The organism is Raineya sp. (assembly GCF_053497555.1).
In genome coordinates this window covers 1-57671 of record NZ_JBRCWE010000069.1, presented here as the reverse complement: position 1 = coordinate 57671, position 57671 = coordinate 1, and the positions used below count along the sequence as shown (strand labels likewise).

50 protein-coding genes and 3 tRNA genes (1 of these 53 running past the window's edge) are annotated in these 57671 nt (G+C 39.1%); 28 read left to right on the top strand and 25 right to left on the bottom strand.

Features of this window, described 5'->3' with window-relative positions:
- The 8 genes from ACWITO_RS09420 to ACWITO_RS09385 form a co-directional block, all read right to left on the bottom strand.
- On the bottom strand, positions 1-256 hold the 5' portion of the coding sequence (locus ACWITO_RS09420) for a hypothetical protein (RefSeq protein WP_448529740.1). It extends 170 nt beyond the left edge of the window; 256 of the gene's 426 nt are visible here — the first part of the coding sequence; the start codon lies at positions 254-256; its stop codon lies beyond the left edge, outside the window.
- Between the two features lie 183 nt (positions 257-439).
- Positions 440-808: a hypothetical protein gene (locus ACWITO_RS09415; protein WP_448529739.1), complete on the bottom strand. Its 369-nt coding sequence runs from the start codon at positions 806-808 to the stop codon at positions 440-442.
- A complete protein-coding gene (locus ACWITO_RS09410) occupies positions 789-920 on the bottom strand; it encodes a hypothetical protein (protein ID WP_448529738.1) in 132 nt (43 codons plus the stop codon). The genes ACWITO_RS09415 and ACWITO_RS09410 overlap by 20 nt, the downstream gene beginning before the upstream one ends.
- 181 nt (positions 921-1101) lie before the next feature.
- A complete protein-coding gene (locus ACWITO_RS09405; protein WP_448529737.1) occupies positions 1102-1866 on the bottom strand; it encodes a hypothetical protein in 765 nt (254 codons plus the stop codon).
- Positions 1867-2190: 324 nt separating this feature from the next.
- Entirely contained in the window at positions 2191-2754 is a 564-nt protein-coding gene (gene efp, locus ACWITO_RS09400; protein WP_448529736.1) for an elongation factor P, read from the bottom strand.
- A gap of 107 nt (positions 2755-2861) precedes the next feature.
- A complete protein-coding gene (gene porV, locus ACWITO_RS09395) occupies positions 2862-4055 on the bottom strand; it encodes a type IX secretion system outer membrane channel protein PorV (RefSeq protein WP_448529735.1) in 1194 nt (397 codons plus the stop codon).
- Positions 4056-4134: 79 nt separating this feature from the next.
- A complete protein-coding gene (gene porU, locus ACWITO_RS09390; RefSeq protein ID WP_448529734.1) occupies positions 4135-7551 on the bottom strand; it encodes a type IX secretion system sortase PorU in 3417 nt (1138 codons plus the stop codon).
- 65 nt (positions 7552-7616) lie between these two features.
- Positions 7617-8492 carry a pseudouridine synthase gene (locus ACWITO_RS09385; RefSeq protein WP_448529733.1) on the bottom strand — a complete coding sequence of 292 codons (876 nt, stop codon included), beginning with the start codon at positions 8490-8492 and terminating at the stop codon, positions 7617-7619.
- Between the two features lie 223 nt (positions 8493-8715).
- Here ACWITO_RS09385 and ACWITO_RS09380 point away from each other — a divergent pair, with 223 nt between their 5' ends.
- From ACWITO_RS09380 to ACWITO_RS09355, 6 genes are all read left to right on the top strand, one after another.
- Positions 8716-9489, top strand: coding sequence for a DUF481 domain-containing protein (locus ACWITO_RS09380; RefSeq protein WP_448529732.1), 774 nt, complete (start codon positions 8716-8718; stop codon positions 9487-9489).
- 36 nt (positions 9490-9525) lie between these two features.
- On the top strand, positions 9526-10116 hold the full coding sequence (locus tag ACWITO_RS09375) for a Crp/Fnr family transcriptional regulator (protein ID WP_448529731.1): 591 nt from the start codon (positions 9526-9528) through the stop codon (positions 10114-10116).
- Between the two features lie 105 nt (positions 10117-10221).
- Positions 10222-10599, top strand: coding sequence for a hypothetical protein (locus ACWITO_RS09370; RefSeq protein ID WP_448529730.1), 378 nt, complete (start codon positions 10222-10224; stop codon positions 10597-10599).
- A 61-nt stretch (positions 10600-10660) separates the two neighbouring features.
- A complete protein-coding gene (locus tag ACWITO_RS09365) occupies positions 10661-11179 on the top strand; it encodes a hypothetical protein (RefSeq protein ID WP_448529729.1) in 519 nt (172 codons plus the stop codon).
- 14 nt (positions 11180-11193) lie between these two features.
- The gene (locus ACWITO_RS09360; protein WP_448529728.1) at positions 11194-12183 is read left to right on the top strand and encodes an alpha/beta fold hydrolase; all 990 of its coding nucleotides are present in this window, start codon (positions 11194-11196) and stop codon (positions 12181-12183) included.
- Positions 12184-12185: 2 nt separating this feature from the next.
- A complete protein-coding gene (locus ACWITO_RS09355) occupies positions 12186-12914 on the top strand; it encodes a hypothetical protein (protein ID WP_448529727.1) in 729 nt (242 codons plus the stop codon).
- Between the two features lie 66 nt (positions 12915-12980).
- Here ACWITO_RS09355 and ACWITO_RS09350 read toward each other — a convergent pair whose 3' ends face one another.
- Positions 12981-13541, bottom strand: a complete 561-nt coding sequence (locus ACWITO_RS09350; protein ID WP_448529726.1) for a hypothetical protein — start codon at positions 13539-13541, stop codon at positions 12981-12983.
- A gap of 63 nt (positions 13542-13604) precedes the next feature.
- Positions 13605-17045, bottom strand: a complete 3441-nt coding sequence (locus ACWITO_RS09345) for a pyruvate carboxylase (RefSeq protein ID WP_448529747.1) — start codon at positions 17043-17045, stop codon at positions 13605-13607.
- A 116-nt stretch (positions 17046-17161) separates the two neighbouring features.
- Here ACWITO_RS09345 and ACWITO_RS09340 point away from each other — a divergent pair, with 116 nt between their 5' ends.
- Positions 17162-18469, top strand: coding sequence for a serine/threonine protein kinase (locus ACWITO_RS09340; protein ID WP_448529725.1), 1308 nt, complete (start codon positions 17162-17164; stop codon positions 18467-18469).
- A gap of 90 nt (positions 18470-18559) precedes the next feature.
- Here ACWITO_RS09340 and ACWITO_RS09335 read toward each other — a convergent pair whose 3' ends face one another.
- The 7 genes from ACWITO_RS09335 to ACWITO_RS09305 all read right to left on the bottom strand — a co-directional run bounded on the left by ACWITO_RS09335 (position 18560) and on the right by ACWITO_RS09305 (position 24817).
- Positions 18560-19198, bottom strand: a complete 639-nt coding sequence (locus ACWITO_RS09335) for a MarC family protein (protein ID WP_448529724.1) — start codon at positions 19196-19198, stop codon at positions 18560-18562.
- A 193-nt stretch (positions 19199-19391) separates the two neighbouring features.
- Entirely contained in the window at positions 19392-22019 is a 2628-nt protein-coding gene (mutS, locus tag ACWITO_RS09330; protein WP_448529723.1) for a DNA mismatch repair protein MutS, read from the bottom strand.
- 83 nt (positions 22020-22102) lie between these two features.
- The gene (gene tuf / locus ACWITO_RS09325; RefSeq protein WP_448529722.1) at positions 22103-23290 is read right to left on the bottom strand and encodes an elongation factor Tu; all 1188 of its coding nucleotides are present in this window, start codon (positions 23288-23290) and stop codon (positions 22103-22105) included.
- Between the two features lie 68 nt (positions 23291-23358).
- Positions 23359-23430, bottom strand: a tRNA-Thr gene (locus ACWITO_RS09320).
- Positions 23431-23470: 40 nt separating this feature from the next.
- Positions 23471-23543 (bottom strand) — tRNA-Gly (locus ACWITO_RS09315).
- A 43-nt stretch (positions 23544-23586) separates the two neighbouring features.
- Positions 23587-23669 (bottom strand) — tRNA-Tyr (locus tag ACWITO_RS09310).
- 101 nt (positions 23670-23770) lie between these two features.
- A complete protein-coding gene (locus tag ACWITO_RS09305) occupies positions 23771-24817 on the bottom strand; it encodes a homoserine O-acetyltransferase family protein (protein WP_448529721.1) in 1047 nt (348 codons plus the stop codon).
- Between the two features lie 44 nt (positions 24818-24861).
- On the opposite strand from ACWITO_RS09305, the gene ACWITO_RS09300 reads away from it, so the two are divergent.
- The 4 genes from ACWITO_RS09300 to ybeY all read left to right on the top strand — a co-directional run bounded on the left by ACWITO_RS09300 (position 24862) and on the right by ybeY (position 30930).
- On the top strand, positions 24862-25683 hold the full coding sequence (locus tag ACWITO_RS09300; RefSeq protein WP_448529720.1) for a hypothetical protein: 822 nt from the start codon (positions 24862-24864) through the stop codon (positions 25681-25683).
- A 54-nt stretch (positions 25684-25737) separates the two neighbouring features.
- On the top strand, positions 25738-26763 hold the full coding sequence (locus ACWITO_RS09295; RefSeq protein ID WP_448529719.1) for an aminopeptidase: 1026 nt from the start codon (positions 25738-25740) through the stop codon (positions 26761-26763).
- A gap of 154 nt (positions 26764-26917) precedes the next feature.
- Positions 26918-30409 carry a choice-of-anchor D domain-containing protein gene (locus ACWITO_RS09290; RefSeq protein WP_448529718.1) on the top strand — a complete coding sequence of 1164 codons (3492 nt, stop codon included), beginning with the start codon at positions 26918-26920 and terminating at the stop codon, positions 30407-30409.
- 95 nt (positions 30410-30504) lie between these two features.
- Entirely contained in the window at positions 30505-30930 is a 426-nt protein-coding gene (ybeY, locus tag ACWITO_RS09285) for an rRNA maturation RNase YbeY (protein ID WP_448529717.1), read from the top strand.
- On the opposite strand, the gene ACWITO_RS09280 is transcribed toward ybeY, so the two are convergent.
- Complete coding sequence (locus tag ACWITO_RS09280) at positions 30913-32127, bottom strand: pyridoxal phosphate-dependent aminotransferase (protein ID WP_448529716.1); 1215 nt, start codon at positions 32125-32127, stop codon at positions 30913-30915. The two genes, ybeY and ACWITO_RS09280, sit on opposite strands and share 18 nt — an antisense overlap.
- 61 nt (positions 32128-32188) lie before the next feature.
- Here ACWITO_RS09280 and ACWITO_RS09275 point away from each other — a divergent pair, with 61 nt between their 5' ends.
- From ACWITO_RS09275 to ACWITO_RS09225, 11 genes are read left to right on the top strand one after another with little or no spacing between them, the layout of a single operon-like run.
- Positions 32189-32551 (top strand): Gfo/Idh/MocA family protein, encoded by a 363-nt coding sequence (locus tag ACWITO_RS09275; protein WP_448529715.1) that lies wholly within the window; start codon positions 32189-32191, stop codon positions 32549-32551.
- Between the two features lie 41 nt (positions 32552-32592).
- A complete protein-coding gene (locus ACWITO_RS09270; protein WP_448529714.1) occupies positions 32593-33204 on the top strand; it encodes a Gfo/Idh/MocA family protein in 612 nt (203 codons plus the stop codon).
- Between the two features lie 6 nt (positions 33205-33210).
- On the top strand, positions 33211-33705 hold the full coding sequence (locus ACWITO_RS09265; RefSeq protein ID WP_448529713.1) for an acyltransferase: 495 nt from the start codon (positions 33211-33213) through the stop codon (positions 33703-33705).
- 22 nt (positions 33706-33727) lie between these two features.
- Positions 33728-34837: a DegT/DnrJ/EryC1/StrS family aminotransferase gene (locus ACWITO_RS09260; RefSeq protein ID WP_448529712.1), complete on the top strand. Its 1110-nt coding sequence runs from the start codon at positions 33728-33730 to the stop codon at positions 34835-34837.
- A 19-nt stretch (positions 34838-34856) separates the two neighbouring features.
- Entirely contained in the window at positions 34857-35414 is a 558-nt protein-coding gene (locus ACWITO_RS09255; RefSeq protein WP_448529711.1) for a Uma2 family endonuclease, read from the top strand.
- 3 nt (positions 35415-35417) lie between these two features.
- Entirely contained in the window at positions 35418-35975 is a 558-nt protein-coding gene (locus ACWITO_RS09250) for a Uma2 family endonuclease (RefSeq protein ID WP_448529710.1), read from the top strand.
- Positions 35976-35981: 6 nt separating this feature from the next.
- Complete coding sequence (locus ACWITO_RS09245; protein WP_448529709.1) at positions 35982-36650, top strand: Uma2 family endonuclease; 669 nt, start codon at positions 35982-35984, stop codon at positions 36648-36650.
- On the top strand, positions 36647-37270 hold the full coding sequence (locus ACWITO_RS09240) for a NeuD/PglB/VioB family sugar acetyltransferase (RefSeq protein ID WP_448529708.1): 624 nt from the start codon (positions 36647-36649) through the stop codon (positions 37268-37270). Before ACWITO_RS09245 ends, ACWITO_RS09240 begins: the two co-directional genes overlap by 4 nt.
- The gene (locus tag ACWITO_RS09235; RefSeq protein ID WP_448529707.1) at positions 37270-38184 is read left to right on the top strand and encodes a glycosyltransferase; all 915 of its coding nucleotides are present in this window, start codon (positions 37270-37272) and stop codon (positions 38182-38184) included. The genes ACWITO_RS09240 and ACWITO_RS09235 overlap by 1 nt, the downstream gene beginning before the upstream one ends.
- A 24-nt stretch (positions 38185-38208) precedes the next feature.
- Positions 38209-39165: an NAD-dependent epimerase/dehydratase family protein gene (locus ACWITO_RS09230; RefSeq protein ID WP_448529706.1), complete on the top strand. Its 957-nt coding sequence runs from the start codon at positions 38209-38211 to the stop codon at positions 39163-39165.
- Entirely contained in the window at positions 39162-40289 is a 1128-nt protein-coding gene (locus tag ACWITO_RS09225) for a DegT/DnrJ/EryC1/StrS family aminotransferase (RefSeq protein ID WP_448529705.1), read from the top strand. The genes ACWITO_RS09230 and ACWITO_RS09225 overlap by 4 nt, the downstream gene beginning before the upstream one ends.
- 12 nt (positions 40290-40301) lie before the next feature.
- Here the strand turns inward: ACWITO_RS09225 and bioA are convergent, their stop codons facing one another.
- Both bioA and folK read right to left on the bottom strand, forming a co-directional pair.
- On the bottom strand, positions 40302-41633 hold the full coding sequence (bioA, locus tag ACWITO_RS09220; protein WP_448529704.1) for an adenosylmethionine--8-amino-7-oxononanoate transaminase: 1332 nt from the start codon (positions 41631-41633) through the stop codon (positions 40302-40304).
- Entirely contained in the window at positions 41630-42124 is a 495-nt protein-coding gene (gene folK / locus ACWITO_RS09215; RefSeq protein WP_448529703.1) for a 2-amino-4-hydroxy-6-hydroxymethyldihydropteridine diphosphokinase, read from the bottom strand. The genes bioA and folK overlap by 4 nt, the downstream gene beginning before the upstream one ends.
- Positions 42125-42233: 109 nt before the next feature.
- Between folK and ACWITO_RS09210 the strand changes: the two genes are divergently transcribed.
- The 4 genes from ACWITO_RS09210 to ACWITO_RS09195 all read left to right on the top strand — a co-directional run bounded on the left by ACWITO_RS09210 (position 42234) and on the right by ACWITO_RS09195 (position 45037).
- On the top strand, positions 42234-43148 hold the full coding sequence (locus tag ACWITO_RS09210) for a hypothetical protein (RefSeq protein WP_448529702.1): 915 nt from the start codon (positions 42234-42236) through the stop codon (positions 43146-43148).
- Complete coding sequence (locus ACWITO_RS09205) at positions 43087-43584, top strand: Rab family GTPase (RefSeq protein ID WP_448529701.1); 498 nt, start codon at positions 43087-43089, stop codon at positions 43582-43584. Before ACWITO_RS09210 ends, ACWITO_RS09205 begins: the two co-directional genes overlap by 62 nt.
- Before the next feature lie 234 nt (positions 43585-43818).
- Positions 43819-44226: a hypothetical protein gene (locus ACWITO_RS09200; RefSeq protein WP_448529700.1), complete on the top strand. Its 408-nt coding sequence runs from the start codon at positions 43819-43821 to the stop codon at positions 44224-44226.
- Positions 44227-44266: 40 nt separating this feature from the next.
- On the top strand, positions 44267-45037 hold the full coding sequence (locus ACWITO_RS09195; protein WP_448529699.1) for a methyltransferase domain-containing protein: 771 nt from the start codon (positions 44267-44269) through the stop codon (positions 45035-45037).
- Between the two features lie 45 nt (positions 45038-45082).
- Here the strand turns inward: ACWITO_RS09195 and ACWITO_RS09190 are convergent, their stop codons facing one another.
- Positions 45083-47269: a T9SS type B sorting domain-containing protein gene (locus ACWITO_RS09190; RefSeq protein ID WP_448529698.1), complete on the bottom strand. Its 2187-nt coding sequence runs from the start codon at positions 47267-47269 to the stop codon at positions 45083-45085.
- Between the two features lie 5 nt (positions 47270-47274).
- Positions 47275-52971 (bottom strand): T9SS type A sorting domain-containing protein, encoded by a 5697-nt coding sequence (locus ACWITO_RS09185; protein ID WP_448529697.1) that lies wholly within the window; start codon positions 52969-52971, stop codon positions 47275-47277.
- 249 nt (positions 52972-53220) lie between these two features.
- On the opposite strand from ACWITO_RS09185, the gene tsaB reads away from it, so the two are divergent.
- Positions 53221-53898, top strand: coding sequence for a tRNA (adenosine(37)-N6)-threonylcarbamoyltransferase complex dimerization subunit type 1 TsaB (gene tsaB, locus ACWITO_RS09180; protein WP_448529696.1), 678 nt, complete (start codon positions 53221-53223; stop codon positions 53896-53898).
- A gap of 167 nt (positions 53899-54065) precedes the next feature.
- Here the strand turns inward: tsaB and ACWITO_RS09175 are convergent, their stop codons facing one another.
- From ACWITO_RS09175 to ACWITO_RS09165, 3 genes are all read right to left on the bottom strand, one after another.
- On the bottom strand, positions 54066-55619 hold the full coding sequence (locus ACWITO_RS09175; protein WP_448529695.1) for an Rne/Rng family ribonuclease: 1554 nt from the start codon (positions 55617-55619) through the stop codon (positions 54066-54068).
- Positions 55620-55970: 351 nt separating this feature from the next.
- A complete protein-coding gene (locus ACWITO_RS09170) occupies positions 55971-56795 on the bottom strand; it encodes a tetratricopeptide repeat protein (RefSeq protein WP_448529694.1) in 825 nt (274 codons plus the stop codon).
- 6 nt (positions 56796-56801) lie between these two features.
- Positions 56802-57125 carry an HU family DNA-binding protein gene (locus tag ACWITO_RS09165; RefSeq protein ID WP_448529693.1) on the bottom strand — a complete coding sequence of 108 codons (324 nt, stop codon included), beginning with the start codon at positions 57123-57125 and terminating at the stop codon, positions 56802-56804.
- A gap of 198 nt (positions 57126-57323) precedes the next feature.
- Between ACWITO_RS09165 and ACWITO_RS09160 the strand changes: the two genes are divergently transcribed.
- The coding region (locus ACWITO_RS09160) for a Uma2 family endonuclease (RefSeq protein ID WP_448529692.1) at positions 57324-57671 on the top strand (348 nt) is incomplete at its 3' end.

Sequence of the window (57671 nt, the reverse complement as noted above, 5' to 3'; positions counted from 1 at the left end):
TAATTTTCCAAATGGTTTCACTGCTCCAAATCTTTTCTATTTCCACCGAAACCAAAACTTTTTCAGTTTCAATATCTACAAAAGTAACATCAGGGACTTTTTCGCAAGTAGGCTTATTGTTTGCCGTGCCTTCCTGGAAAGCCTCAATCCTTTCAAACTTTGTAAGCAAGTAAAAATTTATGACAATGTTTCTTGCAAACTGCTGATGAGAAACGGCAGGACGTGCCATTCCTATACCTTGCAAATCGTAACCCATAAGATTTATTTTTTTTGTACAAAAGTAAGAAAGTTTTGAGATTCTTCATTTTTTTGAAAAAATCAATAAAAAAGTGTTCTTGAAAATTGCACTTTTTTTATTTTTGTCTATTTGTTGAAAATTATGTAGTAGCCGTATTTCGTAAATTTACACCTTTCAATGCGTTTGGAACTTCTTACATATTTAAGGCTTTGAAGGGCTTTGCCTAAAAGAATTGTAAAACTCTTTTGGTTCAGTTTCTACCTCTAAAAAACCACATAAGTCTTTTATGTAGTCTTTTTCAGGAAAATGCAAACTTTCAAAGTAGCTCAAAAAAGGGTTAAAATCAGGAACAAAACTGCTTTTCAAAATGATTTTCAAGAAGTTTTCACGGATATTTATCCCCGCAACTCTTAATTCTTTGAAAATATCCTCAAAACTTATCACTTCAAATTTATTTTCGCCTTTAAGACTTATTTCAACCTCAAAAGTAATGGTATTTCGCCGTAAGTCGTATTTTTCGGTAAGATACCTTTCGGTAAGGCTAAAAATATCATTCTTTTCTTTTGCCATAGTTCCAAGTATATTTTCCGTGTTCGTGTAAGTTTTTGGTATAAGCACTTTTTACACTTGCCCGAATTTCGGCAATAGTGTAAGTAGTTTCTTGAAAACGGATTGAAGCCAAGCGTAAGCAAACGTCTTGGGGTACAATAGCTTATATTTGTTTGAAACCCTTCGCTACTATCCAAGCAAAGCAGAGAAGTGAAAATATCTTGCAAGTAAGCGGAAATGCCTATGGCTTCTAACTTTTGCTAAACATATTTTTGAAAGGTTTTTAGCAAAGTTGTTGCAAAAGTCGGAAATAATTAGTTTTGATTATTGGGATTGGGAGATTCAAATTCTATGATGAAACAATCTTTTAGCATTTGTCCTTTATTGTTTTTTGCCAGTAATACCTCATCTGGGTTGATGAAATCTCCTGAAAAGTTAAAATTAGGATCCATAATTAGAATTTTTCCTGTCCTGTCCAGTTTCCCAATCATAGTACCAATTTTTCTTGACCCCTCCTCTTTATCAAAACTTACCAAACCTTGTGGAATAATCTGTACAACACCTAAAAAATCAGGCTTTTTCAGCAGGAATGTATCAGGTTTTAGCTGATCAAAGTCAAAATAAGCAACTGTACGGATGTAAATATTTTCGCCAGAATCTACGAGCTTTTGAAGTATGTCATCGCTGTTGGTGCTAATAAGGTGAGCAATTTTCTCATATTCAAATTCTTTGAAGTCATCTGGGGTTACCCAAATAAACCAAGGTATAAGCCCTTTGGTATCAGCCGAATGCTTTATTTTTATGTACTTTTTAATTAAAAGACGGTGTTTTTCCTGAACAGGAAATGTTTTGGCATATCCCCCCTCTATACCTTTCAAAAATCCCAAGTAATCTACCCGCCTTTTATTGAAAAAACACATTATCGCCTCATACTTAACTCCCCAAGAGGTTTCAGAATACAATTTAAATTCAAGTATGTCCTTGCCATCTTTATAGGAAGCAATCACCTTATAGCGATTGTCCTTACAACCAAAAAGAAGCGATACAATACCTAAAATGTTAATCCAAAACTTTGACATTTTACAGAAATCATTTATTAGTCCCTTAAAAAGTAGTTTTGAATTTAGATTGAAAAAAATTTTGGGAAAAAGTGAAAATTTTTGAACGAAAAGAGACTTAATCTTGTAAGTTTTTGTAAACCTTACAGGGTTTCCAACGTTTGCCTAACATATTTTGGCTAGGTTTTTTGCAAATATACTAAATTTCTTGCTAATTTCTACCATATTTTTTACCATTTTGAGCATATCTATCCATTAACATTTGATAGTTTTTAAGGGACTACTAAAACACACAAGTCCTTGAATGATGTTTTCAAGGACTTTTATTGGTATAAAGCTAAATGACTACTTTACCCTCTCCATATACTCACCTGTGAGTGTATTCACACGGATAAGTTCGCCTTCATTCACAAACAAAGGAACGCTAATGGTTGCCCCTGTTTCCAAAGTGGCAGGTTTGAGTGTTTTGGTAGCAGTATCGCCCTTTACACCCGGTTCGGTATAAGTTACTAAAAGCTCTACCGAAGCGGGTAATTCTACCAAAATAGGGGTATTGGTGTCATCAAAACTCACCTTCACCGTAGCACCCTCTTTCAAAAATTGTATGCCTTCGCCAAATGCAACCTCAGGAATATAGACTTGGTCATAGGTTTCATTATCCATACATACCAAATTTTCTCCATCACGGTACGAATACATCATTTCCTTCACCTCTACCCTTACAATATCTACGGTTTCATCAGGACGAAAACGATTTTCAGCAAGTTTACCATTCTTAACATTTCGCATTTTCATCTGATAAAAAGCTCGCAAGTTACCCGGAGTGCGATGTTCTAACTCTATTACTTGCATAATTTCGCCATTGAAGCGAATAAAATTTCCACGAGATACATCTGATGCTTTTGCCATAAGGTTTTTAATTTTTGGGTGCAAATTTAGTTTTTTTTCAAAACAATCCAAAAACAAAAAACCTTGAAGTAAGGGCTTCAAGGCTTTTTGTTTGAATGACAAAATGTTTATTCATTTTCAGCAGGAGGTGGAGCAGAAGTTTTATCCTTTCCGCCAAAATTTACCATCAGAGTTACACGGAAAGTATCAGTAAGCGGATTAGTACGTTTGAAAGGTATCATATAGGCTACATCTAAACCGAAAACATTGTATCTTGCTCCCAAGCCAATAGTAGCATACTTTCTATCACCTTTATTTTTGTGTTCCATTGCAAGTCCCAAGCGTCCCATAAACATATCGTTATACACGTATTCTGCCCCAAAGTTCATCATAAACTCTTGTAGCTCTTCTCTGATACCATCGGGAGCATCGCCAAAAGAGGAAAACAGACCACTTAGAAGTCCTATATCACGAGGCAAGCGATTGGGCGAAGGAGTAGGCACCATAAGTTTATTCAAATCCAAAGCGGCAGTAATTTTGTTGAGTTCATCTAATTTGAGCGTACCCGAACCTCCCAAACGTAAGTTGGTAGGTAGAAAATCTCTTTGGTTATCCCCTGTATAAGAGATTTTTGCTCCCAAGTTTGTGATAGCGGCTCCCACAGCAAAATCAAATTCTGTACCTGATAAATTTAAACCTTGTTTTTGGTAAAAAGCTCCAATATCCACGCCTCCCGAATTACCCGGCTTGGCTTGTCCTGTGGCACCATTGCCCGTGAAAAAGAGGTTAGCAATATTACTATGCACCCAAAACGCTCCAATAGATAAGCTCAAATTTTCGGTAAGTTTGCGAGAGTAATGAGAACGAATGGAAAACTCACGAGGGCGATAATCTCCCATTGGGTTACCAAAGTTATCTGTAAAATTTATATCGCCCATATCAAAGTAGGTCATTCCCAAAGATACAGCTTCTTTGTCCGAAAATTTGTAATAGCCCGCTAGATGTGAAATTGCCATATCATTGACAAGCCGACGCAACCAGGGCGTATAAGACAAGGCAACTCCATACTCCTTATCAACAAAAGCAAGTTTAGCAGGATTCCAGTGCGTAGCAAAAGCATCAGGCGAAGTGGCTACCCCTACATCACCCATACCTGCGGCACGAGCATCAGAAGGAATAAGCAGAAAAGGCACTGCCGTAGTAATAGGACGGCGAAGCGAATCAAATATCTGACCCGTAGTTGGCGAACCTTGTGCAAAAGATTTTGTTAAGCATACGATGCTGGCAAGCAAAGCCAAGCAGAAAATACCTATTCTTTTCATTTGAACTTGAAGTTTAGTAAAAAATTTTACAAAAATACAAAAATTGCGTAAAATTTTTACATAGGCAGGCTTTTTTTGTTTAGAAATTTCTCATCACTACGATTTTGCCCGTAGCCGTTGCTCTTTGGGCATCTTGAAGGCTACGCACCGAAAGGCGATAAATATACATTCCATTAGCAAATTTCGTGCCGTAGCCATTCAAATCTAATATAAATTTACTCACATTGGCATCGGCAGTAAAGATTTTATCCCTAAAAACTAACATTTTTTCGCCTTGCAAATTAAAAATTTCAAGCTCTACTTCCAAATCTTCGTTAAAACGATTGTGTTCAAAGCTAAATGTAGTCCTTTCGCTGAACGGATTGGGATAATTCATTACATTTTGCAAACGCAAACTCTTTGAGGAAGCTACAACAAACTCAATTTTAGTTTCCGAAGAGTTGTTGTAAGTATCCCAAGCCTTGAAAGTGAGTGTATAACGCCCTTCGGGCAAATTTCGGAACGGATACAACACCCTGCCACTTTGATAGCTATCCAAATCGGTAGTATAAAAATCATTCAAAATATAAGGTTTTTGAATGCTATCGTTCAGGTACGCTGTAATATCTTGCCCAATACCCGCCGAAGAAATGTTGATACCATTTTCATCATACAAATAAGCCAAAAGTAAGGGATTTTCATTCACTAAACCTCCATTCTTAAACGTAGTATCGTTCATAAAAAGCCTTATCCGAGGCGGCGTATTATCGGCAATAGGGTTAGGATTAGAACCTCCTATTACAATATCAGATTTGCCTGTTCCTGCATCTATCAAATTTTGCATATCGGAAGCATACAAACTAATTTTTCCATTGCCAAAGGCATAGTTAATATTTCGGGGCATTACAAATTGCAAACGGAAACGACCATTTTTCACGCTCACTCTGCCATTAAAAAGCCTTACATCTTGCATCAGAAAATTCATAGGCGAGGAACTTTGCGTGCCAAATGTAGTCTTGATACGAGGTTTATCCCACAAAGTAGCATTCAGGACACCATTAAAATTCGGCATAAGTACGTTATTTTCGTCTCTAATTTCGCCTTCCAAAATCACTCTATCCAAGGCTTTGAGGGTATCTTGCTCTATGGTAATATCTTTGCCGTTGAGGTGTGTAATCACGATATTTTTTTCGGGGTAAGCAAGTCGCATAGAAGGGTCGCCGAGCAGAGAAAAATTCCGATTGACCGAACCCGCAAGGCTATTGTTTTTAGTCAGTCGCATAATATCACCCAAACGAGGCATTTTGCCCGCAATCGGAGTAAAAATAAAATTGTAGAGCTGGTCGTTAAGAATAAAATTGGTACTTGAAAACACGGGACGTGTGGTTGTAATAAGAGCAATTGCCCCACGGTGGGGTTCTAAAATTGCTACCTCTGCCCCTGAAAGCGTTGTAGGCTCATCATATCTGCCAAACTCACAAGTTGCAGTAATCATCAAGGGCAGATAATTTCCATTGTTCCAAGTTTTGATGTCGGGTGTACGGAGAATTTCCTCTTGTGTCCAGCCTACTTCGCCGCCGTGTCCTGTGAAATTTACGACCAAAGCTCCTTTTTCAATAGCTTCTGTAAAGGCTCTTTTACATTCAGGGGAGCGTTCATTTCCGCCACTGCTCACTTGGGGATAGGCGTCTAAGTAAATCTTCTTTACATTGAAATTGGGATAATCATTTTCTACTTTTTGGGCAATTTTATCGGCATCTACTTGGTGCTGATTGGCGTCGCCATCATCTGCCACGAATACCACTTTTTTACGCCATTCTCCTAAATTTTCTTTTCGGTTTGCATAAGCAATGATTTTATCTACTACATTACGGGCTTGTTCAGTAGTTTGCACAGGCAGACGTCCTACACCTACATCAAGGGTGTGGTCAAAAGTTGGTACATTGCTGAACGTTTCTATCCATTCGCCTTCGCTATTTTCCATAAAACCGAAATAATCGTCAGAAGAGTAGCTAAAAATTGGGTGCAAAGACTCTCGTGATTCATAAATAGGAACAAAATTGGTGTTGTTGCTTACTCGGTCTTTGTAGTCGAAGGAAGCGGCACCAAAAAACAATACATACTGCAAGGTGTTTGGTGTTTTGAGATAAAGATAACGGATAAAATCTCGCAAAGCGGTAACATCTTGCCTACCCGATGAAAATTCATTGTAAATCTGAAAAATATCAGCCACAGCTACCGAAAAGCCATCGTTTGTGCGTCTGAATTGAGCCAGCCTTTCTGCCTCTTCTCTGAAATTAGGGTGCGTAATGATAAGCAAATTAGGGGTAGCCAAAGCTCGTAAATTTTGGTTAGGAATTTCGCCTACAAGCGTAGGAATAGGAAAATCAGCCCCCTGCCAAACGACAAACTCTTTCAAAACTCCACTCGTAGCCGCTCCAAAAGAGGCTTGTGAGCCTGAAAGCGTAAAAACTTGGTTTTTGGGTTCTAATGGATTGGTTATATCCCAAATTTGTGTGCCACTGCTCACATTGCCTACAATAAAATTGGAAGTAGGAAAAGCCATACTCTCTATGGAACGAAAAGCAGTTTGGTTGCCATACAACCTTAACTCTCTTTTACTTTGTGCTCCAAAGTAATTTAGATAACCACGTACATTTGAGCCTTGCAAAGCATAAGTAACTTTGAATTGAGGCAACGCAGGAATTTGATTGCTATTGAGCGAAAAAGTTGCCACATCAGGTATGCCTTTGGTGGAATAAGTTGCATCAAAAATAGGCGAAACATTTTGCGAGCCAATAGTTTGCCCGTTGATAGCCACCTGAAAACTTGCTACGTTGAAAGATTGATTTAGCACAGAAGAAGTAAATAGTATTGTAGAATTTGGCACAAGCCCTTCCAAAGTCGTTGAAATTTCTACACTTTGCCCTGCGTTCAGAAATTCACCATACCATTCGCGTCCCGAGCCACCTCTGCCGAGTTGGTTAAGAATATTGAAAAGGTCTTTTTCGTGATAGAAATAATTATCAAAAGTCGTAATATTTTGCGTAGCACTTACCGAAAGCTGATTTTGCACACGCAAACCCGCTGAATTTTTAATGGTCAGAAAGTAATAATTTTTATCATCATAAAGGTTTTTTTCGTGGCTAAAACGTTGTGTAATAGGATTGAAAAGGATTTTATCGGCACTTTGAGCATAAAAAAGAAGGTAGTCGTTGTTGTCCATTCGGTTATCTTCCTCCCCTATCACCATTATTGCATTTTCTTGCAAATCGCTAAGGCGGGGGCTGTTGTTGGGTTGGGGAAGCATACCACCACCATTGCCATAAATGGCTATATTCTTGGGATTGATTTGGGAAATATCTATGCCCCATTCGCGTAAATTTTGAGCCGTAATTTTATGGATACCTGTCTGCGATACGGCAATTTTATACCATTTGCCCGTACTCAAAACCGAATTTTGAGCCTGCAAGCTCAAACTAACGAAGCAACTCAAAAGTATTACTACGTATTTCATAGTTAATTTTTTCTTTTATTCTTTCAAAGTAAAAAAGGTAAATACCAACAAGCAAAAATAATTTTTTACTCTCCCCCTTTCATCAAAAATTTCAAGCGGATAACTTCTTGTTGGGTAAGATACCGCCACTTGCCACGAGGCAGGTCTTTTTTGGTAAGTCCCGCGTACATAGTGCGGTCAAGTTTGGTAACTTCATAACCCAGATGCTCAAACATACGCCTTACAATGCGATTTCTACCACTATGCAATTCCATACCCAGTACGATAGGCTCTAGCAAGGCAACCGCATCAGGTTTGATGAATCCATCTTCCAGCTCAAGCCCCTGCTCCAATTGCCTAAAATCTTCTTCGGTTATGGGTTTATCCAAAGTTATCTGATACACTTTTTTGATGTTAGACGAAGGGTGAGAGAGTTTTTTAGCAAGTTCGCCATCATTGGTAAGCAAAAGCAAACCCGTAGTATTTCTATCCAAACGCCCAACAGGGTAAATTCTCTCTGTGCAAGCATCTTTCACAAAATCCATTACGGTACGTCTTTCGTTTTCATCTTCGGTAGTAGTAATGCAATTTTTGGGCTTATTGAGCAAAACATATACGAATTTTTCTCTTTTCAGTAATTTACCCTGATAAGTTACTCTATCGTTGGGTTTTACCTGATAGCCCATTTCCGTAACTACCTTTCCATTTACCTTGATAGCCCCCTGCTTGATAAGTTCATCAGCCTCTCTGCGTGAGCAAACTCCTGCATTAGCAATAAACCGATTGAGCCGAATAGTAGATTTTGGCTCCTGAACCTCGCCCTTCTTGACATTTTTTTTCTTTTCCTTAAAATTTTTGAAATGATACGTAGGCGTTTGAATAGATTTGCTTTCCTCGTTTTTAGGCTTTTGCAAATACTTTTTACGAGGTGTTTCTTTGGGTGCTTCTCTTTTTTTTCTCATTTTTGCATTACATTGGAAATGCAAAGATAAGTTTTTATTTTGAGCTTGTCTAAAATATTTTGAACATAAGTCTTGGGGAGTAAAGAGTTCAAGAGTTCAGAGGTTCAAAGGTTCAAAGGTTCAAAGTTCAAGAGTTCAGAGGTTCAAAGGTTTAAGGTTCAAAACTTCAAACTTCAAACCCCAAACCTGCTATAAATTCTTTGTAAAACAAAACTCATCGGCTATGCAAATAGGATTTTTGGTTTTATTCTGGCTTGCAGTATCTGCTACTGGCTTTGCCCAACTCAACGAAAGCGATACAATGCGATTGCAGATGCGTTATAGGATAGGTGGCAACTGGCAAGAAGGAAATTTTGAAATTTTCACCCTTCGGGCTACGGCTGATTTATCTACGGTTATCAATAATTATGATTGGGTTTTCAAAACGCAAAATAACTATCTTTATCAAGAAGTTTTCAAAAAACGCGTAGATGAAGACTTTTTCAGCCGAAACTATCTCTATTACAAACCAATGAATAAGATTTACGGCTTTGTGATAGGTTTTGTTTCTACGAATTTTCGCCGAAAAATAGATGTACGCTATTCGGGTGGGGCAGGCTTTACTTGGCAGATTGTACGCAACCCCAAGCATACGCTCAAATTTGCCAATGGCTTGCTATACGAAGAAAGTTATTTTGCAGGTAACGAGTACAATATTTCTTTCTACAACGGTAGCAACTTTATTCCCGTTTGGCGTAGCTCGCATTGGCTTATTGGCAGACACGAAATTTTTGATAAAAAACTCATTTTCAATTACTATTGCTTTGTACAACCCGCTTTTGATAGAGCCGATAATTACCGCTATCAAATAGAAGCCAGTTTGGATATGCCTCTGCTCAAAGGTTTGAATATCAATATCAGTTACATTTACACCCACGAAAACGTCATTATCAGTGGCTTACGCAACTTTGACCAATTTTTTACCTATGGCATCTCGTATCAGTTTCGTAAAAGATAAAAAGCATAACCAAACATCAAAAAAAATTGAAAAATAATGGAAAAAGTACTCACTGACCAACTTATTCAAGAAACACTCTCATCTATCCACTCTATTTCAACAGAAACAGCAAGGAATTTACTGAAATGTACCAAAATTCTAAAACTCAAAAAAGGCGATTTTTTAGAAAAAGAAAAACAGCCCATTAGGAATGAATACATTGTTGTTGAAGGTATTGTTAGACTATTTTTATTGGACAAGAAAGGGAATGAATTTACCATAAACTTTTACCAATCAGGGCAACCTATTGCCCCAACCCTGCTGAGAAGTCTGAACTTTATCTCTTTTGTAAATATTCAAGTAATTAGCTCCAAGGCTTCTGTGATGATTTTTTCTAATGAATTGATGCAAAAACTAATGAATAAAAATCAAGATTTAGAAATATTCGGCTACAAAGTAATGATGATAGAGGCATTCAAGAAAGCTGAAAGAGAAAAAATACTGCTTACTGCCGATGGAATAGAAAAATTAGAGTGGCTTAGAGCCAATTACCCCAATCTTGAAAACGAAGTTCCTCATTATTATATTGCTTCATTTCTTGGTTTAACTCCCACTTCACTCAGCCGCCTGCGTTCTCAAAAATGCTAATGAAAATCATTTTATTTCTTGTCAAATGTAAATGAATTTTAAGTATGTGCTAATGATATTTGAGAAATTTTAGGTTTTTGAATTAGCACAAACTACCCAAAATCAATGATAATTGCCACTTACACTTATTCATTACTCACGTTTTTAGTCATTCTTTTTCAGGTGGCTCTCCTTTTGGGTATGCCTTGGGGCGAATATACGCTTGGTGGCAAATATCCCGGTAAATTACCCATTCAGGGGCGTTTTTTGGTAGTGTTTCAAATAGCTGTATTACTGATTTTCTGGTTTTTGGTCTTAGCCAAATCAGGAATTGCTTTTGAAACATACCAAGTCATTGGGAAATCGGGTATTTGGGTAGTAGTTGTATTTTTTGTATTGGGTTCAGTCGCAAATTTCATTACCAAAAGTAAAAAGGAACGAATGGTAATGTTTCCTACAAATGTGGTAATGTTGATTTGCAGTTTGATAGTAGCCGTTTCTTAATGTTCAAAGCAATGAAAAAATTCTCATACTTTACTATTCCAAAACAGGTAACAGCCAATTTATGGCAGAAAAATTAGCCAGAGAGTTAGATTGTCAAACAGCCCAAATCGCTCCACTATTCAAGAATATTTTGATTTTGTTTTTGATTTCAATGCTCAAATGGCGAGTTCCAATTCGGATAGTAGGCAATGTACGACTGGAGGATTATGAAGAAGTTATCCTTTTCGGTCCTGTATGGGGCGGGCTACTTATTTCACCTTTGCGAACAGCTATCTACAAGTGCATAAAAGCAAAAAAGAAGTTTCACTTTGCTCTCACTTGCGAAAGTAAAGAAGAAGACAAAGACGGAAAGTATGGCTATAATCACGTATTTGGCATGGTTGATATTTTTGCAGGGGAATGGGTATTGCAAAAAGCCGCTTTCTCAACCTCTTTGGTTAAAAACTATGTAGAACCAACAAGCGTAACGAGTGGAAAAGTGAAAATTACTGATGAAAATTATAGCGATGAATTGAGGAAAAAACTCCTTGATTTCACTAAAAGAATATTAGCAGGAAACGAAGCAAACCTAATCTCTTAAAACAAATGAATTTTATGGGCAAACTTAAACTGATCGCAGGGGCATTTGCCTTTATTTTACTTTTAGGTTGCCAAAAAATAGACCAAGTTGGCGTACTGGTGCCGCCTACGGTTGACCAAGACCGCAACTTACCCAGCGTAAGCGTAAAAGTAGCAGGCAAACAACGCCTTATTCACGTAAGAACGTTTGGTAATAGTAACAATCCTCCTTTGTTTATTCTGCACGGCAGTTTCACAGATACTCGACCCTATCGCAATATTTGCGAAGGTTTGGCAGATAAATACTATGTGGTAATTTGGGACCAGCGTGGCTGCGGGCTTTCTGAACGCATTACCGAAGAGGAATTTACTTTGGAAACAGCCGTAGAGGAAATCAATGCAATGAAAACTATCTACGCCCCAAACCAAAAAATAACTATTATTGGGCAATCTTGGGGCGGTGGATTAGCTACGCTTTATACTTCAAAAAATCCTGAAAAGGTAGAACAACTTTTGCTTATTGAGCCAATGCCCCTTACAGGCGAGGATATGCAAAAACTTTTCAAAACCATTGTGCAATTTGCCTATGATAATGGAACTTGGAATAATTTAGCAAGACACGGACAAGCCATAAGCCCCAAAGACCACGAGCAAATAGACTACCGAGCAATGATGATACTCCGTAGTACAATGACTTCGGGCTATCATTGCGATGGTAACAATCCCCCCCCTTGGCAGGTGCATCGTGTGGGCGGTTTTTTGGAATATGTACGCAACAAACGCTTGGGTAATCCGATGTCGGGCTTTACCTACAATTTTACCGAAGGTATCCGAAATTTTCAGGATAAAGTATTGATTTTAGGCGGCTCTTGCAGTTCGCTGGGGTATGCAATGCAAGTGCAATATTCTTTGCCACATTTTGCCAATGCCGAAGTGGTAGAAATCAAAGATGCAGGACACCGAATGAACATAGAAAAGCCTGCAGAGGTAATGACGGCTATTAAAAACTTTTTGAAAGAATATTGATGATGAGAACTTTTATTTTTCAGGTTGCTTGTATTATATTGCTTACAAAGCCCGTACTTGCCCAAAACTACTTCGGCTTGCTGAATACAGGTAAAAATACGGTCTCAATTGGAGTAAATGCCAATCCGAACCTAAATGCAAATACCGATTACTTGTTCAATTTTGAAAGCCCCAATCAATGGATAGAACGGTGGGGTTTGGTGGCACAAGCCAATTTCCCTTTATTTTCGCAAAAAGGCTTTGATTTTGATTTACGTTTGGGAGCAGGAACTTTGCTTAATCTTGCAGGAAATTTCAAAGCTATTTCGGGCATTAGTTGGAATTTTTCAAGAACAGCCGACATCAATGGCAGATACTTTCACTCGGGCTTCAAATTGGATATATTACCCGGCTTTTACAGCAATAAGTGGGTTTTTGCTACTCATTTGGCAATGCAATATCAACCTTGGCTACATATCAAGCATAGCGATTATGCCAAACAAACTTTTGAGGATTTGTATCCAAGTGGTAGCGGTCAGTATTCCAAGCCCAAAAATGGTTGGTTTTACCAAAATCATATCACTTTCCAAACAGGCATTGGTATTGCTTACTCTCAACCTAAATGGCACTTGAACCTAACCGCAGGTTTTCAGCACCAGCCTAATCAGCTTAGGATAGTTTCTCTTCCCGATATTGGCATAATGCCGTTTTATGGAGGAATAAATTTTGGATATTCAATCCAAAAAAATTGATTTTGAGCGACAACATCAGTTATAGTGATGTTGCCGCTTTTTACTAAATAAACACTCTATTAGAATTTAGTCATAATGGAATTTTCTTTGTTCAATTCCCAATTCTCGCCAAATTTCCTCCTCTCTTACTTCATTAAAAGGGTAAAATGTAACTATTTCACGGGTTTCTCTTCTCACAACTAACAAAGATTTTACCCGTTTCTTTTTCATTTTCATAAAACCAATAAACACCATATTTCTTTCGTTTCTGCGATTATACAAACCTATATCTACACAATTATCATAAAAATCTTTCAGACCTAAAACAATATCCTTGGCTGTAAATTCATCAGGAAACAGGGTATTCTTGTTTTTGTCTTTGTAATTGACAAAATACTTATTTGAATGTCGTGCCAGAATATGTCTCAAACCATATTCAGGCTCTGTACCTGCATATAAAATAGCCCTTCCAAATACTTCGTGTTCATAAATGAAAATGGTAGTTTTTTCCTCCAAATTAGCATTCAAGACTTTTTCAGCAGGATTACTGAAAAGAAATTTTGCTTCGTCAGCAAGCATTTGCCTGTTATCATAACCAACATACCCTACAAGCAAAGCTAAGGACAAAATAGAAACTGCATTTCTCATAATTTTGTGGGTTTTAGGTTTTTATTTTTTTAATCAATGTTATCGCTTATCAGTTGAACAGTTTCACTCCAATTCCACCACCAAATCGCCTTGTTCTACGATAGCTCCTGCGTTCAGGTGGATTTTTTTGATAACTGCCTCACGAGGAGCCGTAACGATACTTTCCATTTTCATTGCTTCCAGCACAAAAAGCGGGGTATTGGTTTTTACTTTTTCACCTTCTTTCACCTTGATTTGTGAAATTTTGCCCTGCAAAGGCGAACCTATCTGATTTTCTCCTGTAGCCTTCGGATTGGTTTTGAGCAAACTGCTCATTTTTCTATCTAAAATACGCACACGGCGGGTCTGTCCGTTGTGTTCAAAATAAACCGCTACAATACCATTTTCATCGGGTTGCGAGCAACTTACCAGTTTTACAAGCAAGGTTTTTCCTTCATCAATTTTAATCAGAATCTCCTCGCCCGGCTTCAAGCCATAGAAAAAGGCAGGGGTAGGCAAATAGTATGCAAAACCATATTCCTGAATGTGGTTGTAATACTCCTCAAATACTTTTGGGTAAAGTAAATAGGAAAGAAAGTCTAAAAAGTTATCATCAAATTTTTGCTTAAACGCTTCAAATTCTTTGTTAAAATCAATAGGCTCTAAATGAGCATTGGGGCGGTCGGTAAAAGGTTTTTCGCCTTTCAGCACCATTTTTTGCAGTTTTTTTGGAAAGCCGCCATAAGGTTGCCCCAGTTCGCCTCTAAAAAACTCCTTCACCGACTCGGGGAAAGAAAGCGTATCACCTTTTTCCAAAATATCTTCGGCAGAAAGGTTATTAGCCGTCATAAACAAGGCAAAATCGCCCACCACCTTGGAACTGGGCGTAACTTTAATGATATTACCAAAAAGTTTGTTCGCCTCTTGATAGTTTTTCACAACCAAATCAAACCTATCGCCTACCCCTACGGAATCGGCTTGGGCTTTGAGATTGGTGTACTGCCCGCCAGGCATTTCGTGTTCGTACACTTCTGCCGAGCCTGTCTGCAAGCCTGCCTCAAAAGGATAGTAATATTTACGCACTGCCTCACTGTATTTAGAAACCCTATTGAGTTTTTGCAAGTCGTAAGCATTTTCGCGAGGGTGTCCTTGTAGCATTGCCACTATGGAATTGAAATTGGGCTGTGCCGTTGTACCCGACATTGCCGCAATAGAAACATCAATCACATCAACCCCCGCCTCAATAGCTTTCAGATACGTAGAGGCTTGAATAGATGCTGTGTCGTGGGTATGCAAATGAATAGGTATGCGTACGGTTTCTTTGAGTTTAGAGATTAGCACTTCGGCGGCGTGAGGCTTGAGCAGTCCCGCCATATCTTTGATTGCCAAAATATGAGCCCCTGCATCTTCCAAAGTTCTTGCCAAATCCAAATAATATTGCAGGGTGTATTTCTTTTCATTTTTGGAAAGCAAATCGCCTGTGTAGCAAATGGCGGCTTCAGCAATGCTTTCGGTATATTTATTTACAGCGGAAATGCTTGTTTTGAGGTTTTCAATCCAATTGAGCGAATCAAATATGCGGAAAATATCAATACCATTTTCGGCAGATTTTTCAATGAATTTTTCTATCAAATTATCGGGATAGGCTTTGTAACCTACGCCATTGGCACCACGCAAAAGCATTTGCATCAGGATATTAGGAGCGGCTTTGCGAATGAGTTGCAACCTTCGCCAAGGGCATTCTTTCAGGAAGCGTAGGGCTACATCAAAAGTTGCTCCTCCCCACATTTCCATAGAAAAAGTCTGCGGAAAGTGATGAGCTATCATTTCGGCGTAAGGTATCATATCAATTGTTCGCATACGCGTAGCCAGCAAAGACTGATGCCCATCGCGAAGTGTAGTATCGGTATAATAGATTTTCTTTTCGTTTTTGAGCCATTCGCAGAATTTTTCTCTGCCCAATTTCTGCAAACGCTGTTTTATACCCGCAGGTGGCTCTTGCAAATTATCGTAATCTACGATAGGCGGTTTTTCAAACTTTACGCTATCATCTTTCTTTTTGACATCAGGATTGCCATTGACAATCACGTTGGCAAGGAAACGCAAGGCACGCGTACCTCTATCGTAACGTTTGGGGATATTGAAAAGCTCGGGGTGGTCTTGAATAAAACTTACCGTTGCCTTTCCGCTTTGAAAAATGGGGTGAGAAATCACATTTTCCAAAAAGCCAATATTTGTTTTTACACCTCTAATTCTAAACTCTCGCAAGGCTCTTTGCAAGCGTTGGGCAGTGCCTTTGAGCGTTCTGCCTGCCGCCGAAACTTTTACGAGCATAGAGTCAAAAAATGGCGAAATCTGTACGCCCGGATAAACGCTCCCCTCGTCCAAGCGGATACCAAAACCTGCGGCATTACGATATTCTACAATTGTTCCAAAATCGGGTTTGAAATTATTGAGCGGGTCTTCGGTAGTAATACGGCACTGAATAGCCACGCCGCGAGCTACTACATCTTCTTGTTTATGAATCCAAATCACAGGGTCCGAAAGGCGATGCCCTTTGGCTATGAGGATTTGAGAGCGTACAATATCAACCCTTGTAATTTCTTCGGTAATGGTATGCTCTACCTGTATGCGAGGATTTACCTCAATAAAATACACATTTTCGTCTTTATCCACCAAAAACTCTACCGTGCCTACGTTGTTGTAATTTACTTTTCTGCAAATTCGTAAGGCATAATCGTACAATTTGTTTTTGGTTTTTTGTTCTAAAAACGAAGGAGCTACCTCTACTACTTTCTGAAAGCGTCTTTGCACAGAGCAATCGCGTTCAAATAAATGAACAATATTTCCGTAATTATCGCCCATTATTTGCACTTCAACGTGTTTGGGGTTTTCAATGAATTTTTCAATGAAAATGGTATCATCGCCAAAAGAGCGTCCTGCTTCACCTTTGGCTTCGTTGTAGGCTTTTTCGAGTTCGCTTTCATTACGCACTACCCGCATACCACGCCCGCCGCCCCCTGCCGAGGCTTTCAAAATTACAGGAAAACCAATGCGTTTAGCTTCTTTCAAAGCGATTTTGAAGGTTTTGAGTGGCTCTTTGTTATCTTCAATGATAGGCACATCGGCTTCAATTGCTATTTTTTTGGAAGCAATTTTATCGCCCAAAGCCTCCATTACTTCGGGTTCGGGTCCTACGAAAATGATACCTTCTTCGCGGCAACGCCTTGCCAAATTTACATTTTCTGAAAGAAATCCATAACCTGGGTGAATGGCATCGGCTTTTACCTTTTTGGCAAGAGCTATAATTTCCTCTACATCAAGATAAGGACGCAAAGGCTCATCATCTTTGCCTATCTGATAGGCTTCATCGGCTTTGAAGCGGTGCAAAGAATAGCGGTCTTCATAGGTATAAATTGCTACGGTGCGGATTTTCAGCTCCGAAGCGGCACGAAAAATACGGATAGCAATTTCTCCACGATTGGCAACTAAAAGTTTATTGAGCGGTTTTAGATGTTCCATAATTGCAGTATTTTAGAAGCGTGATGACAAGATTACGTAATCTTGCTAAAATATGCAAACATATAAATTCTTTTTTTGAGCAAAGTAATTTTTCTGTACCTTTGCAGAAAATTTTTGTAATGAAAATCGGTCAAAATTTTTATCAGTATCAGATACAATCTTTGATAGCAGAAAGCAATACGGCTCGCAATTGGCTTGCCAAGCACCAAAGTCTGCCTCGCAGTGTGCGTATCAAACAACTTAAAAACGAATTTTTGCAAACCGAACAGCAAAAACTCCAACTTCGCCAAATAGCCGTTCAGAATGCCGAACTTGAACACGGACACATTCCCGTACTTTACGACTACTTGGAAAATTCGCAAGGGATATTTTTTGTGTACGATTACGTAAATGGCATTACTTTGGATAAATTTTTGCAAAGCAACCCTTCTACCGAAAAGCGAAAAGATATTTTCTTGCAAATTCTTTCAGCAGTTGCTTACAGCCACCGAAAAGGAGTTTGTCATTTACACATTAGCCCTTCCAATATTCTCATAACTCCCGAAAACAAAGTATTTCTGAACGATTTTGGTTTTATACAACTCTCGCCCAGCCCTTCTCCATTTTCAGCTCCCGAACAATTGCAAGGTGGCTTCACAGACACACGTACCGATATTTTTATGCTCGGCAAGTTGCTGGCGTACCTTTTTCCCAATCCTTCGGCAGAACTGCACAAGGTTATCCAAAAGGCTTGTGCCAGCGAAGCCTATCAACGCTATCAGACCTGCGAAGAACTGCAAAACGACCTGCAACACGCTATTTTTGAAATAACTCACCAAGAGCCTCCGAAAAAGAATGCTTGGGTTTCTTCTTTGGTAGGTATTGGCATTATAGTTCTTTTCTTTGGTGGGGCTTGGTGGGGCTTGCGAATTATCGCCAAAAATCAGCAAAAGAAGCCACAAGTTGCTACTTTTCAGGGTGAAAACCCCGTAGTGGTTCAGCAGTCCAGAGATACCACCGACTACACCAAACTCGCAGAAGCCAAACAGCAAGAAGAGAAAGAAAAACAAAAAGAAGAAAGCGAGGAAGAACGCCAAAAAGATAGCTTAAAGAAAAAGCAAGAAGAGCGTAAGAAATTGGAGAAAGAACGCAAAGAAAAAGCACTCAAAAATATCATTGTAGATGGGCAGTTTGTAAGCAACCAACTTGGCGAATACAAAATCAATGTAGAAATTTTCAATGGAAACAAAGATTTAGAGCTTCAAAAAGTAGTGATTGTAGTGTCTTATTTTGATACACAAGGCGAAGTAATTGCCAAAGAGGAAAAAGTTTTAGAAAAACTTTCTGCCGAGCAGGCTACATCTCTGGAAGTAGTCAAGAAAATCAATGCGGCACACTTTTCTTGTAAAGTAAAAGACGCCGAACTGCCACCTTTACCCGAAGAGTAAATTTTTATAGAGAGGTAGGAAACAGCAAATAAAGAGTAGGAAATACAACTTGAGCCATTAACTTTTGATTTCCAACTCTTGAACCCACTATTATTGTACCTTAAAAATTTCTTGCAAAATAGGTTTCAGACCGCTGAAAAAGAACTCTACGGCAATCACCATTACTATCAGTCCCATAATTCTCATCATTACGTTGTTGCCTGTTTCCCCCAAAAATTTAATAATACGCGAAGAGGCATACAAAATAATGTAAGTCAGTAGCATTACCACCAAAACTGCTGAAATCAAAACTATTTTCATCTCCAAGGTTTTAGCTTTTTCCATTAGCACAATGGCATTGCTAATCGCCCCTGGTCCGCAAATCATTGGGATAGCCAGCGGAGTAATGGAAATATCATTTACATAGCTTTTCACTTCTGTTTCGCTCACTTTCACTCTTGCCAGCCTTGCTTGCAACATATCCATTCCCATTTGGAAAAAAATAATGCCACCTACTACACGAAAGCTATTCACCGAAATTCCAAAAAAATTAAAAAGCAACTCTCCCGAAAAAGCAAAAAGAACAATTGTCAGAAAAGCAACGATAGAGGCTTTCCGAGCCGTTTTGGCACGAGCTTTTTCGCTAAGCGTAGCCGTCATTGTCATATACACGGGCATTGTGCCCAAAGGGTTGATGAGTGTAAAAAAAGAGGTAAAAGCCAGTAGCCCAAAAGCAAGTAGTTCATTCATATAAAGTTCAAGGGTTTAGGGTTCAAATGTTTGAGGTCTTGTACCTGTATTCTTTGTAATTTTACGTTCAAAAAGTTTGAAGGTTAAGAGTTTTAGGTAAAAGTTTTACTCCGTCTAAATATATCCAATTTTCTCAATCCTGTTTCCTGCCTCTTGTTTCCTGTTTCCTTACTGCAACTACCTTTCTTTTTCCTCAATCAAACATCATTTTTTTCAGTTCATTGAGTTTGATAAGAGCTTCAATGGGCGTGAGAATGTTCAAATCTATTTCTTTGAAAAACTTTTTCACCTTTTCCAGTTCAGGGTTGTAGGGTTCAAACAAAGATAGCTGTGTAATGGTTTGCGTTTGCTTAGGCATTTCACTGATTTTTTCGTGCAGTTCTTGATGAATTTTCTCTTTTTCCAAATGCTCTAAAACCTCGCTTGCTCTTTGTACAATGGGGGCAGGCATACCCGCCATTTGTGCTACGTGAATACCAAAACTATGCTCACTGCCTCCGGGCTGTAATTTACGCAAAAAGATGATTTTATTTCCCTCTTCCAGCACCGAAACGTGAAAATTCTTTACTCTTGGTAAATCTTCGGCAAGTTGGTTGAGTTCGTGATAGTGGGTAGCAAACAGGGTTTTAGGACGTGCCGTAGGGTGATTGTGCAGAAATTCAATGATACTCCAAGCAATAGAAATGCCATCATAGGTACTTGTACCTCTGCCGATTTCGTCCATTAAAATAAGACTTTTGTGGCTCAAATTGTTCATAATGCTGGCAGTTTCGGTCATTTCTACCATAAAAGTAGATTCTCCTTTGGAAAGATTATCTGAAGCCCCTACACGCGTAAAAATTTTATCTACAATGCCAATAGTAGCCTTTTGTGCAGGAACGAAAGAGCCAATTTGAGCCAAAAGTACAATAAGAGCCGTTTGACGCAAAAGAGCCGATTTGCCCGCCATATTCGGACCCGTGATAATGATAATCTGCTGACTTTCGGCATCTAAATACACATCATTCGGGATATACTGCTCGCCCAAAGGTAGCTGTCGTTCAATAACGGGGTGTCTGCCCTGCCGAATATCCAACACATCACTATCGTTGATTTCAGGACGATTGTAGGCGTATTTCAAAGCACAATAAGCAAAGTTGCTCAGTACATCTATGCCTGCCAAAACTCTTGCATTGTGTTGGGCATCAGCAATATGAGCGGCACAAAACTCAACGAGTTCAAAAAATAAATTTTGCTCAATTGTATTGATTTTTTCTTCGGCGGTGAGGATTTTTTCCTCATAGATTTTAATTTCTTCGGTAATGTATCGTTCGGCATTGGTAAGCGTTTGCTTACGAATCCAATCAGCAGGAACTTTGTGCTTGTTGGCATTGGAAACTTCCAAATAAAAACCAAAAACCTTATTGAACTGCACTTTAAGACTCGCAATGCCTGTGCGTTCAATTTCTCTTTGGGCAATACCTTCCAAATGTTCTTTGCCTGAGTGAAGTAAATGATGAAGTTCGTCTAATTCGGCACTAATACCTTTCTTTATCATTTTCCCCTGATTGCTTTGCGAAGGGGCGTCATCAAGCAAGGTAAGTTCAATTTTTTCTGCAATATGCCCCACAGGACGCAAGCTATGAATAAATTTCTGCAAAATACTTTGAACATTCTCACTAGTTTGAGGCAAAATGCTTTCCATTAGCTTGCGTATAGGCTCAATTTGCAGAAGAGATTTTTTGAAAAATACCAATTCTTTGGGTGTAATACGGCGAGAGGCTATTTTAGAAGTCAATCGCTCCAAATCGCCAATTTGACTTAAAACCTGACGAATTTGCTCTAATATTTCAGAATTCTGATAAAAACACTCTACAATGGTAAGCCTTTCCTGAATTTTAGGAATTTCTTTAAGAGGCATTGCAATCCAACGGCGAAGCAACCTTGCCCCCATTGGTGTTTGGGTATGGTCTAAAATTTCAACCAAAGAAACACCTTTTTCCTGCTGTGGGAAAAGCAGTTCCAAATTACGAATAGTGAATTTATCCAGCCATACATAGCGGTCGCTATCCAGCCGAGCCAGTTGCGAAATGTGGCTTACCTGATGATGTTCGGTTTCGGCAAGATAGTGTAAAATAGCTCCTGCCGCTACGATGCCCAAAGGCATATTTTCCACTCCAAAGCCTTTGATAGTTTGCGTTTTGAAGTGTTCTTTGATTTTATTTTCGGCAAAATCAGGCTGAAAAACCCAATCATCAAGAAAAAAATGATTCCATTCTTCACCAAAATACTCTTTGAAAAGTGTTTTTTGTGGTTTAGGGAAAAGCACTTCGGCAGGACGAAAACTCTGCAAGAGTTTGTCTGTGTATTCTTTTTCGCCTTGCGAAGTCATAAATTCACCTGTGGAAATATCCAGAAAGGCAATGCCAAAAAGATTTTTTTGTGGAAATATAGCACAGAGGTAATTGTTTTGTTTTACCTCTAACACATTATCATTGAAAGCCACACCGGGCGTTACCAGCTCCGTAACCCCTCTTTTTACAAGTCCTTTGGCAAATTTTGGGTCTTCTAGTTGGTCGCAAATGGCTACTCTTTCGCCTGCACGCACCAATTTCGGCAGATAGTTATCCAAAGCGTGATGCGGAAAGCCTGCGAGTTCTATTTCACCTGCACTGCCATTGTTGCGTTTGGTAAGTACAATCCCCAAAATACGGCTGGTTTTGATAGCATCTTCGCCAAAAGTTTCATAAAAATCACCTACTCTGAAAAGCAACAAAGCCCCGGGATACTTCTTTTTGAACAGATTGTACTGCTTCATCAATGGGGTTTCTTTCTCTTTCATCTGCTTACTATTTGGAAGGCTAAAATGAAAGCCTCACTTTTGGTGAGGCTTTGCTATGTTTGTTTCACTTAAAAACACTACTATTAGTCAAGGATTTCGGTGATTTGTCCAGCACCTACGGTTCTACCACCCTCACGGATAGCAAAACGCAAACCTTTTTCCATAGCAACTTTGTTGATAAGTTTTACTTCAATAGTAAGGTTATCGCCGGGCATTACCATTTCTACGCCATCAGGAAGTTTGATTTCACCTGTAACGTCAGTAGTTCTCAAATAGAATTGAGGGCGATATTTGTTGAAGAATGGCGTATGACGACCACCTTCTTCTTTTGAAAGTACGTACACTTCAGCTTTGAAATGAGCGTGAGGCGTTACAGTACCAGGCTTGCAAATTACCATACCACGGCGGATTTGCGTTTTTTCAATACCACGAAGCAATAGACCAACATTGTCGCCAGCTTCACCTCTGTCCAAAATCTTACGGAACATTTCTACCCCTGTTACGGTAGATTTCAAGCCTTCAGCACCCATACCCAAGATTTCAACAGGGTCGCCAGTGTTGATAACACCTCTTTCGATACGACCAGTAGCCACAGTACCACGACCAGTGATAGAGAACACGTCCTCAACAGGCATCAAGAAGTCTTTATCTACCAAACGAGGAGGAATAGGAATCCAGTTATCTACAGCGTCCATTAGCTTTTCAACGGTTTCAACCCATTTAGGTTCTCCGTTCAAAGCACCCAAAGCAGAGCCACGAATAACAGGGATATTGTCGCCATCAAATTTATAGAAGCTAAGAAGCTCGCGGATTTCCATTTCTACAAGGTCAAGGATTTCAGGGTCATCAACCAAATCCACTTTGTTCATAAACACTACAAGCTGAGGCACACCTACCTGACGAGCCAAAAGAATATGCTCACGAGTTTGAGGCATAGGACCATCAGTAGCGGCAACTACAAGGATAGCACCATCCATCTGTGCGGCACCAGTAACCATATTCTTCACGTAGTCAGCGTGACCAGGGCAATCTACGTGTGCATAGTGGCGAGTTGCAGTCTGGTATTCTACGTGAGCGGTATTGATAGTAATACCTCTTTCTTTCTCTTCGGGAGCGTTATCAATAGAAGAGAAATCTCTTTTTTCAGCTAAACCTTTCTGAGACAAAACATAGGTAATAGCGGCGGTAAGGGTTGTTTTTCCGTGGTCAACGTGACCGATAGTACCAATGTTTACGTGAGGTTTGGAACGGTCAAATGTTTCTTTTGCCATAATTTGTAAAATTCTTTGGTTAAATTTACGAAAACAACAAAATTTTAGAGTTTCTCTTGCAACCTTAGAGCCAACGATGGGAATTGAACCCACGACCCCTTCCTTACCAAGGAAGTGCTCTACCTCTGAGCTACGTCGGCTGATAGACGCATTGATTGCAGAATGGCTCTAAAATTTTAGAGCGGGCGACGAGGCTCGAACCCGCGACCTGTAGCTTGGAAGGCTACCGCTCTACCAACTGAGCTACGCCCGCTTGAAACTACTTTGAGGTAGTCTTGGCACTTGGCTGTGCCGAGTGGGGCAAGATGGATTCGAACCACCGAAGGCATACGCCAGCAGATTTACAGTCTGCCCCATTTGGCCACTCTGGTATTGCCCCATTGTGTTTTCGGATTGCAAAAGTAATAGGTTCAAATCTTTTCTCCAAATTTTTTTGTAAAAATTTTTTACAAAAATTCTCCCAAGACAATTTTGAGAAATTTACTCCTCAAAAATCCGTTGAATTTGCTCAAATTCTAGCAAAAAACCATCGTGCCCGTATAGAGAATTTATTTCGTACAATTGAGCTTTGGGGATATGCTTTGCCAAAAACTTTTGCTCTGCAAGTGGAAAAAGTAAGTCAGAAGTAATACCAACCACTTTTACATAGGCTTTGATTTGCCCAAGGGCATTTTCGGCACTGCCTCGCTTTCTACCTACGTGGTGGCTATCCATAGCCTTGGTGAGTGTCCAGTAGCTAAAAGCATTGAATCTGCGTATCAGCTTTTCGCCCTGATACTGCTGATAAGAACTTGCTTTGTAGTTATCGGTTTTTTCAATGTCGGTTTCTTGCTGTCTTTGGTTGTAAATTTCAATGTTTCGGTAAGAAAGCAGTGCAATGGCTCGGGCGGCTTTTAACCCCATCATACCTGCTTGCGGGTGTGCATATTGCCAAGAGGCATCGGCTTGTATTGCCATTCGTTGCGTTTCATTAAAGGCTATACCCCAAGGCGAATGAAAGGCATTGGTTGCTAAAATAAGCAGGTTTTCAAAAACTTCTTTTTGTTCAATAGCCCACTCCAAAGCAATTTGCCCGCCTAATGAGCCGCCTATAAGATAATGTATGCGTGGCAAATCCAAAGCCTTGCGTAGCAATTCTAAAGCATTTGCCATATCGCGTGTAGTAAGAGCAGGAAAATGGTGAAAATAAGGCTCCTGTGTTTGCGGATTGAGTGATAAAGCCCCCGTAGAACCATAACAAGAGCCTATATTATTGGCACAAACAATAAAATATTTTTCGGGGTCAAGCATTTTACCACTGCCAAAAAGCCCCGCCCACCAATCGGCAACCTCTGCATTTGCCGTAAGGGCGTGAATAACCCAAATGACATTACTTTTTTGGGCATTGAGCTTGCCATACGTACAATAAGCTAGCTCTATTTCAGGTAAAATTGAGCCATTTTCCAAAATAAAAGGCTCGGTATAATGAAAAATAGCAGGTTCGGTCATATTGAGAATACTTGAAAGTTTTTTCGCAAAAATGTTCAAATCAAAGGAATATTTTGACTATCTTGCTCAAAAAAAGTTTTACTATGAGTTTCCAGCTTGGCGTTCTGATTATTCACGGCATAGGTAACCAAAGCCTTGATTATGCCAATCAATTTATTAAGGATTTGCAAGAAAAAATCCGTTTGTATGATAAAAACCCTGATGTGGTGAAAATGTTACCCACCACTTGGGCAACTGAAATTCACCCCGAAGAGGAAGAACTTTGGCGAAATGTCTCCAAAGGCGAGCCGCTCAATTTTGGCAAATTACGAAAATTTCTGATTAGCTACGTAGGCGATGCCGTAGCCTATGCAGGTACGCCCAACAAAAGCAATGGCGTTTATCACAAAATCCACCGAAATATTCACGAAACCATTGAAAAGTTGTATATTGATTTGGGCAAGCAAGATAAGCCTCTGATTATCATTGCTCATTCTTTTGGAACGCAAATCATTTCTGATTATATCTGGGACCGCCAAAAAGCTATTCGCGACGATACAGGCGATTTTCTGGCTGACAATCCCTTTGAAAGTATGAAAACGCTTGTAGGTCTTTTCACCTTTGGCTCTTGTATTCCTTTTTTTACGTTGGGCTATCACCCATTAGAAGCCATAGAATTTCCTATACCCCACTTGCCCGAAGAATGGAAATCCAAAGCTCGTTGGTTCAATTTTTATGATGTTGATGATGTACTCGGCTATCCGCTGAAAAATTTAAGCGATAGCTACAAACGAAGTGTCAATGCCGATATTGAAGTAAATGTGGGGAACTGGCTTCAATCTTGGAATCCGCTTTGCCATTTCGGCTACTGGCGTGATGACGATTGCCTCAATTCTATTGCCGAGTTTATTTCAGGCTGGATATGATACTTTGGGAAGCAGGAAATAGAAAAAATAAAGAGGCTCATCTTGCAGGAAGCTATGCGAAAATGGATTAAACGTTTTTTGGGCATTATTTTGCTGATTTTGCTGATACTTGCCATTTTGTATTGGGATTTGCTACTATACGGCATAAGGCAAGGCTATGGACAAATGCAAATTATATGGAACACCCGCCCTATTAGCGAAATTTTGCAAGATAGCACCACCAACGATAGCCTCAAAAACAAACTTCGTTACATTCAAGAAGTGAAGGATTTTGCTGAAAAAGAATTGGGCTTGAAAAAAACTGATAATTACACCACTTTCTACGACCAAAAAGGCAAACCTCTACTTTGGGTAGTAACGGCTTGCAAACCCTTTGAACTAACGCCTTATGAATGGGAATTTGGCTTTTTGGGGAAATTTTCGTACAAAGGACATTTCAACCGAAAGTATGCCGAAGCCGATTCGGCATCGCTAGTACAACTGGGTTATGATACTGATATTAGCCAAGTAAGGGGTTGGAGTACGCTGGGCTATTTCAAAGACCCTGTGCTTTCGTCTATGCTCTCACTCTCGGAAGGCGAGCTTGCCGAACTTATCATACACGAGCTTACGCATAGTACCATTTACCTGAAAGATAGTGTCAATTTCAATGAAAATTTAGCTTCTTTTGTAGGTAAAAAGGGGGCTTTGTTATTTTTAGAAAATAAATTTGGCAAAAGTAGCCCCCATCTTCAATTTTACCAAAACGAACTCTACGACGATTCGCTTTATATTGCTTTTATGCTACAAACTACCCAAACTCTAAAAAACTTTTATGCCCAAAAAGATTTCCAAAACCTTGACACCTCATCAAAAAAAGCCCAAAAAGCCTCTTTTATCCAGGAAAAAATTGCAGAACTTGAAAAAATAAAATTTAAACAAAGAATTTACACCAAAGAAAAATTAGCCAAAATGCACCTCAACAATACTTTTTTTATGTGGTATGTACGCTATAATAGCCAAGAAGCAGAATTAGAAAAACTTTGGCAAAACAAGTACGAAAGCAATCTAAAAAAATTTATTCTCGGATTTAACAATTAACATACCAAACACATACTTTCTTACATTATTTCATCTTAAACCTACTTTTGCCAATATTATTTTTATGTTAAAAATGCTTTTGGGCAGTTACCTTTTTGTGCCTTTTTGGATATAGCAGTGTAAATTTGCAATCACAAACAAAACTGATTAAGATATGAAAAAAATTATTCTACTCTGTTGTTTGCTTACAACTTTGTTTCTATGGAATGGAGCTTGGGGGCAGATTAGCGTTCCCAACACCACTCCTGTAACTGAGAATTTTGACTCTATGGGTTCTACAAACAATTTACCTTCAAATTGGAGATTAAACGGAACAGCTACTCCAACTTTCTCTGGAGGAAGCACCACTACAACTCAAAATGCTTGTGGAGGAACTCCAACTACTGGAGGAACATACAACTGGGGAATATCAGCTGCTTGTACAGATAGAGCTGTTGGTTCTATGACATCTGGGTCATTCTCTAGTCCTAGAAGTTTAATGTCGCATTACAGAAATACTCACCCTACAGACTTGATAAGTTCTGTAAGTGTTTCTTACGAAGCTGAAAGATACCGTATTAACACTGCTGTTGCCTCTATAGAATTTTACTACTCTCTTGATGGTAATAATTGGACTGCTATTGTTGCTGGCGATATTGCATCTGGCAACTTTCCAACAGGAAGTTCTTCTTATACATTCACAACTCCATTAGTCGTTTCCAGAACAGGTATTGTTATCACATTTCCCACAGCATTGTCTCCCTCTTCTGACTTTTATCTAAGATGGAATATCAATACTACTGGTTCCAATTCACAAGGTATTGGTATAGATAATGTAAGTGTTACTGCTACTTTTATCCCCCCCTCTTTTACAGGTCCAGAAATTAATGTTAGGGGTAATTCTGTAAGTATAGTAAATGGCGATATGACCCCTTCTCTTACTGACCACACAGATTTTGGAGGAGTTAATGTAACCGCTGGAACTCAAAATCGCACTTTTACGATTGAAAATCTGGGTACATCAGATTTAAACATAGGCACTATTACTATTACAGGTGCCCACGCCTCAGATTTTACAATTCTTTCTTTACCCTCTTCTACCATTCCTGCTGCAAGTACCTCTACTTTGGTAATTCAATTTGACCCCTCTGCTCTTGGATTAAGAACTGCTCAGGTAAATATTCCTAATAACGATAGTGATGAAAACCCCTATACCTTTGCTATTCAAGGTTTAGGCTCTAATCAAACCACACTACGACCTGGCGATATGATGTTCATAGGTTTTGATAACCAGATTTCTGGACCTACTGATAAAATTAGTATAGTTACTCTTGTAGATATAAGCCCTAGTACAAAGTTTATTTATGCCAATGCTGTCTATGAAATGCTTGCTCCTGCCAATGTAAGAACAAGACGTTGGTATGCTTGTGATGGTACTCCAAGCAATAATATAGAAGCTTTTGAAATAACATATAATGGGACAACTACCATAGGAAGAGGATCCATCATCTGTTTTGAAGTTCCCGGTACTGGTGGTCCCGATAATTTTTCTATCAATGGCGTAGCAAGCTCAGATTTTAGCAGAGTAAATGCCCCCAATACAACTGGAACAGGTGGTGCAAATATGAGTACAACAGCTCCCGATGCTGTTTTTTTGATGCAAGGAACTTTTATCAACCACGGCACATACTCCACTTTTGAAGGTAATATATTAGGTGGAATAATGCAAGGAGGCACTTGGTGGACAGTAGCGGACGATTTAACTGCTTTAGGAACAGCTAATCAAAGAAGACGTTCTCGCATTCCTCCCGAAATTGAGTGTTTTGCTATACAAGCAACAACAAGTATTGATAGAAGTGTCGCTTACTATACAGGACCAAGAGGTTCAAATCCTCAATTTACACATATCAACAATATCATTAATTTCACTGGAAATTGGTTTAGTGATTTAGGTACTACGGGTGATGACTTCCCTGCTACTCAATGTAATAGTGCTTTTACGGTAACAGGAGCAGCGGCTGTTCCAGGCAAATGGACAGGCACTACTAACACCAACTGGTTCAATTGCCGAAATTGGGAAAATTTCTCTGTTCCTACTGCAACGGTAGATGTCACTATCTCTCCCACTGCTACTAATAATCCTACCATCAGTAGCACTGCTATCAATGCAGATTTATATTTTGCAAGTCTTGACGGCACACAAAGAGTGGCAGAGTGTAGAAATATCAATTTAGATAGGCTTACACTCATCATAGAAGGCAACAACACACCTCCCAATCGTTTAGATATTCACGGAAACCTTAATATTTCGGGAACAGGAGCTTTGGATATGGATGATAGCAATTCTGCCACCCCTGATGGTGTTATCAATCTTTTAGGTAACTGGGAGAATACACTTGGCACAGCAAGTTCTTTCCAAGAAGGTAATGGAACTATCCGTTTCCGTGAAGGTTTGAACCAAACTATCACTACGCAAGGAGGTACAGAGCGTTTTTACAATATCGTTTTCAACAAAACCGCAGGCAACGTAACACTCAATAGTACCAATGTAGAAATTTCAGGTTCGGCGACCTTCACCGCAGGCAGGGTAAATGCCCCTAATGCTACAACCGCAAGAATGGAATTTCTGGATAATGCCACCACCACAGGAGCTAATAACAATAGCTATGTAAATGGTTGGGTTCGTAAGGTGGGCAATGATACATTTGTGTTCCCTGTGGGTGATGATGGTTTTTATGCTCCCATTGCTATTTCTGCCCCTTCTGCTGCCACAGACCATTTCACTGCTACCTATGATAGAATTTATCCGAACCCCTACGATATTACTTCCAAAGATGTAACATTAGACCACGTAGGTAACTGCGAACACTGGATTCTCAATCGTACAGGAGGTACTTCTAATGTCTTTGTAGAGCTTAGCTATGATAATGTGCGAAGCTGTGGCATTACTTCGGGGCAAGAAAGTGCCTTGCGTGTAGCTCGTTGGGACGGTGCCGTATGGAGAGACCACGGCAATACTACCGCAACGCTTATTCCTGCAAGTGCCATTCGTAGCAGTGCTGCCATTAGTTCTTTTAGTCCTTTTACACTTGCAAGTTCCAATAGTTTTAACCCATTGCCTCTGGAATTGCTCTCTTTCAAAGGGAAAATCAATGAAAAAGGCGAATCCGAACTAACTTGGCAAACCGCTACCGAGTTAAATATTGCAGGTTTTGAAGTAGAAAAATCTACCGATAATAGAGAGTTTCGTAAAATTGGCTTTGTAAATGCCAAAAATTCCCATCTCAATACTTATGGCTTTTTGGATAAAGATTTTACAGGCTTGAGCTATTACCGCTTGCGTGTTTTGGAGCAAGATAAAACTTTCCGCTATTCGCCAACTATCAGTTTGGATAAAACCAAAGCAGTGCAACTGCTCATTTATCCCAACCCTGCTACCGAAAAAGATTTTGTAAAAGTTGCTTTGGGAACAAGAAGCGAAATCAGCACTATCAAAGTGGAAATAGTAAGCCAGACAGGCAAAACCCTTGCAGTAGTAAATGATAGCTTGGTAAATACCGAAACGCAACTATCTGAAAAATTGCAGAATTTGCCCAAAGGTTTGTATATTATACGTCTGCAAACCGAAAACGGCGAAATGCTCACCAGTAAGTTTATCAAACAATAGAAAAAACAGCCAAAAGCCTCAAAAAATTTTGGGGCTTTTTTGTTTGGCTAAAATTTTATGCTCAAATTGCCAAACCTTGGCAAAATACTCTTTTTATGGCAATACACTTTTTTACAGAAATCATCTCATTCAAACTTGCTGATGTTTTGAAAGTAAAACGCTGGGTGAAAGCGGTGATTTTACAAGAAAAGTACAAACTCGGCGAACTGAACTTTATTTTTTGCAATGATGAATATTTACACAAAATCAACGTAGCCTATCTCCAACACGACGACTACACCGATATTATTACCTTTGATAACTCCGAAAAACAAAACATTATAGAAGGCGATATATTTATTAGCGTGGAAAGAGTACAAGAAAATGCTCAAAACCTACAAGTAAGTTTTGAGCAAGAACTGCACCGAGTGATGATTCACGGAGTTTTACATCTGCTCGGCTATCGGGATAAAACTGATGCCGAAGCCGCCCAAATGCGAAGTAAAGAAAACGAGGCTTTAGCTCTACTGCAAACGACTTAAAGCCTCTTTAATACGTTTAATGCCTTCTATGAGTTTTTCATCTGCGGCGGCAAAAGAAATACGAATACAATTTTTGGCTCCAAATCCTTCGCCATCTACGAGTGCCACGTAAGCCTCATTGAGCAAATACATACACAAATCGTAAGCATTGCCAATAGTGGTTTTGCCATCAGATTTTCCAAAATAATAGCTTACATCAGGGAAAAGATAAAACGCCCCTTGTGGAACATACGTTTTGATAGTAGGTGTATCTTTGAGTAAATCCAACACCAAATCTCTACGACGTAGATAAGCATTTTTCATTGTTTGTGTGGCAGAAAGGTCGCCTGTAATGGCGGCAAGAGCGGCTTTTTGAGCAATAGAGCAAGTAGCTGAAGTAAATTGCCCTTGAATCTTGATACACGCATCGGCAATGGATTTGGGAGCGGCAATGTAGCCTACTCGCCAGCCTGTCATTGCAAAACTCTTGGAAAAGCCATTCACCGTAATAGTTCGGTTTTTTACACTTTCAAAAGCACCTATACTCCAATAGTTACCCTCAAAAGTAATATATTCGTAGATTTCATCAGCTATAATGAAAATATTTTCATAAGGAGCAAGAATATCTGCAAAGGCTTTAAGTTCTTCTTTGGAATATACCGTGCCAGTGGGGTTGGAGGGTGAAGAATAAATAACCGCTTTGGTTTTGGGTGTAATAGCATTTTGTAAGTCTTGGGGAATAACTTTGAAGCCATTTTCAATTTTACCTTCCACAATCACTGCCTTGCCTTGTGCAAGTTGTATCATTGGAATATAGCTCACCCAGTATGGAGCAAAAACAATTACCTCATCACCGGGATTGATAAGTGCTAAAATGGTATTGATAAGCGACTGCTTAGCTCCCGTAGAAACTACAATATTTTCAGCTTTTACATCTAAAAGATTTTCACGGCGGAGTTTATCTGCAATGGCTTCTCGGAGTTCTAAAATAGCAGGCACAGGAGTGTAAAAAGAAAAGTTTTCATCTATGGCTTTCTTGGCGGCTTCTTTGATGTGTTCGGGGGTGTTGAAATCGGGCTCACCCAAAGTAAGATTGATAACATCATAGCCTTGTGCTTTCAGACTGCGAGCTTTGGCTGCCATTTCCAAAGTTTGCGATTCGTGCAATTCTACAACTCTTTGCGAAAGGATAGCCGTAGAGGTAGTTGGTGTTGTCATTGAAAATACATTTTTTTGACAAAATTACAAAAAACTTTATCTTGCTACCAAATTTGAATGATTGATTTTTCTCAAAGTTATGATGAATATCGGTATTATTGGCTATGGCTATTGGGGCAAAAATTTGGTAAGAAATTTCTATGCCCAAAAAAAAGCTTCGCTTAAAATCGTTTTAGATTTTGACAAGCAAAAGTTAGAAAGTATCCCCAAACTCTACCCCACCGTAGAAACTACTACTTCGTTTGATGAATTTTTATCCAAAATTGATGCAGTAGCCATTGCTACGCCTGTTTTTACGCATTACGAGCTTGCTAAAAAGTGTTTGGAAGCAGGAAAGCACGTTTTGGTAGAAAAGCCAATGACTTCTACCTATGCCCAAGCCCAAGAACTCATAGAGATTGCTGAAAAAAAAAACTTGTTCTAATGGTTGACCATATCTTTCTTTATACAAGTGCCGTTGAAAAAATGAAAAATTTAATAGATAATGGCATCATCGGAAAGATAAATTACATAGACTCCACTCGTATCAATTTAGGTCTATTCCAGCAGGATATAAATGTTTTATGGGACTTAGCCTCTCACGATATTTCTGTATGTTATTACTTGATGAACGAAAAACCTGTGGCAGTGCAAGCGGTGGGTATTTCGCACACTAAAAACGATATTGAAAATATTGCTTACCTCACTTTACATTATGCTTCCAATAAAATTGCTCATTTCAATTGCTCTTGGAGTTCGCCTGTAAAAGTCAGGCAGATGCTTGTAGGGGGCGATAAAAAAATGATTGTTTGGAACGACTTGGAAGCTACCGAAAAAATTAAAGTGTATGACACAGGTTACGAGCTAAAAACCGAAGAAGATAAAACCAAAATTTTGGTAGATTATCGCGTAGGCGATATTTACGTACCTAAATTAGAGGGTACGGAGGCACTTTTTGCAATGGCATCTGATTTTATTGACGCCATTTTGCAGAATAAAAAACCACGAGCCACCGCCGAAACAGGGGCTTTGGTTGTGCAAATTTTAGAGGCTTCGCAGAAGTCTATTAAAAATAAAGGTGAAGAAGTAACTTTATAAAGAATTATGCAAATCCTCAATATTGAAAACGAGCGTCAGTCAATCAGCAACGTTCAAGTGGGTGAAAATGTAAAAATTTTCAAATTTGTAAATTTATATGGCTGTACCATTGGCGATGGCTCAAAAATAGGCTCTTTTGTAGAAATTCAGAAAGGAGCAGTCATTGGCAAAAATTGTAAAATCTCTTCCCATACTTTTATTTGCGAAGGAGTAAAAATTGGTGACGGTGTTTTTGTAGGGCATAACGTTAGTTTTATCAACGATATGCTACCGCGTGCTGTAAATGCAGATGGTTCTTTACAAACCGAAGCCGATTGGAAATTGGTTGAAACAATTGTAGAAGACCGAGCCAGTATTGGCACAGGTGCAACTATTTTAGGTGGAATAAAAATTGGTAAAAATGCCGTAGTAGGTGCAGGAGCAGTAGTAACCAAAGATGTTCCCGAAAATGCCGTAGTAGTGGGCAATCCTGCTAAGATAATCAAATTTATCGAAGTTTAGAAAAGTAAAGAATTTGACAATTATGACTGAAACCACTTACAAAATCCCTTTTCTTGACCTCAAACGTCAGTACCAGAGCATCAAAGCCGAAGTTTTGGCTCGTTTTGAGGAAGTTTGTGAAAATACAGCCTTTTCTGGAGGCAAATATGTAGAAGAATTTGAGCAAAAATTTGCCGAATATTGCCATACGAAATACGCTTTGGGCATCAATAATGGTACTTCTGCTCTGCATTTGGCTATGCTGGCTTTGGGTATTGGGCAAGGCGATGAGGTGATTGTGCCTGCCAATACATTTATTGCTACGGCTTGGGGAGTAAGCTATTGCGGAGCAACACCTGTTTTTGTAGATTGCACCGCCGATACTTGGGAAATTGATGCCTCTAAAATTGAAGAAAAAATCACCCCAAAAACCAAAGCGATTGCGGGTGTTCATCTTTACGGACAGCCCTTTGATGTAGATGCCGTAAAAGCTATTTGCCAAAAGCATAACCTGTTCCTTATAGAAGATGCCGCACAAGCTCACGGAGCCTATTACAAAGGTAAGCGTGTGGGTGGTTTCGGCGAAATGGCTTGTTTTAGCTTCTATCCGGGCAAAAATTTAGGAGCTTATGGCGAAGCAGGAGGCATTACAACCAATAACGAAAAATATTACAAGCACATTCAGAGCTTACGCAATCACGGCTCGGTAGTGCGGTACTACCACGATGAAATCGGCTACAATATGCGTATGGGAGGCTTGGAGGCAGTCAGTTTGAGTGTAAAACTGCAATATTTAGACACTTGGAACAATCGCCGTAAAGAAATTGCCAAACGCTACCAAACAGAAATCAAACATTCGGCTATCCAAATGCAACATCAACCCGATTTTGCCGACTCGGTGTATCATTTATTTGTAATCACTACCGAAAAACGAGACGATTTGATGAAATATCTCAATAGCAAAGGTATTTTTCCCGGTTTGCACTACCCTGTACCTTGTCATTTACAACAGGCTTATGCTTATTTGGGCTATCAAAAAGGCGACTGCCCCAATGCCGAATATTTGGCAGAACATTGCCTTACTTTACCCATGTTTGCTGAACTCACTGATGAGGAAGTAAGTTATATCATTGAAGTTTTGAATACTTACTAAAATTTTGTAAATTCGGGCTATGGAAACTTTGCTCAAAACATATACTTATCAAGATTTGCTCAGCGAATTTCCACCTGAAACTCGCTGTGAAATCATTGCTAACGAACTATTTATGCCGCCTGCTCCCAATACCGAACACCAAGAAATATCTGGGGAATTAGAGTTTATTTTCAGAGTTTTTTGTAAAGAAAAACGAATGGGAAAAGTTTTTGATGCCCCTTTTGATGTTATTTTGGACGAAAATAATGTTGTTCAGCCTGATATTGTTTTTATTGCTAACGAAAACCTGAAATATCTTACCAAAAGAGGCTTTGAGGGCATGCCTGATTTGCTCGTAGAAATTATTTCGCCCTCTACATTTTATCGCGATAGCGTAGAAAAAAAAGATTTATATGAGCAATTTGGTGTAAAGGAATACTGGATTGTAGAACCTGCTAACAAAGTCATTGAAATTTTCACTTTGCAAAATGGCAAATATATTTTGCACCAATTTGTAGCCGAGCAAGGAAAAATACAATCCAAACTCTTACAAGGTTTTGAAGTAGATTTGAAGGATATTTTCCCTCAAAATATGTAAGCTATGGAAACTCTGCTCAAAACATATACTTATCAAGATTTACTCAACGAATTTCCCGCAGAAACTCGCTGCGAAATCATTGCTAATGAACTATTTATGCCGCCCGCTCCCAATACCGAACACCAATTTATTTCAAGAGATTTGAGTGTTGAATTACACTTATTTGTGAAGAAAAATCAAAAAGGACAAGTAGCAGTAGCTCCTTTTGATGTTATTTTAGACGAAAATAATGTCGTTCAGCCTGATATTGTTTTTATTGCTAATGAAAACCTGAAATATCTTTCTAAAAGAGGCTTTGAGGGTGTGCCTGATTTGCTCGTAGAAATTATTTCGCCCTCTACCTATTATCGCGACAATAACGAGAAAAAAGAGCTATACGAGCAATTTGGCGTAAAAGAATACTGGATTGTAGAACCTGCTAATAAAGTCATTGAAATTTTCACCTTGCAAAATAGCAAGTACATTTTGCACCAATTTGTAGCTGAGCAAGGAAAAGTACAATCTAAACTCTTGCAAGGCTTTGAAGTGGATTTGAAGGATATTTTTACCACCCAAATTTAAAGTTTTATGCTAACCGAAATAAAAACCTACACTTTTGAAGATTTTTTGAAGTTTTATGAACGACTGGGCGAAGCAGGCGGTTTTGAGTTTTCTGATGGCTTAATTTGGGATAAATTTGCAGGAAAACCCGTTGAGGAAAACATCATTGATTTTATCCTTTCTGATGATTTCTGTGCCGAAAAACTACCTTTTTTCCAAACTATGCCTACACAAAAACACGATGATCTGCTGGCAAATCTTATGATTTTGTTAGCTTCTATGCTTAAAGAAAAAGGCTTTGCAATTTACCCTCAAAAAACAGCTATTGCAAAAGATAATTTAGAGGACGGATTTAGAGAGCCTGATTTAGTAATTGTAAATTGGAAAGAGCAAAAACGCAACAAATATCATCAAGTTACTAATCCTGTAATGCTTGTAGAGGTGCTTTCCAAAAGCACAAAACACATAGATTTAGGCGAAAAACTTTTAGAATACCAGGCATTACCCAGCTTGCAAACTTACTTGATAGTTTGGCAAGATGAACCCAAAGCCATTGTTTATACTCGCAAAGCTGAAAAAATTTGGGAAGAACGGATTTATGAAGGTTTGGAGGAGGTTGTAGAACTCACTTACTTTGCAGTAGAATTACCTTTGAGGCAGGTGTACGAAAATGTAAATTTTGAACAGAAACAATGATACCTTTACTCATTTTTCCTTTGGGGGGCAATAGTGTTGAAGCATTGAATTGCATTGATGAAAGTAAATACAAAGTGATAGGCTTTGTTGATGATGATACCAACAAGATTGGTACAAAATATTGCGATATGGAGGTTTTTGATAGAACTGCTTTTGAGCGATTTCCTAACGCCAAAGTGCTGGCGTGTATAGGTAGCCCCTACAATTTTAGAAAAAGAGGCGAAATTATTGCAGGTTTAGGCATACCCAAAGAAAGATTTGCAAGTATTATTCACCCTTCGGCTACAATTTCTAAATTTGCAAGTATTGGCACAAACTGCCTCATTATGGCAGGTGTAGTAATTACGCACAATGCCAAAATTGGTGATAATGTAATTATTCTGCCCAATAGCGTTATCCACCACGATACGGAGATAGGAGATAACACCTGCATTGGCTCAAATATAGTAGTGGCGGGCTTTACGAAAATTGGTAAAAACTGCTACATAGGTAGCGGTTCAAATATTATCAATAATATTTCCGTTGGTTCAAATACCCTTATCGGAATGGGTACAAATGTGGTTAAGTCCGTGGGAGAAAACAAAAAAATAGTAGGTAATCCTGCAAGAGAAATACAATAATGGTACAAATAACTATCCTTATTCCCTTCCTCAACGAGTCAGCTAATATTCCTTTTTTAGTGCAATCTTTGGGAGAATTTTGCAAAAAAAATAAGGAATTAAATTTTGAAGTGATTTTTATTGATGATGGCTCTACGGATAATTCTTTAGAACTATTGCAACAACAAAAACATGAATTTTATACCTGTAAAATTATCAAACTTTCTAAAAATTTTGGCTCTCACGCCGCTTTGCGGGCAGGTATTTTGCACGCACAAGGTAAATACATTACTTTTATGTATGCCGATTTGCAAGACCCGCTGGAGCTTGTTGTAAAACTGCATCAAGAAATTACTGAAAAACAAAAAGAAATTATTTGGGCTTACCGAAATGAAAAACAAGGTTGGTTTTCAGGGTTTTATGCCAAACTAATGAAAAAATTTGCCGTAAAAAATTTCCCTGAAAATGGTTTTGATATTGTGATGTTTAGCCAAAAAGTACAAAAATTACTCAACGAAAACATAGAGGCTAATTCTTCTATTTTTTTGCAAATACTTACATTGGGCTTCCCGCAAAGTTCTATCACTTATCAAAAACAACCTCGCAAAGCAGGAAAATCTAAATGGACTTTGGCAAAAAAAATCAAATTGATGATTGATAGCTTTGTTGCTTTTTCTTTTTTTCCTATTCGCTTAGTGAGTGTGGTAGGAATTTCGCTTTTTATTGTAGGAACTTTGTTTGCCCTGTATCTTATTGCACGCAAACTTATTCTTAATGACATCAAAGAAGGCTGGACTGCCTTAGCCTCTATTCTGATGATAGGTTTTGGTGTAACAAATATTTCTTTGGGTATTATTGCAGAATATTTGTGGCGTACCTTAGATGCCTCACGCAAAAGACCTGTTTTTATCATTGATGAAATCATTGAAAATTAAACTCTTATACAAAAAACTATCTATATGAACATCTTAGTAACCGGCGGAGCAGGATTTATTGGTTCTTATGTAGTAGAAGAACTTTTACTACACAAACCTTCCAAAATTATTATCATTGACAATTTCATTAGGGGTAGTGATGAAAATATGAAAAATTTTCTTCAAAACCCTGTTGTAGAATTCGTAAAAGGAGATATTAGAAATGAGCAACTTCTAGAAAATTTAGTTTCCAAAGTGGATTATGTATTTCATATGGCGGCTTTACGTATCAATGCTTGTGCCGCCAATCCCCAAGATGGTTTTGATGTAATGTTAAAATCCACTTTTCATCTGGCTCAACTTTGTGTAAAATATAAGGTAAAAAAGGTTATTTATTCGTCTTCGGCTTCAGTGTATGGTTTAGCTCAACATTTTCCCACCCCCGAAACGGATAATCCTTACAATAATCAAACTTTTTATGGTGGTGCCAAGTTATGGGGCGAGCAACTTTTCCGTAGCTACAAGTTTATGTATGGATTAGATTATGTTGCTCTGCGATATTTCAATGTGTATGGTCCGAGAATGGATACTGACGGAAAATATACCGAAGTAATGATAAAGTGGTTAGATTGTATTAGAGATGGTCGTCAGCCGCTGATTTTTGGAGATGGTTCTACTTCAATGGATTTTGTTTATGTTCAAGATGTAGCCAGGGCTAATGTAGCGGCTTTGTTTTCAGAAGTTACAGATGAATCTTTCAATATAGGCTCGCAAAGAGAAACAAGCTTAAAAGAACTTTTAGAATTACTTCTGAAAGTAAATAATTCCAATTTAGAACCCAAATTTATGCCTGAAAATACTATCAATCCTGTTTCAAGACGTTTAGCCGACATCAGTAAAGCAGAAAAAATGCTTCAATTTAAGCCAACTGTAACCTTGGAAGAAGGGCTAAAAAAATTATCAGAATGGTATTTTGCTAAACAAAAATCTCAAAACCAATGAAAATCCCCGTAGCCAAACCCTACCTTGACAGCCAAGAGGCTCAATACGCTTACGATACTATCCTGACAGGCTGGGTAACGCAAGGACCCAAAATAGCCGAATTTGAAGAAAAATTTGCCACATATACAGGTGCTAAATATGCCGTTGCGGTTTCCAATTGTACTACCGCTTTGCACTTGGCAATGATTGTAGCAGGCGTACAGGCAGATGATGAAGTAATTTGTCCTTCGCTTTCGTATATCGCTACGGCAAATTGTATTCGGTATGTGGGGGCAAAAGCCGTTTTTGCAGAAGTAAATACCGAATATAATTTGGATATTGAAGACGTAAAACGCAAAATCACCCCCAAAACTAAAGCCATCTTAATAGTTCATCAAATTGGTATGCCCGCCGATATAGCGGCTTTTCAGGCTCTTTGTAAAGAAAAAAATCTTATTTTAATAGAAGATGCCGCTTGTGCCGCAGGCAGTAGCTATCAAGGTAAAAAAATTGGCTCGCATAGCGATTTGGTGTGTTTTTCTTTTCACCCACGCAAAGTGATTACCACAGGTGATGGCGGTATGATAACCACTTCACGAGAAGATTACGCCCAACGCCTCAAATTGCTTCGCCAACACGGAATGGCTATCAATGATAGAGTGCGGCACGAAAGTAGCAAAGTCCTCATTACTGACCATTTGGAAGTAGGCTACAACTACCGAATGACCGAAATTCAAGCGGCTGTGGGCATTAAGCAATTAGAGAAATTGGATTGGATTGTTTCGGAACGCCGCAAAATCGCTTTTCAGTACCACGATGCTTTCAAGGATATAGACTGCCTGCGTCTGCCTTATGAAAGAGAAGGCTATTTTTCTAATTACCAATCTTATTCGGTGTATTTGAAAGAAAATTGCCCTATCAATAGAGATGATTTAATGCAAAAATTACTTGACGTAGGCATTGCTACACGTTCGGGGGTAATGACTTCGCACCGCGAAACAGCTTACAAAGGTTACTCTGATGTAAAGTTGCCTATTTCCGAGGATTTGTGCGATAGAAGCATCATTCTACCGCTATACGTGCCTATGCCCCAAGAGGAAGTTAGCTACGTTATTGAGCATTTTCGGAAGTTTTTGGGCAAGTAAAACTTGCTTGGTTTAGCTTTCTAAAAAACTGCTTATTTCTCTATAAACCCATTCTAATTCATTTTTTTCAATGCAGTAAGGAGGCATTACGTACAAAACGTTCCCCAAAGGACGCAGTAGGATATTTTTTGCCAAAAAATGTTTGTAAATGTCTTTTGCCATATTGTTGAAATAGCTTGTTTCCTCTTTGCTTTTGAGTTCAAGGGCAAGGATAGTACCCAAAGTTTGTACTTTGGCAACACGCTTTTGTGAGCGAATTTGAGCCTCAAAAGCTATGTGCATTTCCGTAATTTGATGAATTTTTAGTAAAGTTTCCTTTTGCAGAAGCAAATCTAAACTTGCATTTGCCGCCGCACAAGCCAGTGGATTGGCAGTGTAGGAGTGTCCGTGGTAGAATGTTTTAGACTTTTCGGCAGAACGAAAGGCAGAAATTACTTTTTCGGTACAAGTAGTTACCCCCAAAGGCATTGTACCCCCTGTAATGCCTTTGGATAAACACATTATATCGGGCTTTTGAGTGCAGTATTCAGAAGCAAATAGCTTACCTGTTCGTCCAAAGCCTGTCATCACTTCATCGGCAATACAAAGAATGTCGTATTTATGGGCTATATTCAATAGTTCATCTAAAATTTCGGGGCTGTACATACGCATACCTGCGGCTCCTTGCACCAAAGGCTCATAAATAAATGCCGCTATCTTGCCTGTTTCGGCAAGTTCTTGCATTTTTTGAATGGTAACCTTTGCCGAAAAGCATTGAGCATTATTTCGTTTCCCTGCACAACAAGCCACCTCATAACAAGCAGGAAAAGGCAAAAAATGTACTTCAAATAGTTTTTCTAAAAATGGTTTATTAAATAAATTTCGTTCAGCAACAGACATTCCACCGAAAGTATCGCCGTGATAAGCTCCTTGCAAGGCAATAATTTCAGTTCGCTGTGTCTTACCCAAATTGTACCAATATTGCAAAGCCATTTTGATAGCTACCTCACAAGCTGTGCTTCCATTATCCGAAAAGAAAATTTTATTTTGGTTGGAAGGCAATATAGAAAACAGGCGTTCTGCCAGCGTAGTGGCAGGTTCGTGTGTAAAACCTGCAAAAATTACGTGTTCCAGTTTTTGAGCCTGCGTAAAAATGGCTTGTGCGATATGTGGGTGGCTATGTCCGTGCAGATTTACCCACCAAGAGGCAATAGCATCTAAAATTTTTTGTCCTTCTTCCGTATAAAGATACGCCCCTTCCGCTTTTACAATAGGCAAAGGGGCTTCACTTCCTACAAGAGGCGTGAAAGGATGCCAAACATACTGCTCGTCTTTGCGTAATATTTCAGAAATATTCTTGTTCATTGTTCTGTTTTTTCAAATTTGTAAAGCCATACCGAAAGCGTATCATCACATTTATTCAGTAGCTCTTGGTTGGTTTTTTGAAAAATAGGGTGCAGAAAATCGGAAGCTATTTCTACAAGTGGCATCAGGGTAAAACGTCTTTGGTGTAAAAAAGGGTGAGGTACTTGCAGATGCTCCGTTTGAATAATCTCGTTACCAAAATACAAAATATCAATATCAATGGTGCGAGCCTGCCACTTTGTTTTTCGCTCTCTGCCCAAAGATTTTTCAATACTTAAAATTTCCCTAAGTAAATTTTCGGCAGAAAGCGTCGTTTGCATTTCAAGCACACAATTCAAAAAATTAGCCTGCTCCAAATTTCCCCAAGGTTCGGTTTCGTAAATAGAAGAAACTTGGACAATCGTTCCCAAATTTTCCAATCTCTGTATCGCCTCTTTCAAGAAAAATAGTCTATTGCCTTCATTGCTTCCCAAAAGAATAAAAACTCGCATTACTTTGTTTTTTTCGCCAAAAATACAAATATTTGCAGAATGAATATAAAAATAAGTTTTAAGGTTCAAGGCAAAGTTTCAACGTTCAAGCCTTCAAATAATTTGGCAAATGAATGACGCATTTGAAAAGGTAAATGTTTTCTTTGATATGTTTGAGGAAGTCTTGCAAAAGCAAAATTTGCAGGTGCAAGAAAAAATTTCCCAAGAAATCCGTAGTATCAAAGAAAGTTTTCCGAAAGAAGAAGAGAAAATCTTACACAAACTTGAACCTATTTTAGAGGAAAAGATTGAAAAAGTAAAAAACGAAGTCGGTAAGCTCAACAATATCAGCGAGGCAATCAAGCGAGAAATTCGCGAGTCCCAACCCGAAATGATTGATGCCCTCTACCCTATCATTGGCAAGCTGGTTCAAAAATTTATCAAAACCGAGCTGGAAAAACTCAACGAGAATATCAACAAACAAATTGATAATAGCTTTTCGTGGCAAGCGTTTCGCCGAGAATTTTTAAGCCTTTTTGGAGTAAAGCAAGAAGAAATGCTTTTGGCACAAGCCTCCCAAGCCACTATTCAAGAATTTTTTGTAATTTGGCAAAATTCGGGCATCTTACAAGCCCATTATAGCCAAACTGATGTAGTTGATGACGATATGGTGGCAGGTATGCTTACGGCTATCAAATCTTTTGTCAATGATGCCTTTGGCAATAAAGCCGATTTGGAAATGCTGGAATATGGTAACTTGAAAATGTTTGTGTTCAGTGCAGTTCGTTTTTATTTGGTTGCTGTGGTTTCGGGGGTGGTAGATAAAAGTTTTCAGGAGCGTTTGCAAAGCTATATGCAGTTGTTTTACGAAAAACATTTGAGCCAACGCTCTGATGAAGAAATACAGCAAACTGATTTGAATATTTTACTCAAAAAACATATTGAGGACTTTCCACACTATAACCTAATTGCTCAAAAAATCAATGAATACAGGAAAAACGTACAGCAAAAAAGTCATTTTAATTGGAAATTTTGGCGTTGGTAAAACTTCACTTACCAAGCGTTTTGTATATCAAAAATTTTCAGAAGAGTATCTGACCACTTTGGGCGTAAAAATTGATAAAAAAGTGGTAGAGCTCGGCGAAGATATTGTAAATTTGATGATTTGGGATATTGCTGGCGAGGTTACCCAAACTCGTGTCAATACATCTTACTATTTGGGTTCTAATGGTATTTTATACGTGTTTGATGTAACTCGCCCTTCTACTTACGAGCAAATGCAAGCCGATATAGAGTATGTGCAGAAAATTTTACCCAATGTGCCTATTCTCAAAATTGCAAACAAAGGAGATTTAATCAGCCCCGAACAACTCAAGCAATTGCCCGTAAGTTATGATTTTCTTTGCAGTGCCAAAACAGGTGAAAACGTTGAAAATGCCTTTTTAGCCCTTGCTGAAGCGATGATTGGGAAAAAGGTGTGAAATATAAATTTTGTAGTATAGAAACAAGATGCAGAAAACAGGATTTTAGCAAATAGACGTTAGACAGAAAAAATGAGAGATAAAGCTCTTAAAGGTTTGAACATCAAACGCTGAACTTTTTGAACGTAAATAATTGCAAAACAGAAAACAAAAAATAAAATATCCAATGCTCAAACTCTGCATTTTTGAATGTGAATAATAGATTAGATTAAATCAGTTTAAGAACTTGGAAGAATGAACATTGACTATCAAGATATTTTTGAGCAAGCCCACTGCCTTTTTGCAAGGGATACACATCTGGCAATGCTTTTAGACGTAAATGCCCGAATTTTGCATAGCAATAATTCTTTTGTGAGTTTGGAAAATAGCTACGGACAATCGGTTTATACACTTTTCCCATTTTTAGAACATTTGCTCTCGGTGGATATTCAAGAAGTGAGTATCAATTTCATTGAGGCAGAGCTATACGATAAATTGATGCAATTTCGTTGTATTATTCGTTTTTTTGAGCAATATGGAGAGCAGTTTTATTTCGTAATTATGCAAGATGTTTCTTGGTATCATAACGAACTGCAAAAAATTCAGCAAGAACGAAATGAGTTTTATTTGGAACGTGAAAAAATATTGAAAAAAGAGCAATAAAGCAGTTTTATTGAATAAGCAATTTTTGGGTTAAAAAAATATGTTTTCCACTACTGAAATTACCTCAAACACGATTATTTCAGACAATCCTATTCATCAAAGGCTTTTTTTCGCTTATTGGGCGGCTTCGCAAATAATAAGCGGCAATGTTTTAGAAATAGGTTGTGGCTTGGGCAGAGGTTTGGAAGTCATCTTTCCTAAATGCGATAGCTACACCGCTTTGGATAAAAATGAACAACTCATAGAACATCTGCAAGCAAAATATCCTCAACACAGGTTCATTACGCACTACATACCTCCTCTGGAAAGTTTAGAAGACGATAGTTTTGATTATGTACTTTGCTTTCAGGTGATTGAGCATATTCCTAACGACAAACTGCTCATTGAAGAAATTTACAGAGTTTTAAGACCCAAAGGCAAGCTAATTCTTTCTACTCCAAACATCAAACAATCGCTCACTCGCAATCCTTGGCACATTCGCGAATATACGGCAGAGGGGTTAGAGAAGTTGTTGCAAAGTGCTTTTCAAAAAATAGAAAAACAAGGCGTCTGGGGAAATGAAAAAGTAGAACGCTATCACGAAGAAAACCGCAAAGCAGTAGCCAAATGGAAAAAATGGGATATTTTGAATTTGGAATATCGCCTACCACGTTGGGTATTGCAGACACCTTATACCTTGCTCAATCGCATCAATCGCAATCGCTTGCTGAAAAATCCTAATGCTTTGGCAACAGAAATTGACTATACTGACTACTTTCTGACTAAAAACACCGAAAAGGCTTTGGACTTGTTTTTTATAGCTGAAAAGTAGATATAAAAAAGCGAGGGCTTCACTTTTTAATGAAGCCCTCAATGCTTATCTCAACAAGACAAAGGAACCTACATTAAATATTTTTTGGTCGCGTGTGTCATAAAACTGATAGTAGTATGCTCCTTCTGTGGCGAGTTTGCCATCTTTGCGTCTGCCGTCCCATCCTTTTTCAGGCAAGCGAGCAAGTGATTCGGTCTCAAAAATCAACTCTCCACGTTCATTGATAATTTTCACGCCCAGGAATGGGAAACTTTCAACATTTTTCACAAACCAAATATCGTTTTGCCCGTCGCCATTAGGACTAAACATTGCCGCTGGTTCTATGCTTACAGGTTTTGTTACTATAATTTTAGTAGAAACCGAATCTGCTGTATTGTAGAATACATCACGAGCCACAAAATGCAAGGTATAAGTCCCTGCCGAACAATTACCCAAATTAAACACCACTTCGCTTTCATCGCTTGTTACGCCCAAATCTATGCTTTTCATAGCACTTGCCGTATGAGGCAAAGTAGGTTGCAATTGCTCATCTTGGTCAGGCAGTTCGGGTTCATATTGCATACGCCAATAGGTACGTACATAATCGGTTTTATCGCTAATGCCTGTAACCCTACCCTTCACGCTAAAAGGTGTATTTTGGGGGTTTTCACCCTCATTGAAAATGAAACCTTCAGGTGTTTTTACCACACGTTTTTCAGGACTTGGGTCAATTGTAAGAGCAAATGTGCTTTCGCCGGGTTTTACAATGATTCTCACCTTCGCCGAATCGCCTACATTATAGAATATATCTTTTGCCACAAACCAAAACTCATACGTACCTTCGGTAATGCGTTGGTTCATTGTAACAGACTGATTGAAGGTAGTAGTTCCCAAAGGAATGGCATTGGGAGAAGCCATTGTATGCGGCAAAGCAATGCTTGCAGGATTGCCATTTTCAGCACGCCAGTAGGTAATAATTACATCACTATTCGCGTTGATACCTGTAACCTCACCACTAAATGTGAAATTATTGTAAGGGTCAGTAGTAGTTTCACTTGCAGGATTTACCGTAACATCAAGATTGCTTTGAGGAGGTTTTACCTCAAAAGTTATATCTTGCGTAATGGTGCTACCTGTATAATACTCATCTTCTACCGTAAGACGTAGGGTATAAATACCATAAGCCAAAGCATTCAGATTTAGCGGCGGAACATTAAAGGTGCTACTGCTCACAGGAATATCATTGATGTTTGCCGTGTAAGCGGCAGGTGGCATAGGTATAGCTGTGGGTCCTGCTATTTGCGACCACTGATACCGTACCCTATCGTTATACACATTGATACCTGTAATTTGAGCATTCAAAGGTACATTATTGACAGGGGTATAAAGCACATTCGGGTCGGGAGCAGTCCCCGGTGGAGTAATAGAAATCCCTAAACTGCTCGGGGCAGGTTTGACTATGAAGGTTTCCGTTGCAGTTGTTACTGCCGGTGGTAAATAACTATCGGAAGCAGTAACAGAATAAGAATACGTACCAGGCTTGGTAATTTGTGAAACATCTAATTGAGAAAGTGTAGAAGGTGTTCCAGAGGGTATATTAAAGTCTGGTGGCAAAGTAATAGCCATAGGGTTTGTGCCACTTTGCGACCATTGCACCGATAGTGCATCAGCAGGGTCGCTAATAGTAGCATCTAAACGTTCAGTATTGCTAATAGGAAGGGTAAGTTCTATGATATCCTCTAATGTAACCACTGGTGGTGTATTTACAGGGGGATTTACAGTATAAGTAATTGTAGCACATACACCCGGAGCAGTCATTGCTGGACATCTTACACACAAACGAAACTGGTAAATACCAGGTCCATAGTAATAAAAGTTTGCTGTTCTGCATATCGTAAAACCAGAAGTACAAGGCGGGGTATCAGTTGCCGCAAATCCAATTGGATGCTCTATTTGCGGTGTTGGCAAGCCACTCATAAAAGGAGTAAAACTGACTGGCTCCCAATCCATAATAAGCTGGCTACTTGGACAGGGAAAACTACTAACAGCTAATCTGAATGGACAATTATCATTTGCCACTGTACCTCCAAGAGCACAACTGGTAGTGTTGCTCACTTGAAAGTAATAAGAACCTGGTCCTTTGGGAACGGATGCCGTGTAAGTATTACTTGGTAAGAAACTTACAGTTTGAGCTTTTGTGGCAATGAGATTAAGCAATCCCATTGCCACAACGAAACATACAAGCTTTTTCATAAATCTTAATGTTTAATAACCAATTTATGAACGACTTTTTCAGTACCAATCTGAATTTCAAGTAGATATAAGCCATTAGGCAAATCTGCGGTCGGGATAGCTAATGTGCGAGTACCTGCTTGAAGTTCATAACTTCTATTCTTCACCTCACTACCCATAGTAGTTGTTACTTTGATTTGCACTTTATTTTCTGCGGCAAAATCATCAGAAAATACTACATTCACATTATCATTTGCAGGGTTGGGGTATATGGTAATCATATTACCCTCACTCCAGTCGGCAGTGGCAATGTTGGTGTAATAGAAAGAACTGTTGGTTTCTACAATTTTTACACGATAGTAGTTTTTACCAACAAAAGGAGCCCTATCTAAATGTTTATATTCAGGTCTGCCCAGAGCAGAGTAGTCTGCTATTTCTATAAAGTTTTGTCCATCATAAGAGCGTTCCAAAATATATTTAACTCCTGCTCTTTCTTGATAGGCATTCCATTTTAGTTCTATGCCATCTGCGGTATTTCTTGCTTTGAGCCTACCACCTATAGCTGGCAAAATATTACAATTTATCTCAAAACCATTCGCAATAAATCTACATTTGCCAGATACATCTGTAAGATTAGCCTCGTTCCCTGCGAACATAGCTCTAATGTAAGTACCATTAGGGTAAAATACATTGAATTGCGTAATAGCACGTGGTAAGGCTACGGGCGTTGCAGGCATAAAGCTACTTTGATAAAACGCTGGGAAATTAGTTACGCCTACTGATGAGTAATTTACTCCATTGTAAGGGTTAAAAGTAATATCTACCCATTCATTTTCATCAGGAATACCATCGTTATCTAAATCATCACTGGCGTGCATAAGCTCTATAAGCTCAGTACCACCTGCATCATTGAAAGCCCCACCAGGTGCAGCCGCAACCTGCACTACCAAAGTAGTAGGCGAAGTAGATATAACTCTACCTGAAACCCCATTGATACCTGTCATACCTGCTACCCCACTAAATGTTACTTGTGTTCCAATAGGAATGGCATCGCCACCACCAGTAAGGGTTATAGTTATAGGATTTGTTGCAGTAATATTAATAACTAATGCATCAGGGAGAGCTACCAATCTCAATACCCCCACGTTTGTCGGATAAGCTGGGGAAGCAGATGTATTTAAGTCTGTTGTAATGGTATTAGATGTTTTAGACAATACAGTAGCCTGTGTTCCATTAAGTATCCCCATACCTTCCAAATCGTACAAAGCAACAACAGCCCCTATTGGTATTCTTTGGGTACCATCACCATCTTCAGGAGCTGGTCCATCAGGTAGCGTTATCACGGCATTGGCGGCATTGCTTACCCCTGTAACAAGGTGATTGATAGGCGTGGGATATGGTGTCCATTTTTGGAACCTTACCCTTGCATTTGCAAAACTTAGTCCTGCTTTATTGATTTGCAACCATACATTACCCGCATCAGGGTCGCCAGAGCCATCATCACAAACGGTAGACTGGTCGAATAATGTAGAAGTAGAACCGCAAGGGCGGAAGCTAATGTTATCTATTGCAAGGTCGTTCCCCATACCACCAGGTGCAAGGTTTTTTACAGAAAGATTGAGTGCTTGGGCAAGATTAGCTTTGGTTACAAAAGTAAGCCCAACTCTATGCCACTGTCCATCATTTGGGATAGAAATAGGTACAGTGTAAATAGGTACATCGTTTAAGGCAAACTCAACTTCGGGGTTCAAGGAATAATCTCTATTTGTTCCCCCGGAACCACTGGTAGTACCAGCAGGTCCCGTTCCGTTAAGAGTAACTGAACCTAAACCTATAAAAGAACCACTGCTACCAGGTCGGCTCATTTGCTGACAGCCCGGCTCAAACTGAGGATCACATCTATCTGTAGCTACCATTACTCCTCCCGCAACACCTTCATAGCTCCAAGTTAGAGATGGGTCAATGGCATATGGTGCAGAGTTAGTAATTACTCTGGTTCTACGTAAGACATTGATGATATCAATAGAAAATTCGTATTGGGTATCTGCACATAAGCCTGATATAGTCTGGTCAAAGAACTTACTTCTTGCATAGGAAGCATTGATACTCATCAAGTAACCATTTCTATGAGGGCTGTTGTCGTAGAAAGGAATCCACGCGGGTCCGAAGCTATGACGGCTTTGAGTACCCAGTAGATAGTTGTTGTCGTTTGGACCACTACCTGTGTTAAGCTGATAATTGTATGCCCCACTACTAAGTGAGTTAATTCTAGGACCTCCAACATAAAGGTTAGTAGCTCCACCTGCCCTAATTACAGCATTATTACCAGTTGTTCCGTAAGAAGGATGCCCCCCAGCAGCTAAATCCCACAAACCATCTAAAGTACTTTCAGGTACAGCACTTCCCCAAATATCTGTGCTGGCAGGGTCATATCTTTCTTGGGTTAGGTTGGTAGCTGTACTTGTAGTAGTACCAGGACAATCGGGCAGACTTGTATTCACAGTACCATTGGTTTCCATACATCTTGCTGAACCGAAACTTCCTCCCTCATAAGCCTGTAAGCCAAGCGTACCACCATTTGCACTACACAAGCCACGTATCAAACTTACCACAGGTGAGTTTAGAGCGGCTTGGTTAAAACTTCCGCCTATTCTAAGTTCATCCATTGCACTGGCATCGGGCTGTGCACCAGGAAAATACCCCACAGAATGGAAAGAAATATCTATCGCGGCTGGAACTGTAACATCTACACTTCTATGTGTAGTAAAGTTAATTCCACTAGCTAGGTCGTCTAGTATTGTTCCCTGATCCGATGGATAACCTGCAGGATTGGGAACAGGAGGATAAGCGTCTGCGTTAGGTGAATCATTATCGCGAGCAATATCTCTAATTACCCATAATTGAACTCTATGGTTAGAGGCATAGGTATTGTCAAAACCACCTTTCAGGGTAGTAATATTAGCGGCAGTGGCAGGAGTGCCCTGAGCAAAATCAATTCTTGCTACAAGTAAGTCAAAAACACGCTCTTCGGGAGTACCTGCGGCAGGTTGTCCTGTCAAGCTACCATTAATCATTTGGGCAGTAGTAATACGGGAATTAACATCTGTTCCTCGGGTTACCACTCCATTTACTCTTACCCCCCAGTGCCTAAAGCCATCTGCATCTGTACCATCGGGGTTTGTGCCACCAAAATAACCAATCTGTACCTCATTTGTTCCTGCCCCTAAATTGTGCTCAGGAGTATTTCTGTGCAATGAAATATACACAGGGTCAGCATTATTATGATTTTTGCGAAGCATTACGCCTACCCATATAGTAGAGCCTTCTGCTCCCATACGCACATTGTTGGTATGAGACCAATACACGTGGTCACCAGCAACTTGATTATCCGTAGTACGAATATGTGTAATACATCTTACATCGTTGTTGTGCCTTAAGGGGCTAATCGCGGGACAATCGGCACTGACAGAGGTACAAGGCTGATAGCTGGTGGTGCTGGTAGCTGTATATTGAAAGGCATAGCCACCTGTACTTGTCTGAAGTCTTCTGCCTATGGTTCTATTGTTACCACCCTCTACATACATACCCGAATTTACAATACTTCTTTGTTGCGAAGCACTTGTAATAGGAATGGTAGGTTTAGCAGGATTACCTACGGCATCCTTTCCTCTTGTTACAACAATGTCACTATGAGCGGTAGCAGAAAGCCAATCTCCTGCCCAGCCTAAACTCGCGTAGCCATTGGTTCTTCTATATCGGGCTGTTAAACCTCCACTTGTCATAATTTGATGGAGATTGATGGGTAAGGTACCAAAATCAGCAAAAACAGTATTTATTCCTTTGAAAGGAGCATCGTTTATACCATCACTATCAATATCTGTAACAATATTAGCTGTATTGTAATAATCAAAGCCATCATAAGCCCAAACAATATCTCGGTTAGGGTTTATAGAAGTAAGTGCAGTGGCAGAAGGCACAATGGTAATATCATCAATAGCCATTTCATCTCCTTGTCCAGTACCGCTATTATGGTCTATATAAAAGCGTAAATAGAATGGAGCACCCGGTGCAACCGTAAGAGCAGGTATGTGGGTACGAGCTGTAAAAGTATAGAGCGTGCCTTGCCAGCCTGTTGCAGCAGTAGTGGCTACTGATGTATGCGTTACACTGGTTAAGGTATAAGTAGTATTATCATTAGAAATATAAACCCTCACTCTATTTGAGGCATTGGTATTGTTGTTTTCCCAAATGGTAAAGGATATTCTAAAATCCAAAAGATTTGCCCCTGTTGCATTAAACATTCGTAGGGTTATCATTCCTGCGGTAGCAAAAGGGTCATCAGATTGCCAGCCAAGTGTCCTAGTTGTGGCAGAAGGGTCTATTGATGTAGGGTCTGGTACGTTAAAACCATACCAGCCCGCGGTTGCTACTCCACCGGCGGATACCCCCTGCCCTCCTACAGCAATGCCCCCAAAAGCGGCGGCTCCGCCGGGGGCGGCGGCGGCTCCATCATTTACAAAAGCCCAAGAACTGGCATCTAGTTGCCCAGCGGCAGGAGAAACATCTGATATATTGGCTGGTGCTGTAAATGTGCCGTTATTTACATTAGCAAGTGTATTATCAAAGTCTATAATGGTAGATACTCCAGCATTTGTCAGTTGAAGCCCCACAGGATTTGCCGTAACAATAATATTATCCAGAGCCATTTCATCTGCCCCTGTACCTCCTAAATACCAACGTAAGAAATAAAAAGAGCCATTAGGTATTGTTACGTTCAAACTCACTCTTCGTGGGTGTACAATTACGGGAGCTACGGTAAACTGCCCTCCAGCACCGTGAGAAGCTACTGCCGCACCTACGGCGGGGTCTATTTGGATAGTAGTAGTAGTAGCTGTTTTTCCTGTTACATATCCAGAAACTCTCCGTAATTGAGTATTTACGACACTATTGTTCAAAAAAACTATATCATTATTATTGATAGCAGAGTTGGCTCCTGATGCGTGTGTGATAGTAACCACCCCACCAGCGGCAACTGATGTACCCGTAACGTTGATAGTAGCGGCAGGCTCTGCATTAACAGAGGTTACTTGCATCGCGGCTATTTCATTTGCCGCACCCCAAGAAGCAGCATTAGCAGAATGAAAAAAACGAACCGTATTAGAATTGTTAGAATTATTTATCTCATAAACATTATAGAAAATATCAAGGGTTGTAATAGTTACACCGGTATTATTTTGCAATCGTAGCGTAACAGCTCCATCAGTTGCAAAAGCTCCATCAGGTTGCCAACCCAAAGCAGGGTTTGTTCCTCCTATATTAAAACCATACCAACCAGCACCAGTAGCATTATTGGCAGAAGCACCAGGTGCAGTAGCAAAAGCCGCATTTCTACCACCACCTTGCGAAGTACCAAAAGTAGAATTAGAGGTAATTGCCGCTCCATCATTGATAAAATGCCAAGCATTTGCATTTAATTTACCTGCTGATGGAGCCACCTCAGAAACAGTGCCTCCGGGTGCCGAAAAAGGATTAAAGGCACCATTATTTACACCTGTTACTGTTGTAGAAAAATCAATCGTAAAAGGTGTATTTACAGCATTTACATTCAACTGCCCCCAAGCCTTTCCTTGCCATAGTAGTAATACGCAGAGCATTACCACACCGAAAGGCTTTCCGAAGGGTGTGGAAAAGAGTTTGGAATTGTAAGAATTAAGGGTTCTCATATCTGTAATTGTTTTTAGCTTGTACCTATTTATACATTTAGGTTTTCAAAGGTAACCAAAAAAATAGAAAAAAATTGTAAAAATTTTTGAAAGTTTGAAGTTCAAAGGTTTGAGGGTTTGGAAGTTTAAGAGTTACAAGAGTTTGAAGTTTAAGGTTTGAACCTTTTCAACTTGAAACCCTGCAACCTAAAACTTTCCCTATTGAGCAAAACTAATAAAAAGTATGTACATTTGCAAAAATTTTTTAGAATGATTTTAAGTATAGAAACAGCTACCCCCGTTTGCTCGGTAGCCCTGCATCAAGAAGGTAAACTCATAGCCTCTTACGAATTGCATACAGAAAAATCGCATAGCGAAGAGCTAACCCTACTCATTCAAGAAATTTGCAAGCAAAGCAAATGCCAACTTTCCGAAGTTTCCGCCATAGCTATCTCCAAAGGACCCGGCTCCTACACAGGTTTGCGTATAGGTGTAGCTACCGCCAAAGGATTGTGCTATGCCCTACAAAAGCCTCTCGTAGCGATAAATACGCTGGAAGCAATGATAGAGCAAGTTATCCCTTTCTACTCCCCAAATACCCTCTTTTGCCCTATGATAGATGCCCGCCGTATGGAAGTATATTGCCTGGTAGCCAATACACAAAGAGAACTGCTTATGCCTACTTCGGCAATTATTGTAGAAAATGAAACATTTGCTAATTACTTATCTCGCGATAAGGTTATTTTTTTTGGTAATGGAGCAGAAAAATGTAAGAAAGTAATTTCGCACCCCAATGCTATTTTTTTGGAAAATATTTACCCTCTGGCAAAGAGTATGGGCGAAATGGCTTGGAAAAAATATCAGAAAGGCGAATTTGAAAATCTGTTTTACTTTGAGCCTTATTACTTGAAGGAGTTTGTAAGTCCAAATTTTAGTCCTTCTGCCTAAAGGTATGCTTTATGTTTTTGACCTCACCCCCAGCCCCTCTCCAAAGGAGAGGGGAGTTATATACCTGAAAATCAAAATTTTGAATACTTTTTAAGAAGAGGAATAAGGGGTGCTGTAAGTCCTTAAAAATAAAAAACTGAAAAATCAGAGTTCATCTTGGAACTCGCTCAAATTTCAATATTTTCGTCTTGTTTGTTTTTGAAGTAAAACTCATTGATACCCAATGAGCTATCGGCTGTAATTTTTACCCATCTGCCATAACGGAAAAGCCATTTCCAACGTTTTGAAAACAAACCTCCTTTGGTAAAGAAAGCCGCAAGATAGGGGTGCATCACCAGCCGAATGTTTTTTTCATTATTTTTTTCAATGAGGTAAGCCAAATTCTGCTCAATTAAATCGGAAATGACGATACTGGCTCCGATTTTACCTGTACCTCGGCAGGCAGGACAATCTTCTAAAGTAGCAACATTTACTTCGGGGCGTACCCGCTGACGCGTTATCTGCATAATCCCAAAACGCGATAATGGTAAAATCGTATGCTTGGCTCGGTCTTCTGCCATTGCTTCTTTCATTTTCTGATACACCAGCCTTTTGTTTTCGGCTTTTTTCATATCAATGAAATCCACAATCACAATGCCGCCCATATCACGCATACGCAACTGCCGAGCAATTTCCAGAGCCGCCTCCAAATTGACATTGAGGGCAGTGGCTTCCTGATTTTCTTCGGAAGTTGATTTATTACCACTATTTACGTCTATCACGTGTAAGGCTTCGGTATGTTCAATAATCAAATAGCCTCCACTGGGCAAGGGAACATTTTTACCAAAAAGACCTTTGAGCTGGCGTTCTATGCCCAAAACCTCAAAGATTTTTCCTTTGCCATTATGCAGACGAACAATTTTTTCTTGCTTGGGGGCAATTTGCTTGATGTATCCTTTAATTTCATCAAAAAGATGCTTATCATCAACAACAATATTGTCAAAGTTATCATTAAGCATATCTCTCAAAATCGCCGAAACGCGTCCTACTTCCCCGATTACTTTTTGGCGAGGCAAAGCATTTCGTAAGTTCTCAAAACCTTCTTTCCACTTTGCGAGTAAATTTTGCAAATCTGCCTCAATTTCGGCTAAATCTACATTTTCGGCTACGGTACGAATAATTACGCCAAAGTTTTCGGGTTTTACCGAACTTACCAAACGAGCTAAACGCTGACGCTCCTCACGACTCACTATTTTTTTGGATATGCTCACCGAATTGCCAAAAGGCACCAGCACCAAATACCTGCCCGCAAGCGAAAGTTCACAAGAAAGACGCGGACCTTTGCTGGAAATCGGCTCTTTGGCTATTTGCACCAAAATAGGCATATTTTTTTGTAAAACTTCTTCAATTTTGCCCATTTTGTCGGTTTCAGGCTCAAGGCTGAAACCTTTTAGGAATGCCGATTGCTGTCTTTTAGCAATGACTTCTTTGGTGTACTTGATAAGCGAGCGAATATTAGGACCAAGGTCTAAATAATGCAGAAAGCCGTCTTTTTCGTAACCTACATCTACGAAAGCGGCATTCATTCCCGGTACTAATTTTTTGATGACCCCCAAGTAAATGTCGCCTACTGCAAACTGATTGCCCTTCTGCTCTACGTGATACTCTACTATTTGCTTTTCACGCAAGAGAGCAATGCGAACTTCTTCGGTGTTCGCATTGATAATCAGTTCGTTGCTCAAAGTAGTACAATTTTTTAGTGTAACAATACATAAAACAAACACTTTCACGCCTTGAAAGTGTAAAATTTGAGTTTGAGGTGGGTGATTATTCTATACCCAACACTCAAACCCAGAAATATTCAACTACTTCTTTTTGTGTCTGTTTTTTCTAAGACGTTTTTTGCGTTTGTGAGTAGCGATTTTGTGTCTTTTTCTTTTTCTTCCGCAAGGCATAATCGTAAAATTTTATAGTGAAACAAATGAATTCAAAAGTATTTTGCAATTATTTAAGTTCAAAAAGTTTGAAGGTTCAAGAGTTTGAAGTGAAAGTTTTACTCCGTATATACAATGTTCTAAATCCTGTTTTCAGAACTACAAACTCTGAATTTTTTTCTGAATTTCTTGTTTGATTTCCGCAGGAACATCTAAATCCAAAACTTTTTGTAGGGCTTCTTTGGCTTTTTTAGGCTTTTGAGTTTCCTCGTAGCATTGAGCCAAATAAATCCAAGCATCAGGGTTCTTAGGGTTTAGGGCAAGCACCTTTTCAAAGCGTTCTATTGCCTCCTGAAAAGCCCCTCTTTCAGCATAAAAAGTGCCTAAATAAAATAAAGCAAGTTCATTGTTAGGGTCTTTTTTTACAACCGCCGAAACCATCTGTATACCCTTCATAGGAGCTTGGGGGTTGAGCGTTTTATACAAAACACCCATTTTGGTTTGAGCAAGCAGATTTTCAGGCTCAAAACCTAATACTTTTTCGTAAGATTTCAGACTTTTTTCTGCCAGCTTACGAATTTTGGCTGTATCCAAAGCAAAAGTAAATGCTTCAAAATAGCTTTCAGCAGATTTAAGCCAAGCATTTTTATCATTGAATTGCTCGGCTACTTTTTCGCTGTAAAAAGCAACACTATCCCACTGATTGAATTTCTTGTAAATTTTAGCAAGAGAATCCGACCATTGAAATTTTGCTTGCAAATTATCTGCTTTAAGCCATTGATTTTTGAAATAAGCAAGGTTTTTCTTATCGCTTTCCGAAAGCGTACTAGTGTGTTCTTTTTCAGGCATTGCTTTGTCTTTTTCAAGCAAAGAACGCTCCGTTAGCTCTCCCGAAGGATTTTTTACCACTACTTTGGGCAAGAAAAAAAAAGTAGCAACTAATATACCCGCCCCTGCTATCAGAAATCCTTGCCATTTCAGCATAAGCTACTATTTCTTTTTACGCTTTTTGGTTTGCTTTACATTTTTATCTGTAACGCTCTTTTTTACTTCTGCCGCAAAAGTTTTAGCGGGTTTGAAAGAAGGTACATAATGAGCATCAATAATAATAGCCGTATTTTTAGAAATATTACGAGCAGTTTTTTTCGCTCTCTTCTTATTGATAAAAGAACCAAAGCCCCTGATGTAAATATTCTCACCTTTGGTCATATTGGTTTTCACTACGTTGCAAAACTGCTCTACCACAGCTTGTACTACAACGCGTTCTACACCTGTTTTTTCAACGATTTCTGCAACTACTTCTGCTTTTGTCATTTTGGTATGTGTTTAATGTAACTAATTATGTTTCACAGGTTTAAGAAAAATTTTGAGGCACAAAGATAAAACATTCTCAAAGAATAAAAAAATTTTTTTCAAAAATCTTTGTTGCAACAAGAATTTAATCTCTGTTTTTCAGCAATTCTAAACGCAAATTTTACAAAAAATGTTATATTTGGGAAAATATTTGTCTTTATGCAAAAAATCACCGACATCAACGCTTTGGATTTGAACCAAACCTACTCCTATGCCGATTATTTGCTCTGGCAATTTGAAGAAAGGCTGGAGCTCATCAAAGGCAAAATTTTCAAAATGTCCCCTGCTCCAAATATGAAACACCAAAAGGTGGCGGGAAACTTGTATTTCTATATGCGAGAGTATTTACAGAAAAATGATTTTGGCTGTAACTTACTTATTGCCCCTTTTGATGTTCGTTTGTTTGACAAGAAAAAATCTAAAAAGGCAAACAAAGAAATTTACACCGTCGTTCAGCCTGATTTGTGTGTGGTATGCGATAAAGAAAAATTAGATGAAAGAGGGTGC

Excerpts from the sequence above, each read along its gene's own strand:
- ACWITO_RS09415 (WP_448529739.1), bottom strand. The coding sequence starts at position 808 with ATGGCAAAAGAAAAGAATGATATTTTTAGCCTTACCGAAAGGTATCTT.
- ACWITO_RS09405 (WP_448529737.1), bottom strand. The coding sequence starts at position 1,866 with ATGTCAAAGTTTTGGATTAACATTTTAGGTATTGTATCGCTTCTTTTT.
- efp (WP_448529736.1), bottom strand. The coding sequence starts at position 2,754 with ATGGCAAAAGCATCAGATGTATCTCGTGGAAATTTTATTCGCTTCAAT.
- porV (WP_448529735.1), bottom strand. The coding sequence starts at position 4,055 with ATGAAAAGAATAGGTATTTTCTGCTTGGCTTTGCTTGCCAGCATCGTA.
- porU (WP_448529734.1), bottom strand. The coding sequence starts at position 7,551 with ATGAAATACGTAGTAATACTTTTGAGTTGCTTCGTTAGTTTGAGCTTG.
- ACWITO_RS09385 (WP_448529733.1), bottom strand. The coding sequence starts at position 8,492 with ATGAGAAAAAAAAGAGAAGCACCCAAAGAAACACCTCGTAAAAAGTAT.
- ACWITO_RS09380 (WP_448529732.1), top strand. The coding sequence starts at position 8,716 with ATGCAAATAGGATTTTTGGTTTTATTCTGGCTTGCAGTATCTGCTACT.
- ACWITO_RS09375 (WP_448529731.1), top strand. The coding sequence starts at position 9,526 with ATGGAAAAAGTACTCACTGACCAACTTATTCAAGAAACACTCTCATCT.
- ACWITO_RS09370 (WP_448529730.1), top strand. The coding sequence starts at position 10,222 with ATGATAATTGCCACTTACACTTATTCATTACTCACGTTTTTAGTCATT.
- ACWITO_RS09365 (WP_448529729.1), top strand. The coding sequence starts at position 10,661 with ATGGCAGAAAAATTAGCCAGAGAGTTAGATTGTCAAACAGCCCAAATC.
- ACWITO_RS09360 (WP_448529728.1), top strand. The coding sequence starts at position 11,194 with ATGGGCAAACTTAAACTGATCGCAGGGGCATTTGCCTTTATTTTACTT.
- ACWITO_RS09355 (WP_448529727.1), top strand. The coding sequence starts at position 12,186 with ATGAGAACTTTTATTTTTCAGGTTGCTTGTATTATATTGCTTACAAAG.
- ACWITO_RS09350 (WP_448529726.1), bottom strand. The coding sequence starts at position 13,541 with ATGAGAAATGCAGTTTCTATTTTGTCCTTAGCTTTGCTTGTAGGGTAT.
- ACWITO_RS09340 (WP_448529725.1), top strand. The coding sequence starts at position 17,162 with ATGAAAATCGGTCAAAATTTTTATCAGTATCAGATACAATCTTTGATA.
- ACWITO_RS09335 (WP_448529724.1), bottom strand. The coding sequence starts at position 19,198 with ATGAATGAACTACTTGCTTTTGGGCTACTGGCTTTTACCTCTTTTTTT.
- mutS (WP_448529723.1), bottom strand. The coding sequence starts at position 22,019 with ATGAAAGAGAAAGAAACCCCATTGATGAAGCAGTACAATCTGTTCAAA.
- tuf (WP_448529722.1), bottom strand. The coding sequence starts at position 23,290 with ATGGCAAAAGAAACATTTGACCGTTCCAAACCTCACGTAAACATTGGT.
- ACWITO_RS09300 (WP_448529720.1), top strand. The coding sequence starts at position 24,862 with ATGAGTTTCCAGCTTGGCGTTCTGATTATTCACGGCATAGGTAACCAA.
- ACWITO_RS09295 (WP_448529719.1), top strand. The coding sequence starts at position 25,738 with ATGCGAAAATGGATTAAACGTTTTTTGGGCATTATTTTGCTGATTTTG.
- ACWITO_RS09290 (WP_448529718.1), top strand. The coding sequence starts at position 26,918 with ATGAAAAAAATTATTCTACTCTGTTGTTTGCTTACAACTTTGTTTCTA.
- ybeY (WP_448529717.1), top strand. The coding sequence starts at position 30,505 with ATGGCAATACACTTTTTTACAGAAATCATCTCATTCAAACTTGCTGAT.
- ACWITO_RS09280 (WP_448529716.1), bottom strand. The coding sequence starts at position 32,127 with ATGACAACACCAACTACCTCTACGGCTATCCTTTCGCAAAGAGTTGTA.
- ACWITO_RS09270 (WP_448529714.1), top strand. The coding sequence starts at position 32,593 with ATGAAAAATTTAATAGATAATGGCATCATCGGAAAGATAAATTACATA.
- ACWITO_RS09265 (WP_448529713.1), top strand. The coding sequence starts at position 33,211 with ATGCAAATCCTCAATATTGAAAACGAGCGTCAGTCAATCAGCAACGTT.
- ACWITO_RS09260 (WP_448529712.1), top strand. The coding sequence starts at position 33,728 with ATGACTGAAACCACTTACAAAATCCCTTTTCTTGACCTCAAACGTCAG.
- ACWITO_RS09255 (WP_448529711.1), top strand. The coding sequence starts at position 34,857 with ATGGAAACTTTGCTCAAAACATATACTTATCAAGATTTGCTCAGCGAA.
- ACWITO_RS09250 (WP_448529710.1), top strand. The coding sequence starts at position 35,418 with ATGGAAACTCTGCTCAAAACATATACTTATCAAGATTTACTCAACGAA.
- ACWITO_RS09245 (WP_448529709.1), top strand. The coding sequence starts at position 35,982 with ATGCTAACCGAAATAAAAACCTACACTTTTGAAGATTTTTTGAAGTTT.
- ACWITO_RS09240 (WP_448529708.1), top strand. The coding sequence starts at position 36,647 with ATGATACCTTTACTCATTTTTCCTTTGGGGGGCAATAGTGTTGAAGCA.
- ACWITO_RS09235 (WP_448529707.1), top strand. The coding sequence starts at position 37,270 with ATGGTACAAATAACTATCCTTATTCCCTTCCTCAACGAGTCAGCTAAT.
- ACWITO_RS09230 (WP_448529706.1), top strand. The coding sequence starts at position 38,209 with ATGAACATCTTAGTAACCGGCGGAGCAGGATTTATTGGTTCTTATGTA.
- ACWITO_RS09225 (WP_448529705.1), top strand. The coding sequence starts at position 39,162 with ATGAAAATCCCCGTAGCCAAACCCTACCTTGACAGCCAAGAGGCTCAA.
- bioA (WP_448529704.1), bottom strand. The coding sequence starts at position 41,633 with ATGAACAAGAATATTTCTGAAATATTACGCAAAGACGAGCAGTATGTT.
- folK (WP_448529703.1), bottom strand. The coding sequence starts at position 42,124 with ATGCGAGTTTTTATTCTTTTGGGAAGCAATGAAGGCAATAGACTATTT.
- ACWITO_RS09210 (WP_448529702.1), top strand. The coding sequence starts at position 42,234 with ATGAATGACGCATTTGAAAAGGTAAATGTTTTCTTTGATATGTTTGAG.
- ACWITO_RS09205 (WP_448529701.1), top strand. The coding sequence starts at position 43,087 with ATGAATACAGGAAAAACGTACAGCAAAAAAGTCATTTTAATTGGAAAT.
- ACWITO_RS09200 (WP_448529700.1), top strand. The coding sequence starts at position 43,819 with ATGAACATTGACTATCAAGATATTTTTGAGCAAGCCCACTGCCTTTTT.
- ACWITO_RS09195 (WP_448529699.1), top strand. The coding sequence starts at position 44,267 with ATGTTTTCCACTACTGAAATTACCTCAAACACGATTATTTCAGACAAT.
- ACWITO_RS09190 (WP_448529698.1), bottom strand. The coding sequence starts at position 47,269 with ATGAAAAAGCTTGTATGTTTCGTTGTGGCAATGGGATTGCTTAATCTC.
- ACWITO_RS09185 (WP_448529697.1), bottom strand. The coding sequence starts at position 52,971 with ATGAGAACCCTTAATTCTTACAATTCCAAACTCTTTTCCACACCCTTC.
- tsaB (WP_448529696.1), top strand. The coding sequence starts at position 53,221 with ATGATTTTAAGTATAGAAACAGCTACCCCCGTTTGCTCGGTAGCCCTG.
- ACWITO_RS09170 (WP_448529694.1), bottom strand. The coding sequence starts at position 56,795 with ATGCTGAAATGGCAAGGATTTCTGATAGCAGGGGCGGGTATATTAGTT.
- ACWITO_RS09165 (WP_448529693.1), bottom strand. The coding sequence starts at position 57,125 with ATGACAAAAGCAGAAGTAGTTGCAGAAATCGTTGAAAAAACAGGTGTA.